This window comes from Variovorax boronicumulans, from assembly GCF_029892485.1.
GTDB classification, from domain to species: domain Bacteria; phylum Pseudomonadota; class Gammaproteobacteria; order Burkholderiales; family Burkholderiaceae_C; genus Variovorax; species Variovorax boronicumulans_B.
The window spans coordinates 164,242-221,343 of sequence record NZ_JARXVG010000004.1 but is presented as its reverse complement, the minus strand read 5'-3'; the positions used below and the strand labels follow the sequence as shown (position 1 = coordinate 221,343).

50 protein-coding genes and 1 riboswitch (2 of these 51 cut by a window edge) are annotated in these 57,102 nt (G+C 62.6%); of the genes, 29 read left to right on the top strand and 21 right to left on the bottom strand.

Translation table 11 applies throughout. The annotated features are described in order from the left end of the window. Positions 1 to 765: the 3' portion of an ion transporter gene (locus M2282_RS11500; protein WP_280808921.1), read on the top strand. 162 nt of this gene lie to the left of the window's left edge; 765 of the gene's 927 nt are visible here — the last part of the coding sequence; its start codon lies off the left edge, out of view; it ends in the stop codon at positions 763 to 765. Here M2282_RS11500 and M2282_RS11495 read toward each other — a convergent pair. The 4 genes from M2282_RS11495 to M2282_RS11480 form a co-directional block, all read right to left on the bottom strand. Next, positions 710 to 1,297: an IMPACT family protein gene (locus M2282_RS11495; RefSeq protein ID WP_280808920.1), complete on the bottom strand. Its 588-nt coding sequence runs from the start codon at positions 1,295 to 1,297 to the stop codon at positions 710 to 712. The genes M2282_RS11500 and M2282_RS11495 overlap by 56 nt on opposite strands. A 22-nt stretch (positions 1,298 to 1,319) precedes the next feature. Next, positions 1,320 to 1,907, bottom strand: coding sequence for a methionine biosynthesis protein MetW (gene metW / locus M2282_RS11490; protein WP_280808919.1), 588 nt, complete (start codon positions 1,905 to 1,907; stop codon positions 1,320 to 1,322). Beyond that, positions 1,904 to 3,061: a homoserine O-succinyltransferase MetX gene (metX, locus tag M2282_RS11485; RefSeq protein ID WP_280808918.1), complete on the bottom strand. Its 1,158-nt coding sequence runs from the start codon at positions 3,059 to 3,061 to the stop codon at positions 1,904 to 1,906. Before metX ends, metW begins: the two co-directional genes overlap by 4 nt. 219 nt (positions 3,062 to 3,280) lie before the next feature. Further along, a complete protein-coding gene (locus M2282_RS11480) occupies positions 3,281 to 3,844 on the bottom strand; it encodes a TMEM165/GDT1 family protein (protein WP_280808917.1) in 564 nt (187 codons plus the stop codon). A 17-nt stretch (positions 3,845 to 3,861) separates the two neighbouring features. Beyond that, positions 3,862 to 4,039, bottom strand: a riboswitch (yybP-ykoY riboswitch). Positions 4,040 to 4,299: 260 nt separating this feature from the next. Between M2282_RS11480 and M2282_RS11475 the strand changes: the two genes are divergently transcribed. Further along, the gene (locus M2282_RS11475; protein WP_280808916.1) at positions 4,300 to 4,863 is read left to right on the top strand and encodes an RNA recognition motif domain-containing protein; all 564 of its coding nucleotides are present in this window, start codon (positions 4,300 to 4,302) and stop codon (positions 4,861 to 4,863) included. A gap of 79 nt (positions 4,864 to 4,942) precedes the next feature. Here the strand turns inward: M2282_RS11475 and M2282_RS11470 are convergent, their stop codons facing one another. Genes M2282_RS11470 through M2282_RS11455 form a run of 4 tightly spaced genes read right to left on the bottom strand, consistent with a single transcriptional unit; the run spans position 4,943 to position 7,954 of the window. Then, positions 4,943 to 5,728, bottom strand: coding sequence for an SDR family oxidoreductase (locus M2282_RS11470; RefSeq protein WP_280808915.1), 786 nt, complete (start codon positions 5,726 to 5,728; stop codon positions 4,943 to 4,945). A gap of 17 nt (positions 5,729 to 5,745) precedes the next feature. Then, complete coding sequence (lptC, locus tag M2282_RS11465) at positions 5,746 to 6,408, bottom strand: LPS export ABC transporter periplasmic protein LptC (RefSeq protein ID WP_280808914.1); 663 nt, start codon at positions 6,406 to 6,408, stop codon at positions 5,746 to 5,748. After that, entirely contained in the window at positions 6,405 to 6,953 is a 549-nt protein-coding gene (locus M2282_RS11460) for a KdsC family phosphatase (RefSeq protein ID WP_280808913.1), read from the bottom strand. Before M2282_RS11460 ends, lptC begins: the two co-directional genes overlap by 4 nt. Continuing rightward, positions 6,953 to 7,954 carry a KpsF/GutQ family sugar-phosphate isomerase gene (locus tag M2282_RS11455; protein WP_280808912.1) on the bottom strand — a complete coding sequence of 334 codons (1,002 nt, stop codon included), beginning with the start codon at positions 7,952 to 7,954 and terminating at the stop codon, positions 6,953 to 6,955. The genes M2282_RS11460 and M2282_RS11455 overlap by 1 nt, the downstream gene beginning before the upstream one ends. A 159-nt stretch (positions 7,955 to 8,113) precedes the next feature. Between M2282_RS11455 and M2282_RS11450 the strand changes: the two genes are divergently transcribed. Further along, positions 8,114 to 10,099 carry a monovalent cation:proton antiporter-2 (CPA2) family protein gene (locus tag M2282_RS11450; protein ID WP_280808911.1) on the top strand — a complete coding sequence of 662 codons (1,986 nt, stop codon included), beginning with the start codon at positions 8,114 to 8,116 and terminating at the stop codon, positions 10,097 to 10,099. 107 nt (positions 10,100 to 10,206) lie between these two features. Here the strand turns inward: M2282_RS11450 and M2282_RS11445 are convergent, their stop codons facing one another. The 7 genes from M2282_RS11445 to rpmH form a co-directional block, all read right to left on the bottom strand. Next, positions 10,207 to 11,142 (bottom strand): zinc ribbon domain-containing protein, encoded by a 936-nt coding sequence (locus M2282_RS11445; protein ID WP_280808910.1) that lies wholly within the window; start codon positions 11,140 to 11,142, stop codon positions 10,207 to 10,209. Positions 11,143 to 11,235: 93 nt separating this feature from the next. Beyond that, positions 11,236 to 11,697 (bottom strand): Crp/Fnr family transcriptional regulator, encoded by a 462-nt coding sequence (locus M2282_RS11440; RefSeq protein ID WP_280808909.1) that lies wholly within the window; start codon positions 11,695 to 11,697, stop codon positions 11,236 to 11,238. Between the two features lie 100 nt (positions 11,698 to 11,797). Beyond that, positions 11,798 to 13,210, bottom strand: coding sequence for a tRNA uridine-5-carboxymethylaminomethyl(34) synthesis GTPase MnmE (gene mnmE / locus M2282_RS11435; protein WP_280808908.1), 1,413 nt, complete (start codon positions 13,208 to 13,210; stop codon positions 11,798 to 11,800). Between the two features lie 77 nt (positions 13,211 to 13,287). Then, positions 13,288 to 14,985, bottom strand: coding sequence for a membrane protein insertase YidC (yidC, locus tag M2282_RS11430; RefSeq protein WP_280808907.1), 1,698 nt, complete (start codon positions 14,983 to 14,985; stop codon positions 13,288 to 13,290). Next, positions 14,982 to 15,269 carry a membrane protein insertion efficiency factor YidD gene (yidD, locus tag M2282_RS11425; protein ID WP_013544365.1) on the bottom strand — a complete coding sequence of 96 codons (288 nt, stop codon included), beginning with the start codon at positions 15,267 to 15,269 and terminating at the stop codon, positions 14,982 to 14,984. Before yidD ends, yidC begins: the two co-directional genes overlap by 4 nt. Next, positions 15,266 to 15,676, bottom strand: coding sequence for a ribonuclease P protein component (locus M2282_RS11420; protein ID WP_280809182.1), 411 nt, complete (start codon positions 15,674 to 15,676; stop codon positions 15,266 to 15,268). Before M2282_RS11420 ends, yidD begins: the two co-directional genes overlap by 4 nt. A gap of 86 nt (positions 15,677 to 15,762) precedes the next feature. Continuing rightward, on the bottom strand, positions 15,763 to 15,897 hold the full coding sequence (rpmH, locus tag M2282_RS11415) for a 50S ribosomal protein L34 (protein ID WP_007834827.1): 135 nt from the start codon (positions 15,895 to 15,897) through the stop codon (positions 15,763 to 15,765). Positions 15,898 to 16,196: 299 nt separating this feature from the next. On the opposite strand from rpmH, the gene dnaA reads away from it, so the two are divergent. The 3 genes from dnaA (at position 16,197) to gyrB (ending at position 21,530) form a co-directional block, all read left to right on the top strand. Beyond that, entirely contained in the window at positions 16,197 to 17,576 is a 1,380-nt protein-coding gene (gene dnaA, locus M2282_RS11410; RefSeq protein ID WP_280808906.1) for a chromosomal replication initiator protein DnaA, read from the top strand. 89 nt (positions 17,577 to 17,665) lie between these two features. Continuing rightward, positions 17,666 to 18,772, top strand: coding sequence for a DNA polymerase III subunit beta (dnaN, locus tag M2282_RS11405; protein ID WP_280808905.1), 1,107 nt, complete (start codon positions 17,666 to 17,668; stop codon positions 18,770 to 18,772). Between the two features lie 136 nt (positions 18,773 to 18,908). Beyond that, positions 18,909 to 21,530, top strand: a complete 2,622-nt coding sequence (gene gyrB / locus M2282_RS11400) for a DNA topoisomerase (ATP-hydrolyzing) subunit B (RefSeq protein WP_280808904.1) — start codon at positions 18,909 to 18,911, stop codon at positions 21,528 to 21,530. 224 nt (positions 21,531 to 21,754) lie between these two features. Here the strand turns inward: gyrB and M2282_RS11395 are convergent, their stop codons facing one another. Continuing rightward, positions 21,755 to 23,104 (bottom strand): hypothetical protein, encoded by a 1,350-nt coding sequence (locus M2282_RS11395; protein WP_280808903.1) that lies wholly within the window; start codon positions 23,102 to 23,104, stop codon positions 21,755 to 21,757. Positions 23,105 to 23,646: 542 nt separating this feature from the next. On the opposite strand from M2282_RS11395, the gene M2282_RS11390 reads away from it, so the two are divergent. The 6 genes from M2282_RS11390 to M2282_RS11365 all read left to right on the top strand — a co-directional run bounded on the left by M2282_RS11390 (position 23,647) and on the right by M2282_RS11365 (position 31,303). Further along, positions 23,647 to 24,069: a helix-turn-helix domain-containing protein gene (locus M2282_RS11390; RefSeq protein ID WP_280808902.1), complete on the top strand. Its 423-nt coding sequence runs from the start codon at positions 23,647 to 23,649 to the stop codon at positions 24,067 to 24,069. A 239-nt stretch (positions 24,070 to 24,308) separates the two neighbouring features. Further along, the gene (locus M2282_RS11385) at positions 24,309 to 25,034 is read left to right on the top strand and encodes a TnsA endonuclease N-terminal domain-containing protein (protein WP_280808901.1); all 726 of its coding nucleotides are present in this window, start codon (positions 24,309 to 24,311) and stop codon (positions 25,032 to 25,034) included. Continuing rightward, positions 24,997 to 27,003 carry a Mu transposase C-terminal domain-containing protein gene (locus tag M2282_RS11380; protein ID WP_280808900.1) on the top strand — a complete coding sequence of 669 codons (2,007 nt, stop codon included), beginning with the start codon at positions 24,997 to 24,999 and terminating at the stop codon, positions 27,001 to 27,003. The genes M2282_RS11385 and M2282_RS11380 overlap by 38 nt, the downstream gene beginning before the upstream one ends. After that, entirely contained in the window at positions 26,990 to 27,949 is a 960-nt protein-coding gene (locus M2282_RS11375; RefSeq protein WP_280808899.1) for a TniB family NTP-binding protein, read from the top strand. Before M2282_RS11380 ends, M2282_RS11375 begins: the two co-directional genes overlap by 14 nt. Next, on the top strand, positions 27,946 to 29,337 hold the full coding sequence (locus tag M2282_RS11370; protein ID WP_280808898.1) for a TniQ family protein: 1,392 nt from the start codon (positions 27,946 to 27,948) through the stop codon (positions 29,335 to 29,337). The genes M2282_RS11375 and M2282_RS11370 overlap by 4 nt, the downstream gene beginning before the upstream one ends. After that, a complete protein-coding gene (locus tag M2282_RS11365) occupies positions 29,330 to 31,303 on the top strand; it encodes a TniQ family protein (RefSeq protein ID WP_280808897.1) in 1,974 nt (657 codons plus the stop codon). Before M2282_RS11370 ends, M2282_RS11365 begins: the two co-directional genes overlap by 8 nt. 147 nt (positions 31,304 to 31,450) lie before the next feature. Here M2282_RS11365 and M2282_RS11360 read toward each other — a convergent pair whose 3' ends face one another. Continuing rightward, entirely contained in the window at positions 31,451 to 33,667 is a 2,217-nt protein-coding gene (locus M2282_RS11360; protein WP_280808896.1) for a sensor histidine kinase, read from the bottom strand. After that, entirely contained in the window at positions 33,657 to 34,358 is a 702-nt protein-coding gene (locus M2282_RS11355; protein WP_280808895.1) for a response regulator transcription factor, read from the bottom strand. The genes M2282_RS11360 and M2282_RS11355 overlap by 11 nt, the downstream gene beginning before the upstream one ends. Positions 34,359 to 34,426: 68 nt before the next feature. Between M2282_RS11355 and M2282_RS11350 the strand changes: the two genes are divergently transcribed. The 9 genes from M2282_RS11350 to M2282_RS11310 all read left to right on the top strand — a co-directional run bounded on the left by M2282_RS11350 (position 34,427) and on the right by M2282_RS11310 (position 46,304). Beyond that, positions 34,427 to 35,542 carry a CBASS oligonucleotide cyclase gene (locus M2282_RS11350; RefSeq protein ID WP_280809181.1) on the top strand — a complete coding sequence of 372 codons (1,116 nt, stop codon included), beginning with the start codon at positions 34,427 to 34,429 and terminating at the stop codon, positions 35,540 to 35,542. 3 nt (positions 35,543 to 35,545) lie between these two features. Further along, complete coding sequence (locus M2282_RS11345) at positions 35,546 to 36,064, top strand: hypothetical protein (RefSeq protein ID WP_280808894.1); 519 nt, start codon at positions 35,546 to 35,548, stop codon at positions 36,062 to 36,064. Continuing rightward, on the top strand, positions 36,064 to 36,996 hold the full coding sequence (locus M2282_RS11340; RefSeq protein WP_280808893.1) for an AAA family ATPase: 933 nt from the start codon (positions 36,064 to 36,066) through the stop codon (positions 36,994 to 36,996). Before M2282_RS11345 ends, M2282_RS11340 begins: the two co-directional genes overlap by 1 nt. An 8-nt stretch (positions 36,997 to 37,004) precedes the next feature. Beyond that, the gene (locus M2282_RS11335; RefSeq protein ID WP_280808892.1) at positions 37,005 to 38,507 is read left to right on the top strand and encodes an SAVED domain-containing protein; all 1,503 of its coding nucleotides are present in this window, start codon (positions 37,005 to 37,007) and stop codon (positions 38,505 to 38,507) included. Between the two features lie 190 nt (positions 38,508 to 38,697). Further along, positions 38,698 to 39,531, top strand: a complete 834-nt coding sequence (locus tag M2282_RS11330) for a helix-turn-helix transcriptional regulator (RefSeq protein ID WP_280808891.1) — start codon at positions 38,698 to 38,700, stop codon at positions 39,529 to 39,531. Then, on the top strand, positions 39,513 to 41,006 hold the full coding sequence (locus M2282_RS11325; RefSeq protein ID WP_280808890.1) for a Wadjet anti-phage system protein JetA family protein: 1,494 nt from the start codon (positions 39,513 to 39,515) through the stop codon (positions 41,004 to 41,006). Before M2282_RS11330 ends, M2282_RS11325 begins: the two co-directional genes overlap by 19 nt. Beyond that, a complete protein-coding gene (locus M2282_RS11320) occupies positions 41,003 to 41,680 on the top strand; it encodes a DUF4194 domain-containing protein (RefSeq protein WP_280808889.1) in 678 nt (225 codons plus the stop codon). Before M2282_RS11325 ends, M2282_RS11320 begins: the two co-directional genes overlap by 4 nt. After that, complete coding sequence (locus tag M2282_RS11315; protein ID WP_280808888.1) at positions 41,677 to 45,120, top strand: SbcC/MukB-like Walker B domain-containing protein; 3,444 nt, start codon at positions 41,677 to 41,679, stop codon at positions 45,118 to 45,120. The genes M2282_RS11320 and M2282_RS11315 overlap by 4 nt, the downstream gene beginning before the upstream one ends. Continuing rightward, positions 45,117 to 46,304, top strand: a complete 1,188-nt coding sequence (locus M2282_RS11310) for a Wadjet anti-phage system protein JetD domain-containing protein (RefSeq protein WP_280808887.1) — start codon at positions 45,117 to 45,119, stop codon at positions 46,302 to 46,304. The genes M2282_RS11315 and M2282_RS11310 overlap by 4 nt, the downstream gene beginning before the upstream one ends. A 319-nt stretch (positions 46,305 to 46,623) precedes the next feature. Here the strand turns inward: M2282_RS11310 and M2282_RS11305 are convergent, their stop codons facing one another. Then, positions 46,624 to 47,646, bottom strand: a complete 1,023-nt coding sequence (locus M2282_RS11305; protein ID WP_280808886.1) for an HNH endonuclease — start codon at positions 47,644 to 47,646, stop codon at positions 46,624 to 46,626. Between the two features lie 442 nt (positions 47,647 to 48,088). Between M2282_RS11305 and M2282_RS11300 the strand changes: the two genes are divergently transcribed. From M2282_RS11300 to M2282_RS31095, 4 genes are all read left to right on the top strand, one after another. Then, entirely contained in the window at positions 48,089 to 49,738 is a 1,650-nt protein-coding gene (locus M2282_RS11300; protein WP_280808885.1) for an anti-phage dCTP deaminase, read from the top strand. A gap of 497 nt (positions 49,739 to 50,235) precedes the next feature. After that, positions 50,236 to 50,979 carry a PIN domain-containing protein gene (locus tag M2282_RS11295; protein WP_280808884.1) on the top strand — a complete coding sequence of 248 codons (744 nt, stop codon included), beginning with the start codon at positions 50,236 to 50,238 and terminating at the stop codon, positions 50,977 to 50,979. Between the two features lie 69 nt (positions 50,980 to 51,048). Continuing rightward, complete coding sequence (locus tag M2282_RS11290; protein ID WP_280808883.1) at positions 51,049 to 51,306, top strand: AbrB/MazE/SpoVT family DNA-binding domain-containing protein; 258 nt, start codon at positions 51,049 to 51,051, stop codon at positions 51,304 to 51,306. Continuing rightward, entirely contained in the window at positions 51,306 to 51,515 is a 210-nt protein-coding gene (locus M2282_RS31095) for an antitoxin VbhA family protein (RefSeq protein WP_432422892.1), read from the top strand. Before M2282_RS11290 ends, M2282_RS31095 begins: the two co-directional genes overlap by 1 nt. A gap of 271 nt (positions 51,516 to 51,786) precedes the next feature. On the opposite strand, the gene M2282_RS11285 is transcribed toward M2282_RS31095, so the two are convergent. Both M2282_RS11285 and M2282_RS11280 read right to left on the bottom strand, forming a co-directional pair. Continuing rightward, positions 51,787 to 52,578 carry an SDR family NAD(P)-dependent oxidoreductase gene (locus M2282_RS11285; protein ID WP_280808882.1) on the bottom strand — a complete coding sequence of 264 codons (792 nt, stop codon included), beginning with the start codon at positions 52,576 to 52,578 and terminating at the stop codon, positions 51,787 to 51,789. A gap of 65 nt (positions 52,579 to 52,643) precedes the next feature. Next, the gene (locus M2282_RS11280) at positions 52,644 to 53,591 is read right to left on the bottom strand and encodes an alpha/beta fold hydrolase (RefSeq protein ID WP_280808881.1); all 948 of its coding nucleotides are present in this window, start codon (positions 53,589 to 53,591) and stop codon (positions 52,644 to 52,646) included. A 116-nt stretch (positions 53,592 to 53,707) separates the two neighbouring features. On the opposite strand from M2282_RS11280, the gene M2282_RS11275 reads away from it, so the two are divergent. The 4 genes from M2282_RS11275 to M2282_RS11260 form a co-directional block, all read left to right on the top strand. After that, positions 53,708 to 54,646, top strand: coding sequence for a LysR family transcriptional regulator (locus M2282_RS11275; protein ID WP_280808880.1), 939 nt, complete (start codon positions 53,708 to 53,710; stop codon positions 54,644 to 54,646). A gap of 313 nt (positions 54,647 to 54,959) precedes the next feature. Continuing rightward, a complete protein-coding gene (locus M2282_RS11270) occupies positions 54,960 to 55,403 on the top strand; it encodes a hypothetical protein (protein ID WP_280808879.1) in 444 nt (147 codons plus the stop codon). A 125-nt stretch (positions 55,404 to 55,528) separates the two neighbouring features. Next, positions 55,529 to 56,023, top strand: a complete 495-nt coding sequence (locus tag M2282_RS11265; RefSeq protein ID WP_280808878.1) for a hypothetical protein — start codon at positions 55,529 to 55,531, stop codon at positions 56,021 to 56,023. Between the two features lie 134 nt (positions 56,024 to 56,157). Further along, positions 56,158 to 57,102 carry the 5' portion of a metallophosphoesterase gene (locus tag M2282_RS11260; protein WP_280808877.1) on the top strand. The gene runs 303 nt beyond the window's last position, so 945 of the gene's 1,248 nt are visible here — the first part of the coding sequence; its start codon is at positions 56,158 to 56,160; its stop codon lies off the right edge, out of view.

Below are 57,102 nucleotides of genomic sequence, written 5' to 3'. Positions count from 1 at the left end.
ATCCTGATCGCCGTGATCGTGACCAGCGTGGCGGTGGTGATCCTCGACAGCGTGCAGGCGGTCCACCAGCAGGCGGGCCATGTGTTCGGCGTGCTCGAATGGGTCTTCACCGGGCTCTTCACGCTCGAGTACATCGGACGGCTCGCCTGCGTGAAGCGTCCCCTGCGCTATGCCACCAGCTTCTACGGCGTGATCGACCTGCTTGCGCTGCTGCCGACCTTTCTCGTGGCGCTGGCTCCGGAGTTCGCCTACCTGATCGACGTGCGCATCCTGCGGCTCCTGCGCGTGTTCCGGATCTTCAAGCTGTCGCGCTATTCGGTGGAGTACCGCGCGCTGGTGTCGGCCGTGGCGGCGAGCCGGCGCAAGATCATCGTGTTCGTCGGCTTCGTGATGCTGGTGGTGCTTGTGATGGGCACGCTGATGTACGTGGTCGAGGGGCCGGCGCACGGCTTCACGAGCATTCCGGTCGCGATCTACTGGGCCATCTCGACGATGGCCACCGTGGGCTTCGGCGACCTCGTGCCCAAGACCAACCTGGGCCGCGCGATCGCCTCGGTGATGATGCTGCTCGGCTGGGGCGTGCTGGCGGTGCCGACCGGCATCGTGACCGCCGAGATGGCGCGCCGCGGACCCGACGATGAAGCGGTGCCGCTGACCGGACGCGGCATTCTCGCGATGACGACGCCGCCTGCAGCACCGCCGCGGCGGCTTACGCCGGCTGCCAGACGACGCGCCCTTGCGCAGCATCGTCGAGGCGGGCGATGAAGGCATTCGCCTCGGGCTCGGGCAGCGTGAAGGCGAAGAGCACGTCGTCGCCGTGCTGCACGCTCTCGAGCACAGCGCCCGCCACCGCCATTTCGCGCCGCAGCAGCCCTTCGAGCGCATAGGGCACGGCGCATCGCAGGCTGCGCTGCCGCACCAGCGGCACGAGCGTCGCGCCGAGCAGGGCCTGCGCGATGGCATCGGTGTAGGCGCGCACCAGGCCGCCGGCGCCGAGCTTCACGCCGCCAAAGTAGCGCACCACGGTCGCGAGCGATCCCTCGATCTGCTGATGGCGCAGCACCTCGAGCATGGGCCGGCCGGCCGTGCCGCCGGCCTCGCCGTCGTCATTCGCAGCCGATTGCCCGCCGGCCATCAACGCCCAGCACACATGCGCGGCCGCAGGGTGCTCGGCGCGCAGCGAGGCGACGACGGCCAGCGCAGCCGCGCGATCGGCCACCGGCTGCACGCAACCGATGAAGCGGCTCTTCTTGATGACCAGCTCGCTGTGAACCGGCTGCGCCAGCGTGAAGCTCATCCGCTGCGTTCCGGCGCGGTGTTCAGCCGCCCCGCTCGAACTTGAAGACCGCCGTGCTGGCGCGCGCATTCGGCAGCCAGCGCACGTCTCGCCCGTCCTGCAGGCCGAAGGCATCGAGCACGCGCAGGTTGTTCTTGCCGGCCAGCACCTCGAAGTCCTTGAAGGTGCCCACGCGGATATTGGGCGTGTCGTACCACTGGTAGGGCAGGCGGCGCGTCACCGGCATGCGGCCGCGCGCCACGCTCAGGCGGTTGGGCCAGTGCGCGAAATTGGGAAAGGCGACGATGCCGATGCGGCCGACGCGCGCGGTTTCGCGCAGCATGATCTCGGCATTGCGCAGGTGCTGCAGCGTGTCGATCTGCAGCACCACATCGAAGGAAGCGTCGTCGAACATCGCGAGGCCTTCGTCGAGGTTCAGCTGGATCACGTCCACGCCGCGGCGGATGCACTGCAGCACGTTGCCGTCGGCGATCTCCACGCCGTAACCGGTGCAGCCGCGCTCGCGCTGCAGCAGGTCGAGCAGCGCGCCGTCGCCGCAGCCGAGGTCGAGCACGCGCGAACCTTCGGGCACGAGGGCAGCGATCAGTTTCTGGTTGTCGAGGTCGCTCATTGGAGTTCCTTGGCGACGCGTTCGAAGTACGAGCGCACCACGCCGATGTAGCGCACGTCGTCGAGCAGGAAGGCGTCGTGGCCATGCGGCGCGTCGATCTCGGCGTAGCTCACGTTGCGGCGGTTGTCGAGCAGCGCCTTCACGAGTTCGCGGCTGCGCGCGGGGGAGAAGCGCCAGTCGGTCTTGAAGCTCACGAGCAGGAACTTGGCGGTGGCCTGCGCCAACGCGGTGCTTAGCTGGCCGCCGTGGTTGCGCGCGGGGTCGAAGTAGTCGAGCGCGCGGGTGATCAGGAGGTAGGTGTTGGCGTCGAAGTACTCGCTGAACTTGTCGCCCTGGTAGCGAAGGTAGCTCTCGATCTGGAACTCGACGTCCTGCGTGGAATAGCGGTAGTCGAGCCCCGCCGCTTCGCCTTCGACGGCGCTGCGCAGGATGCGCCCGAACTTCTCGTTCATCACGTCGTCGCTCAGGTAGGTGATGTGGCCGATCATTCGCGCGATGCGCAGGCCCCGCTTGGGGATCACGCCGTGTTCGTAGAAGTGGCCGCCGTGGAAGTCGGGGTCGGTCACGATGGCGCGGCGCGCCACTTCGTTGAAGGCGATGTTCTCGGCCGTGAGGTTCGGCGCGCTGGCCACCACCACGGCGTGACGCACGCGATCGGGATACTGGAGCGTCCACGAGAGCGCCTGCATGCCGCCAAGGCTGCCGCCCATCACGGCGGCGAGCGTCTGGATACCCAGCGCATCGAGCAGCACGGCCTGCGCATCGACCCAGTCTTCGACGGTGACCACCGGGAAGTCGGCGCCGTAGACGCGGCCGGTGGCAGGGTTGACGTGCATCGGGCCGGTCGAGCCGAAGCAGGAGCCGAGGTTGTTGACGCCGATCACGAAGAAGCGGTCGGTGTCGACCGGCTTGCCCGGACCGACCATGTTGTCCCACCAGCCCTCGGAGCGGGCCTGGCCTTCGTAGACACCCGCGACGTGGTGCGAGGCGTTGAGCGCGTGGCAGACCAGCACCGCGTTGCTGCGGTCGGCATTGAGGGTGCCGTAGGTTTCGTAGGCGAGCGTGTATTCGCTGATCGATGCGCCGCTGCGCAGGGCCAGCGGGCCTGCGAACTGCATCGACTGCGGACTGACGACCAAAGGAGGTGACGACATGAATGAAAAAACCCGGCCTCGCCAAAAACGAGCCGGGTCCGGCTGCCGTCTTTAGCTGAATTTATAGAGCGCCCGCAAGCTGTAGCAAATCGGCGCAGAGCAAGTATATCCCCCAGGCTTCGCGCACTTCGTGTCGCTTCTCCACCCCCCTTTCCGGGGGCAACACCAGCGGCCCGGCAAAGCCGGTTCCGCGGTGTTCCTGGAAGGAGCCCGCCCTTCTTACCAGCCGACGATCATCACGATGCCCAGCACCAGGAAGATCGCGGCCGAGATGCCATGCACGAGCTTGATCGGCACGCGCCGCACGATCTTCTCGCCCAGCCACACCACCGGCGCATTGGCCAGCATCATCCCGAGCGTGGTGCCGGTGACGACCCAGAGGTAGTCCTGCGTGAAGCGGGCAGCGAGCATGACGGTGGCGATCTGGGTCTTGTCGCCCATCTCGGCGAGGAAGAACGCGACGAGCGTGGTGCCGAAGACGCCGAAGTGCGAGGCGCCGGGGGCGTCGTCATCGTCGAGCTTGTCGGGAATCAGCATCCAGACGGCCATCGCGATGAAGGAGCCGCCGAGGATCCAGCGCAGCACCTCGGGCCCGAGCCAGCGGGTGATGTAGTTGCCGACTGCGCCCGCCAGGGCATGGTTGACGATGGTGGCAGCAAAAATGCCGAGGACGATGGGCCAGGGTTTCCTGAAACGCGCGGCGAGAAGAAGGGCCAGCAGTTGGGTCTTGTCGCCCATTTCGGCGAGCGCAACGACGCCCGTTGCTACGAGAAAAGCTTCCATGATGAACGTGGGGTTCCTTGGGCCGAAGGACGCAATTGACCGTGCAACACCTTCGGCCATTCCCGAAGTTGCACGGTCAAAGGTCTCGCCAGGTGTATTCACTGCACGCGCCATGTCCTGTGTGGGGCAGGACAAGTCTGTTGACGCGGGCCCTCCTCGAAAAACGGAAGGCGGCTACTCCCCAATGACGGGGCGAATTCTAGCTGTAACGCCAATCACCTCATTCCGCTTCGGTAAGCGTGCGCTAGCTTTCCGAGGTTTTGACAAGTGCTACTCCAAGTAGCAAATTCCTGCTTGCTTTTTTGATATTTCACCCATAATGCACGAGCCTCCCTCTTCGTTTTGGTCGGGAGGTAGTTCGGTGATCGGTCAGTTTCGCGCGACTCGACGCTCTCGTTTGAGTGATGCTTTCGGGACTCCATCGCTTTTCTTGATGTGTTTATAGGAGTCCCTTGATGGGCAACAAACTGTACGTCGGCAACCTGCCTTACTCGGTGCGCGACGGTGATCTCGAACAGGCATTCGGGCAGTTCGGTGCAGTGACCAGCGCCAAAGTCATGATGGAACGCGACACCGGTCGCTCGAAGGGCTTCGGCTTCGTCGAGATGGGCAGTGACGCCGAAGCACAGGCAGCCATCAACGGCATGAACGGCCAACCCCTGGGCGGCCGCAGTGTCGTCGTCAACGAAGCACGTCCCATGGAAGCACGTCCCCCGCGCAGCGGTGGTGGCGGCTACGGCGGCGGCGGTGGTGGTTATGGCGGCGGTGGTGGCGGTGGATACGGCGGCGGTGGTGGTGGCGGCTACGGTGGTGGTGGCGGCGATCGCAGCGGCGGCGGCGGTGGTCGCTCCGGCGGTGGTGGCGGTTACGGCGGCGGCGGCGGTGGCCGCAGTGGCGGCGGCGGTGGCGATGGCGGTTTCCGCAGCCCCTACGGCGCAGGTCCCCGTGGCGGTGGCGGCGGTGGTCGCTCCGGCGGTGGTGGTGGCGGCTACGGCGGCGGTGGCAACAGCGGCTACTGAGCGCTCGCGCACACGAAGACAAAAGGCTCCTTGGGAGCCTTTTTCATTGGGCGCTCGCCGGATCGGGCCGGCAGAACGCTCAGCTTTCGCCGCTGCGCTTCTTGCGTCCACGTCCCTGCACGACGCGATCGAGCAGGGCATTCGGCAGCATGCGCATGATCTTGGCGATCACGCCCATCTGCCAGGGAATCACGCGGTAGCTGGTGCCGGCCTCGATGGCGCGCAACGCCTGGTCGGCAAAGTCCTCGGCCTTCATGAGGAAGGGCATGCCGTAGCGGTTGCCCTGCGTGAGCGGCGTGTCGATGTAGCCCGGGCAGACCGTGACCACCTTGACGCCGCTCTTGTGCAGCTCGCCGCGCAGGCTCTCGCAGTACGCGACCACGCCAGCCTTGCTCGCGCAGTAGGCCCCGTGCCCCGGCAGCCCGCGGATGGCCGCGACGCTCGCGACGCCGACCAGCCGGCCGCTGCCGCGCTGCCGCATCGCCGCCACGAACGGATGAAAGGTGGCCATCAGGCCCACGTTGTTGGTCGCGAAAGTGCGCACCATCACGTCGATGTCCTGGCGCTCCGTGGTGTCGATGCCGACGCTGATGCCGGCGTTGGCGATCACCACGTCGGGCAGCCCCTGGCGCTCGATGCAGGCGGCGCCGGCGGCCACGATGCTGTCGGTCTGCGCCACGTCGGCGCTATAGATCTGGTAGCGGGCGGCATCCAATCGACGGCCCGCAGCCCATGCTTCGATTTCCCCCGTTCGCCGGGCAACCAGCGCCAGCCGATAGCCCGCGTCGTAGAACCTTGAAGCCAGGGCCTGGCCGATGCCGCTCGAAGCGCCGGTGATGAAGACGAGCGGGGACGTGTTGGTCATGCGTGGTTGTGTCTTCTTCAGCGCGGCTTCTTGCCGCCGCCCGCGGGCGCGGCCGCCGACGGCACCAAGAGCCCGCGCACCCGGCCGGTCAGGTTGGCCACGCCGCTCAGGTTGTCGTAGTCGAGGTTGTCGGCGGTGAACTGGTCGGTGCCTCGGATCAGCGTGACCGGCTGGTTCGACGTCACCCGCTCGGTGTCGAGGAAGGCATGCAGGAATTCGCCTCGGAACTCCAGGCGTGGCGTCGGCTTGCCGTTCGCGCCCACCGAAGGATCGCGAATGACGACCGCGTTGCCGAACAGCTGGATCTCGCTGCCGTCCGAATTCGAGATTCCCCGCTTGGCCGTGGAACGCGTCGTATAGCCCTGCGGCGAGACGGAACGCATGTTCACATCGTCGACCTCGACGGTGTCGGTGTCCGGGTAGTGCCGGCCTTCCTTGCCGTGCAGTTCGCTGCGCAGGTCGCCGTTGGGCAGAAAGTTCTTGATCACGAAGTCGCGCATGAAGTAGTCGGGCTCATGCGTGGGCGCCACCTTGGCACTGGGCTCCAGCAGCTTGGGCGCGTTGCGCACCAGCCAGTAGGTGCCCAGCGCCACGGCCGCCGTCAGGATGATCGGAAGGTAGATCGTCGCGCGGTCGAGCACGTCGCGCACCAGGCCCCACGCGCTTTTCAGGTTGTTCATGGGTTCGGGCCCCGCGCGGCGTCGAGCAGGTGCCGGTACTGGCCGCAGGCAGTGAGCAGCAGGTCGCAGAATTCGCGCGCCGCGCCTTCGCCGCCGCGCGCCTGGGTGACGTAGCGTGCAATGTCGCGCACCTCGACGTGCGCATTGGCCGGCGCCGCCGCAAAGCCGACACGGGTGAGCACCGGCAGGTCGGGCCAGTCGTCGCCGATGGCCGCGGCTTGCGCCCAGGTGAAGCCGAGCTGTTCGAGCATGACTTGCGCAGCGGGCAGCTTGTCCTCGGTGCCGTAGCGCACGTGCTCGATGCCCAGCGCCTCGAGCCGCACGCGCAGCGGCTTGGAGTCGCGCCCCGTGATCACGGCCGGCACGATGCCCGCCAGGCGCAGCAGCTTCAGGCCGTAGCCATCGAGGATGCTGAAGCGCTTGAGGGTTTCGCCGTGCTCGGTGAAGTAGACGCCGCCGTCGGTCAGCACGCCATCGATGTCGAAGAAGACGATGCGGACATCCTGCGCAGCGAGCAATGTTTCGGCCTGGAACGCGAGCGGCATCAGATGACTTTCGCGCGCATCAGGTCGTTGGTGCTCAGCGCGCCGACCAGCAGGCCAGCCGCGTCGACGACCAGCACGCTGGTGATGCGGTGGTTCTCCATCAACTCGGCCGCCTCGACGGCGAGCGCGTCGGCGCGCAGCGTGCGGGGGCCGGGATGCATAACCTCGGCCGCCGTCAGCGCACGCAGGTCGGCACCGGTCTCTACCTTCCGGCGCAGGTCGCCGTCGGTGAAGATTCCGATCGCGCGGCCGTCGGCGTCGACCACGGCAGTGGCGCCGAGCCCCTTGGAACTCATCTCGCGCATCAGTTCGCTCAACGTGGCGGTGGGCGCGACGCGCGGCACTTCGCCGTCCGAGCGCATCACGTCGCTCACATGCGTCAGGAGCTTGCGGCCCAGCGCGCCGCCGGGGTGCGAGCGCGCGAAATCCTCGGAGCCGAAACCGCGCGCATCGAGCAGTGCCACGGCCAATGCGTCGCCCATCGCCATCTGGGCAGTGGTGCTCGCGGTGGGCGCGAGGTTGAGGGGGCAGGCTTCCTTGGAAACACCGGCGTCGAGCACGATGTCGGCATGGCGCCCGAGCGTCGAATCGGCGCGGCCGGTCATGGCGATCAGCGGCACGCCCTGGCGCTTGACCACGGGCAGGATCACCGTGAGTTCCTGGACCTCGCCGCTGTTGGAGATCGCCAGCACAAGGTCGACCGATTTGATCATCCCCAGGTCGCCATGGCTGGCCTCGGCCGGATGCACGAACATCGCGGGCGTGCCGGTAGAGGCGAGGGTGGCGGCGATCTTGCGGCCGACGTGGCCGCTCTTGCCCATGCCCATCACGACCACGCGGCCGCGCACTTCGAGGATCTTGCGCACGGCATCGACGAAGCTGGGACCGACGCGGTCCTTGAGGCCGAGGACGGCTTCGGCTTCGATGTCGAAAGTGACGCGTGCCCGAGCGAGGATGGCTTCGGGGTCGACCACGGGGGCCGGGGCGGGGCGGGAACTCATCCGCGGGATTTTACGGGGCAGAGTGTTGCCCCCACGCCCGGCACTGCGTGTCCTCGCTGCCCCCCGAGGGGGCCGCTCGCGCCTTGGGGCGGCCCGGCGGCGCTCGACTCGTTTCCTCCGGACCGCACGCGCACGGCTCTTGCTCTAGCATCCGCACCCATGTCTTCGTTCGATCTCACGCTGTTGTATTTGCTGGCCGCGGTGATCGGCGTGGTGGTCTGCCGTTCGCTCAAGCTGCCGCCGATGCTGGGGTATCTCTCGGCAGGCGTGCTGATCGGGCCGCATGCGTTCGCATTGGCGCAGAACTCCGAGGGCATCCGGCACCTGGGCGAATTCGGCGTGGTGTTCCTCATGTTCGTCATCGGGCTCGAATTCAGCCTGCCCAAGCTGCGGGCGATGCGCAAGCACGTGTTCGGGCTCGGACTCCTGCAGGTGCTGCTGACGATGGCGATCGCCACGGCCGGCGCCCTGATCATCGCCACGCAGCTGCCGCCGGCCTGGCGCCTGGGCTGGCAGACGGCGCTGGCGCTGTCGGGCGCGCTCACCATGAGCAGCACCGCCATCGTGGTCAAGCTAATGTCCGAGCGGCTCGAACTCGAGAGCGAGCACGGCAAGCGGGTGATGGGCGTGCTGCTGTTCCAGGACTTGGCGGTGGTGCCGCTGCTGGTGCTGATTCCCGCATTGGGCGCACCGCCCGAGGCGCTGGCCAAGGCGCTCGGGCTCGCGCTGCTGAAGGCCACGTTCCTCATCGGCCTCCTGCTCTACGGCGGACCGCGTGTGATGCGGTGGTGGCTCACCATCGTTGCCCGGCGGCGCAGCGAAGAGCTCTTCATCCTGAACGTGCTGCTGATCACGCTGGGCCTGGCCTGGCTGACCGAGCTTGCCGGCCTGAGCCTCGCGCTGGGCGCCTTCATCGCCGGCATGCTGGTGTCGGAGACCGAATACAAGCACCAGGTCGAGACCGACATCCGCCCGTTCCACGACGTGCTGCTGGGCCTCTTCTTCATCACCGTCGGCATGTCGCTCGACTGGCACATCGTGGTCGAACGCTGGCTCCTGGTGGGCGTGCTGCTGCTGGTGCCGCTCTTCTTCAAGCTGGCGCTGGTGACGGTGCTGGCGCGGGTGCTGGGCGCGACCTCGGGCGTGTCGCTGCGCACCGGCCTGTACCTCGCGCAGGCCGGCGAATTCGGCTTCGTGCTGCTGACGCTCGCACAAGACCGCAGCCTGCTGCCGCCCTGGCTCGCGAACCCGGTGCTGGCGTCGATGGTGCTGTCGATGCTCGCGACGCCGTTCATCATCATGTACAGCAACGCCATCGTGCGAAAGCTGGTGGCCAGCGACTGGCTGCAGCAGTCGCTGCAGATGACCAGCATCGCGCGCAAGACCATCAACACCGCCAAGCACGTGATCATCTGCGGCTACGGGCGCTGCGGGCAGAACCTGGCGCGCATCCTGGAGCGCGAAGGCATTCCGTACATGGCGCTCGACCTGGACCCCGACCGCGTGCGCCAGGCCGCCGCCGCCGGCGATTCGGTGGTGTTCGGCGACGCGGCCCGGCTGCAGGCGCTGATGGCCGCGGGCCTCGCGCGCGCCAGCGCCGTCGTCGTCACGTACCTGGACGTGCCCGGCGCGATGAAGGTGCTGGCCAACACGCGTGCCCACGCGGCCCACGTGCCGGTGATCGTGCGCACGCAGGACGACCACGACCTGGAGAAGCTGCAGGCGGCCGGCGCGACCGAGGTGGTGCCCGAGGCCATCGAAGGTTCGCTGATGCTCGCGAGCCATGCGCTGGCGCTGGTCGGCGTACCGATGCGGCGCGTGATCCGCGTGGTGCAGGACCAGCGCGATGCGCGCTACAACCTGCTGCGCGGCTACTTCCACGGCGCCGACGACGACAACGCCGACGAGATCGATCACGAGCGGCTCAACAGCTTCACCCTGACCCCCGGCGCGCGCGCCATCGGCCAGACGCTGGAGCGGCTGGCGCTGGAGACGCTGGGCGTGCGCGTCGCCACCGTGCGCCGCCAGGACGGCCAGGCCCGCGTGCCCACGAGCGAAACCGTGCTGACGGATGGGGACACGCTGGTGCTGTCCGGCAAGCCCACCGCGCTGGCCATCGCCATCGACCGCCTTCAAAAAGGCTAGCGTCTTCTTCGGGAATACCGCGGAACCGGCTCTGCCGGGCCGCAGGTATTGCCCCCGGCAGGGGGTTGGCGAAGCGGACACGAAGTGCCGCGCAGCCTGGGGGCGAGCTAATTGATCAGCGTGGGGTTGCGCTTTTCTTCCTCGACGCGCTGCTGGCGCCGCACCGCTTCGCACTGCGCATGGGCCTTGAACTCGGGCTTGAGGCACTGCGTCGCCATGCACTGCGCCTTGGCGATGAAGTTGCGGTCAGCGCACAGGGCCTGCGGTTCGGCGGGGGCGGCCGGGGCCGGCGGCGGTGGGGCCGTTGCAGCGGCGGGTGCCGCGGCTTCGGGTGCAGCGGCCTGCGGCGCGGCCGCCGCTTGCTTGCGCGGCTTGGCAGCAGGCTTGGGCGCTGCCGCTGGCGAAACGGGCGCCGCTTCTGCCGCCGGCATCTCGACGGCGGGCGTCTCCGGTGCTGCCGGTGCCGCCGGTGCCACTGTCTCAAGGGGCGGCGGCTCGACGGCTGGCGGTGCGGTAGGCGCCGCCGCAGGCGCGGCAACGGGCGGTGGCGGCGCGTCGACCGGCTCGGCCGTCTTGCGGGAGCCATAGCCATACCAGCCCGCGACAACCATCACCACGGCGACCACCAGCAGGCCCAGCCACAGCACGAGGCCCCGCTGGCGCAAGGGCGGTTCGGGGGGCTCGGGCGGCCGAGGCACCTTGGTGCGCGAACGCTTCCGTTCGGCGCGCTCGGCGCGGGAGGACGAGGACGGCGCGGACGACTGGCCGGGCGCCAGGATCGCGGTTCGCTCGTCGGCGGACGCCTTGCCGAAAAAGCCGCGGGAGGACGGTACAGGTTCGGGGAGGTCGAACAGCGGTGCCGGGATCGTCGGTGCTCGCAACTGGGCGGGCGCGGTGGTGGCCCACTCGCGGTCGGCCTGGCCTTCCGGGCTGGGGGGAGAAGGAATACGGCTCGCCGTTGCGGACAGCGTCGTGCCACAGCTCTTGCAGAAATTCGCGCCCTCACGGTTTTCCGTGCTGCAGACCGGACAGATCAAGGCCATGGCTTACTTACTGACTACTCTCGGAATCGAAAACGGAATTTGCTGAGGAATGCGGCCTGCTGATCGACTCTGGTCGGCCTGCGCCAAGAGGTCTCAGGTCACCGCAACGCGCTTGGAGCGATGGGCCATGCGTTTGGCGATCACGCCACCGAGCGCCATCGCAATTTCCAGCGCCATGTTGGGCTGCCGGTTCGACATTTCCGCAAAGCGGATCGCCGTGAGGCGCCAGACGCGCCCCGCGCTGGTGACGACCACATTGGCCGCGTGCGGCTGGCGCGAGAAAAAAGCACCTTCACCCACCACCGAACCCGGCGTGAGCACGGCCAGCCGCATCTGTTCCTTGCTGCTGACGCGGTGCACGCTGATGCCCCCGCTTTCCACGAAGAACACCGAACGATCCGGCGTGTTCTGCTCGATCAGCACGTCGCCGACGCCGGTGTCGATGGGCTGCAGGTAACCGGCCACCGTGTCCCATTGCTGGACGGTGAACGTCAACGCAAAAGCGTCGGAGCTCGTGTTTTCCGCGATGGCGCGGCTCAGGTTCTGGATGGACATTTTTTCTTCGACCCCCGCATGTGAGCCGAAGTATCGCGAAGGCCGCGCGTTTCGGCTACAAGTGTTTACGTTTCGTCATCCGGCGCGGCGCCATATGTCGCTATTTGCCGATACAGAAGCGCGAAAAGATGACGCCCAGCAGGTCGTCCGCGCCGAACTCCCCGGTGATCTCGTTGAGCGCGTTCTGCGCCAAGCGCAGCTCTTCGGCCAGCAGGTCGAGGAGCTGCGCCTGGGCCGCGAGGTGGCTGGCGGCGAGCGCCAGATGCGTCTCGACCCGGCCCAGCGCCTGCACGTGGCGCGCTCGCGCGAGGTAGACGCCCTCGGGCACGGACTGCCAGCCGGCCATCGCCAGCAACTGCTCGCGCAGCGCCTCGATGCCGAGGCCAGTCTTTGCCGACAGCGCGATGCCTTGGGCGGGCGTGGCGGCGGCGGGTGCGGCGTCATGCTTGTTCCAGACATCGAGCACCGGCACGCTCGCGGGGAGCTTGCCTTGCAGCCCGCGCAGGATCTCCGCATCGGCGGCGGCGTAGTCCGGCTGGTCGGCGCGCGTCAGGTCGTGCAGGAACAGCACGGCGTCGGCGCTCTCGATCTGCCCCCAGGCGCGCGCCACGCCGATCTGCTCGACCTCGTCGGTGCTCTCGCGCAGGCCGGCGGTGTCGGCCACGTGCAACGGCACGCCGTGGATCTGGATGGTTTGCGAGACCACGTCGCGCGTGGTGCCGGCCACCGCGCTCACGATGGCCAGCTCGGCGCCGGCCAGGGCGTTGAGCAGCGAGCTCTTGCCCGCGTTCGGCTGGCCCGCGATGACGACCTTGATGCCTTCGCGCAGCAACGCGCCCTGTTTGGCGCGCTGCTGCACCGCCGCCAGTTGCGACTGCAGCCGCACCAGCTGGCCGGCCGCATCGGCCTTCTGCAGGAAGTCGATCTCCTCTTCCGGGAAGTCGAGCGTCGCCTCGACCAGCATGCGCAGATGGATCAGCGCATCGCGCAGCGTGTGGATCTCGCGCGAGAAAGCGCCCGAGAGCGAACGCCCGGCGCTGCGGGCAGCGGCCTCGGTGCTGGCGTCGATCAGATCGGCGATCGCCTCGGCCTGGGCCAGATCGATCTTGCCGTTGAGGAAGGCGCGCTGGCTGAATTCACCCGGCTCCGCCACCCGCAGGCCGGGCAGGCGCTGGCGCCCGTTGACCGGCTCGGCTTCGGCCGCTGCCTCCAGACAACGCGCCAGCAATAGCTGCAGCACGACCGTGCCGCCGTGGGCCTGCAACTCGAGCACGTCTTCGCCGGTGAAGGAGTTCGGCGAAGGAAAGTGGATCGCCAGGCCGTGATCGACCGGCTCGCCGCCAGCGTCCCGGAACGGCAGGTACGTGGCTTCGCGCGGCTTGAGGGCGCGACCGCAAACCGCCTCGATCAGCGGCGCCAGCCGGGCGCCGGACACCCGCACGATGCCCACCGCCCCGCGCCCCGAGGCGGTGGCGATGGCGACGATGGGATCGGAGGTGCGGGCAAGCGTCATGGCAGCGCGATTCTTTCAGCAAAAAGGCAAAGGGCCGCGGATGCGGCCCTTTGCGGTGGCGAAGGCGCTCGTGCGGCTTACTTGCCCAGCACGCCCAGCCGCTTGTTGATGAACCACTGCTGCGCGATCGACAGCACGTTGTTCGTGATCCAGTACAGCACCAGGCCGGCCGGGAAGAAGATGAACATCACGCTGAACGCGAGCGGCATGATCCACATCAGCTTGGCCTGCATCGGATCGGGCGGCGTCGGGTTGAGCCAGGTCTGGAACAGCGAGGTGGCCGTCATCACGACCGGCAGGATGTACCAGGGGTCCGGTGCCGAGAGGTCGGTGATCCAGAGAATCCAGGGTGCGTGGCGCATTTCGACCGACGACAGCAGCACCCAGTAGAGGGCGATGAACACCGGTATCTGGATCACGATGGGGAAGCAGCCGCCCATCGGATTGACCTTCTCGGTCTTGTAGATCCGCATCATTTCCTGCTGCATCTCTTGCGGCTTGTCTTTCAGCCGCTCGCGCATTTCCATGATCTTGGGGTTGATGGCCTTCATCTTGGCCATGCTGGCGTAGGCCTTGGCGTTGAGCCAGTAGAAGGCCGCCTTCAGCAGCACCACCAGCGCCACGATCGCCCAGCCCCAGTTGCCGATGATCCCGTGCAGCTGGTTCAGCAGCCAGTACAGCGGCTTGGAGATGATCGCGAAGATGCCGTAGTCCTTCACCAGGTCCAGGCCCGGGGCAATGGCTTCGAGCTTCTTTTCTTCCTCGGGGCCGGCGAACAGCGCGCTGTTCACGACCTGCGTGGCACCGGGGGCGATCTTCGGCAGCGTGGCCACCATGGCGACGGTGAAGAGGTTGTCGCCCAGGTCCTTCACGCGGAATTCGCGGCGCAGCTGTTCGCTGGCCGGGTCGCCCTTCAGTAGCCAGGCCGACACGAAGTAATGCTGGACCATCGCGACCCAGCCGTCGTTGGCCGGCGGCGGCGGTTCGATCTTGCCCTTGGCGATGTCCTTGAAGTCGAGCTTGTGGAACTTCTTCTCGTTGGTGTACGCGGCCGGACCGGTGAAGGTGTTGGTGCCGAACATGGTGCCGGCGGCCACGGTGCCGTGGCGCAGCAACTGCATGTAGAGCTGCGCGTCACGCGGCTGGTCGCTCACGTTCACGACTTCGTGGCGCACGCCGATGGTGTAGTCGCCGCGGTGGAACACATAGGTCTTGACGTACTTCAGGCCGCCCACGGGTGCGCTTTCGAAGCCCACCTCGAGCGTGTTCTGGCCGTTGGCCATTTCACGCGGACCGGCCTTCGCCGTCATCGGCGTCAGGTGGTTGGGGAAGCGGTCGCCGGAATCGACCGGGTTCAGCAGCCCGGTCTGCGCCACGTAGCGGGTGGCCGGCGAGCCGTTCTCGAACAGCACCACATGCTTGGTGCGGTCGGCCTCGTCGTACTTCAGCAGCTCGAGGTGATTGACCGTGCCGCCTTCGCTGTCGATGGTGGCCTTGAACAGGTCGGTGGTCACGCTGACCTGCTCGCGGGGGGCGGCCGGCGTGGTCTGCGTGGGCACCGCACCGGCGCTCCCGCCAGCGGCGGCGGATGCGGTCGGCACGCCGTTGCTGCCAGTGCCGGCCGTGCCTGCTGCCGGGGCGGCGGCCACGGCAGCCGGCTTGCTCGACGGCAGGAAGGTCGGCTTGTTGCCGTTGAAGACCTGCCATTGGTCCCACAACAGCACCAGCGAGAACCCAAAAATCACCCACAGGATCGTGCGGCGGATATCGTTCATGACGAAGACTTCTTGTCGGAGGAGAGAAGAGACGAAAACAGCGAGCCTGACTTGTCAGTGCGACACGGTGATTTCGGTGGAACCGGATCGTGGCCGCCCTGGCACCAGGGCTGGCAGCGCGCGATGCGGTGCAGAGTGAGGTAGCTGCCCTTGAGCGCGCCGTGCACCTCCAGCGCCTCGATCGAATACACCGAGCAGGTCGGCGTGAAGCGGCACGACTGGCCGAGCCAGGGGCTCAGCAGCAGGCGGTAGCCCTTCACGAGGCCGATCAGCAGGCGTTTCATGAGGAGGAGGGGGGAGAAGGCGGCGCCGGCGAACGCGCGGCACGCGCCAGCAACTGCTGGAGTTCGGCGCGCACGGCGCCCTTGAGCTTGTCCGAGGACGCGCTCACGAACTCCTTGCGGTCGAAACCCGCCCGCAGCCGCACCACGTGCGCAGCACGAAGCAGGCCGACGTCGGGCGTGGCGCTCACGGTATAGATCTGGCGCTTGATGGCATTGCGCGTGACAGCACGGCGCGCCCAGCGCTTGGGCACCATGGCGCCCAGCCAGACATCGTCGGACGCGAACAGCGGAGCCGCGCTCGATGCGAGATCGAGCGCACAGCGATGCAATGCGAAATGAGCAGTGCGCGCCACGGTGGCACCTGCGAGGACGGCCTGGAATTGCGCGCGGGTCTTGAGCCGCTGCATGGAAACCGAGCCGGACACGCCGTTTGCGCTAGCTGAGGACGCTGGCGCTGGCGGGTCGGCTGCTGGCAACGGCAGGTGGGCTGCCGTCAGACGGCCAGGCGCTTGCGGCCCTTGGCGCGGCGTGCGTTGATGACGGCACGGCCGCCGCGGGTCTTCATGCGGACCAGAAAGCCGTGGGTACGGGCGCGGCGGACTTTGGATGCTTGGTATGTGCGTTTCATGATGGTTCCAGATTCCCTGATTTCCGCATGCGAAAAAGCAGCGGGCGCTGGGGAGCGTGTTTCGGATGGCCCCCGAAAGACGCAATGAGGTTTTCAGGGAAACCCGCAATTATCGCAAACATTCGGGCCGGGAACAATCTTCGACTGGATTTGCGGGCCTTTCGCGGCCGTTTGGAGGCCGTCCACAGCGTGTGGATAAGGTTTTGACAAGTTAGAATGCCCGGCGCCTTCCAGCAGAGAATATCCACAATACCTATACCAAGAAATGCCCGAGGGATTCACCACTTTTCAAAGCGCCCATGTCGACTGACGGCATCGGCGAAAGCCTCTGGCAGGCCTGCGTCGACCAGCTCGCGCAGGAACTGTCCGAGCAGCAGTTCAACACCTGGATCAAGCCCCTGACAGCGCAGGTCGCCGACGACCTTTCGCGCATGACGGTGTTCGTGGCGAACCGCTTCAAGCTCGACTGGATCCGCGCCCAGTACGCCGGCAAGATCGCCGCCATGGCCGAGAAGATGTACGGCCAGCCGGTGGCCGTCGAGTTAGCGCTTGCTCCTCGTGAAGCGCCCTTGCGCTCTGCACCGGTGGCCGTAATGACCGAGACCGATGTCCCGCGCGACGTGGCTGGTCCGGGCGAAGACCCTGCAGCCGCCGGCTTCAAGAACCGCCTCAATTCGGGCCTCACTTTCGACACCCTGGTCGAGGGCACCGCCAACCGCATGGCGCGCGCCGCCGCGATGCACGTGGCCGGCATGCCGGGCCACCTGTACAACCCGCTTTTCATCTACGGCGGCGTCGGCCTGGGCAAGACCCACCTGATGCACGCTGTGGGTAACCGGCTGCTGGCCGACCGCCCCGATTCCAAAGTTCTCTACATCCACGCCGAGCAGTTCGTCTCGGATGTGGTCAAGGCCTATCAGCGCAAGACTTTCGACGAGTTCAAGGAGCGGTATCACTCGCTCGATCTGTTGCTGATCGACGATGTGCAGTTCTTCGCCAACAAGGACCGGACGCAGGAAGAGTTCTTCAACGCGTTCGAGGCCCTGCTCGCCAAGAAGTCGCACATCGTGATGACCAGCGACACCTATCCCAAGGGCCTGGCCGACATCCACGAGCGCCTGGTGTCGCGCTTCGATTCGGGCCTCACGGTCGCCATCGAGCCGCCCGAGCTCGAGATGCGCGTGGCCATTCTTATCAACAAGGCGCGCGCCGAATCGGCCGAGATGCCGGAAGAAGTGGCTTTCTTCGTTGCCAAGAACGTGCGCTCCAACGTGCGCGAGCTCGAAGGGGCGCTGCGCAAGATCCTGGCTTACTCGCGCTTCAACCAGAAGGAGATCTCGATCGCCCTGGCGCGCGAGGCGCTGCGCGACCTGCTGTCGATCCAGAATCGCCAGATCTCGGTCGAGAATATCCAGAAGACGGTGGCCGACTACTACAAGATCAAGGTCGCCGACATGTACAGCAAGAAACGCCCGGCCAGCATTGCGCGGCCGCGGCAGATCGCGATGTACCTGGCCAAGGAGCTCACGCAAAAGAGCCTGCCGGAAATCGGCGAGCTGTTCGGCGGGCGCGATCACACGACAGTGCTGCATGCGGTGCGCAAGATCTCGGGCGAGCGCCAGCAGCTCACCGAGCTCAACCAGCAGCTGCACGTCCTCGAACAGACGCTCAAGGGCTGAAGCCGGATGCCACCCGAAATGCCCCTCGCGACAGCGGAGAATGGCGTCTTACAAGCTGATTCAAAGAGATAAGAGAAGAGGAAGAAGACATGATCGTTTTGAAGGCAACCCAAGACAAGGTTCTTGCTGCGCTGCAGTCGGTCGCGGGCATCGTGGAGCGGCGCCACACCCTGCCGATCCTGGCCAACGTGCTGATCCGCAAGACCGGCGGCCAGCTCCAGCTGACCACCAGCGACCTCGAGATCCAGATCCGCACCACGGCCGAACTCGGCGGCGACGAAGGCAACTTCATCACCACCGTCGGCGCGCGCAAGCTCATCGACATCCTGCGCACCATGCCGGCCGACCAGACCGTGAGCCTGGAGTCGAGCGCGAGCAAGCTGGTGCTCAAGGGCGGCAAGAGCCGCTTCACGCTGCAGTCGCTGCCTGCCGAAGACTTTCCGCTGGTGCAGGAAGCCGCCAATTTCGGCCCCGTGTTCAGCGTGCCGCAAAAGACGCTGAAGGACCTGCTCTCGCAAGTTTCCTTCGCCATGGCCGTGCATGACATCCGCTACTACCTCAACGGCATCCTGTTCGTCGCCGAAGGCAAGCAGCTGAGCCTGGTGGCTACCGACGGCCACCGCCTGGCTTTCTCTTCCGCCACGCTCGACGTCGAAGTGCCGCGCCAGGAAGTGATCCTGCCGCGCAAGACGGTGCTCGAAATGCAGCGCCTGCTGTCCGACGCCGAAGGCGCCATCGAGATGCAGTTCGCGAACAACCAGGCCAAGTTCAGCTTCGGCGGCATGGAGTTCGTCACCAAGCTGGTCGAGGGCAAGTTCCCCGACTACAACCGCGTGATTCCGAAGAACCACAAGAACACCGTCACGCTCGGTCGCGCACCGCTGCTGGCCAGCCTGCAGCGCACCGCGATTCTGACCAGCGAGAAGTTCAAGGGCGTGCGCCTGAACATCGAGCCGGGCACGCTGCGCATCGCATCGAACAACGCCGAACAGGAAGAAGCCCAGGACGAGCTCGACATCGACTACGGCGGCGACGCCATCGAGATCGGCTTCAACGTCACCTACCTGATCGACGCGCTGTCGAACATGGACCAGGACATGGTCAAGCTGGACCTTGCCGACTCCAACAGCTCCGCGTTACTGACCATCCCCGAGAACGCATCCTTCAAATACGTCGTGATGCCGATGCGTATCTAGCAGACAGACAACAAAGCGCCTTGCGCAGACAACCCGCGGCCCTCCGCGGGTTTGCGCTTTCAAGAGGCGGCGAATCGAGATCCTGAGAGCCCGAAAAATCACGTCGATGCCGTGAGAGAGATAGAGGAATATCCGAATGAGTGCAGAAGAAAACAAGCCCGAAGTCCCGCACACCGAGCCGGTCTACACCCCTGAAGTGCAGGTGGTGCCACCAGAAGCCATCGCGGCCGATACCAGCTACGGCGAAGGCTCGATCACGATCCTCGAAGGGCTTGAAGCCGTGCGCAAGCGCCCCGGCATGTACATCGGCGACACCTCCGACGGCACGGGCCTGCACCACCTGGTGTTCGAAGTGGTGGACAACTCCATCGACGAAGCGCTCGCGGGCCATTGCGACGACATCGTCGTCACGATCCACAGCGACAACTCCATCTCGGTGACTGACAACGGCCGCGGCATCCCCACCGGCGTGAAGATGGACGACAAGCACGAGCCCAAGCGCTCGGCCGCCGAAATCGCGCTCACCGAACTGCACGCCGGCGGCAAGTTCAACCAGAACAGCTACAAGGTCTCGGGCGGCCTGCACGGCGTGGGCGTGAGTTGCGTGAACGCGCTGAGCATCAAGCTGCGCCTGATCGTGCGCCGCGAAGGCAAGATCCACGAACTCGAATTCAGCCGCGGCTTCGTGCAGAACCGCCTGCTCGAAACCGTGAACGGCTTCGAGGTCTCGCCCATGAAGATCATCGGCGACACCGACAAGCGCGGCACCGAGGTTCACTTCCTGCCCGACACGGAAATCTTCAAGGAAAACAACGATTTCCACTACGAAATCCTCTCCAAGCGCCTGCGCGAGCTGAGCTTCCTGAACAACGGCGTGCGCATCCGCCTGCTCGACGAGCGCACCGGCAAGGAAGACGACTTCTCGGGCGCCGGCGGCGTGCGCGGCTTCGTGGAGTTCATCAACAAGGGCAAGACCGTCCTGCATCCGAACTCGTTCTATGCAGCGGGCGAGAAGCCGGCCGAAACCTACGGCGGCATCCCCGGCACGCACATCGGCGTGGAAGTGGCGATGCAGTGGAACAGCGGCTACAACGAGCAAGTCCTCTGTTTCACCAACAACATCCCGCAGCGTGACGGCGGCACCCACTTGACGGGCCTGCGCGCTGCGATGACCCGGGTCATCAACAAGTACATCGAAGAGAACGAGTTCGCGAAAAAGGCGAAGGTCGAGGTCACCGGCGACGACATGCGCGAAGGCCTGTGCTGCGTGCTGAGCGTGAAGGTGCCCGAGCCCAAGTTCTCCAGCCAGACCAAGGACAAGCTGGTCTCCAGCGAAGTGCGCGCGCCGGTGGAAGACATCGTCGGCCGCCTGCTCACCGACTACCTGCAGGAACGCCCGAACGACGCCAAGATCATCTGCGGCAAGATCGTCGAGGCCGCCCGCGCCCGTGAAGCGGCCCGCAAGGCCCGCGAAATGACGCGCCGCAAGGGCGTGCTCGACGGCATGGGCCTGCCCGGCAAGCTGGCCGACTGCCAGGAAAAAGATCCTGCCCTGTGCGAGGTCTACCTGGTGGAGGGCGACTCCGCCGGCGGCTCCGCCAAGCAGGGCCGCGACCGGAAGTTCCAGGCCATCCTGCCGCTGCGCGGCAAGATCCTGAACGTCGAGAAGGCGCGCTACGAGAAGCTGCTTACCAGCAACGAAATCCTCACGATGATCACCGCGCTCGGCACCGGCATCGGCCGCGCCGGCGCTACGACCTCGGGTGGTGGCGCGGACGACTTCAACGTCGCCAAGCTGCGCTACCACCGCATCATCATCATGACCGACGCCGACGTGGACGGCGCCCACATCCGCACGCTGCTGCTCACCTTCTTCTACCGGCAGATGCCGGAGCTGGTCGAACGCGGCCACATCTACATCGCGCAGCCGCCGCTCTACAAGGTGAAGGTCGGCAAGGAAGAGCAATACCTCAAGGACGGTCCCGCGCTGGACGCGTTCCTCCTCAAGGTGGCGCTGAAGGATGCACGCATCGAGACCGGTGGCGCCAACTCCACCACGCTCTCGGGCGACACCCTGGGCGAGCTGGCGCGCAAGCACCAGGTGGCCGAGGCCGTGATTGCGCGCCTGCGCAACTTCATGGACGCCGAGGCACTGCGCGCCATCGCCGACGGCGTGGCGCTCGACCTGGACACCACGCCTGCCGCCGAAGCCTCGGCCGTGGCGCTGCAGGCCAAGCTGCGCGAGCTCAACACCACGGGCATTCCGGCCGAGGTGAGCAGTGAATTCGACGCCCGCACCGACAAGCCGCTGCTGCGCATCAGCCGCCGCCACCACGGCAACATCAAGAGCAGCGTGCTCACGCAGGACTTCGTGCACGGCGCCGACTACGCGGCGCTGGCCGAAGCCGCCAACACCTTCCGCGGCTTGCTGAGCACCGAAGGCGCGCTGGTCAAGCGCGGCGAGGGCGAACGTGCCAAGGAAGAAAAGGTCGACGACTTCCGCCAGGCCATGAAGTGGCTGATCAGCGAAGCCGAACGCGCCACCTCGCGCCAGCGCTACAAGGGCCTGGGCGAAATGAACCCCGAGCAGCTGTGGGAAACCACGATGGACCCGACCGTGCGCCGCCTCCTGCGCGTGCAGATCGACGACGCGATCGAAGCGGACCGCGTGTTCACGATGCTGATGGGCGACGAGGTGGAGCCGCGGCGCGAGTTCATCGAGCAGAACGCGTTGCGGGCGGCGAATATCGACGTTTGAGCGTGTCGGGCGACACGAAAAGTGAAAAACGCGCCAAGTAAGTGAAAAAGCTCCGACGCGGAAAGTGAAAAATTTCCGCGTCGCCACCCTTGCTTTAGCCGCTGTCCACCGTGCCTCGTAAAAGCTCAGTGTGGCTGGCTCGGGGCGGCGCGGCAGTGCGGCTCAAGCGCGGCAGCTTGGCCTATCTCCTGATCAGCACCATGCCCTGCTGATGCCGTCGCCCGCTATCGGCGAGGAGGCGCGAGAGGAGGCTGCCAACCTGCCACAGGCCCAACATGCACATCGATTCCGTACGCATACTGCTCTTGGTGGTACGGAGCGCCTCGATAAAGAATCGCATCGGAAGTCTTGGCGAGCTCACGATAGAGCTGATTGTCTGTGGCGCAGCCATAGAGAAGCGCTGCGCACAAACGTTCGTCACCGCTGGATGCCACAACGGTCATATAAAGAGCATGCTCATCCGGTTCGCTCACTTCAACGCCCCATCCGGCTTCTCGCAAAGGTCGAACCAGATCTTTAATGCAATCCTCCGACAAAATTGCTTTTCGCAATGTCGCTCCATCGTCTGTGGGTAGCTCCGGAACGAGTCGTCCATGCCTTTGAAAATGTTCTTGCTCTAGCAGATGTAGCGCCATCTGCGTCTGACCTCGTAGTAACGCTTGTTGCCAGAGCAGAGTGCTGTCCTCGTTCATGTCGGGGAACAGGAGCGGCACTAGATTGGAATCGTCGTGCCAAGACTCAATTACGCCGAGCGTGGCCAGGGCGACAACAAGTCGCGTGAAGTTCGCTGATTGCTGCCAGTCCGACGAGGTGCCATGCGCGAACAGGTGACGGTTCAACCATGTTGTACCGTCGTACTCACCTGTGTGGCGGAAGAACGATCCATTCAACCATCGCCTGAACGTCTCGAACGTAAAGACACGTTCATCCTGCCCAAACAGATAGTCGGTAGTAAGGTACTCCCTCGGAACCCACATCTTGTTGAAATGCAGGCTAGCTGCCAAGGTGGATGCTCGATCAATTGCCCATTTGATCTGTTCGGGTATAGGTAGGTCTGGGGAGGCGCTTATTCTTTTCAGCGATCCTTCGACAACCGGGATGAGTGCTGCAATGCTTGAAGCCCTGTGCCCGCTATAAAAGGCTAGGTAGGCCTCACGCGCCAGCGGCGCGAATTCGGCGAGGCTCCGTGCACGAGGCAGCAGTTGCGCAATGCATACGGCTTGAAATGCAAGTGTGTAGACGGTCGACGTGTGATAGTCGAAAAGCTGGATGGCCTCTTCGCGAGAACGATGCTTGGTCTCCCTTAGTAGCTCTTCAATTTTCCCGCGAGAAACCCAGAGCGGCGAAAACCATTCCATTTTTTCCCATAGGCTGGCGACAAGATCCGCTCTTTTCCTGTTTTCCTGCCACTTCGGATCGTCGTTGGCCGAAACTCTCGGGAAACAAGCAATGCCCCCCTCAACCGTTAGCACGATAGCTCGGGTGGTCTGAAAGATCCCGACGTCACGCTCATCCACGTCAAGAACATCAAGTCCCCGTTGCTCTGCCCAAGACGACACTTTTGAAACGTTCAAGTCGTCAAATGTGGACAGACTAAGTGCTCTTCGCCAAAGGGCTAGAAAATGTTTGTGATGTTGGTGTTGGCTCATATCCAGGTGGCGCTTGCGTGCCTACTTGGCGCGTGCTTTTTTGTCATATCAGCAGCGTGACATTCGCGCTGACGTTGAACGGAAATCCGCCTCGATGCCAGTTTGTCACGCCGAATGCCCATGCAGTAGTCAAGGTCGTGCAAAAAAATAAGTTGCGCATCTTCAAGCACCGAATCGCAAAAAGCAGTTGATGCAAGCATGGCCTGCGCGTATAGAAAATGCGCTGGGTCAAAAACACGCACATAGTGCGCACCGGACGCACACTATGCGAGGCTTTTCCTGGCAACTAATCGTGGCAGAAATTGATACTGTGATGCCAAGATAAATCGTACATTGACCAGCGTCCAATGTACGAATACGCTGCCCGCGTTACTTGGGTTAAGTGATGCTTCTAGCAAGGCGCTCCGCTCAAGCCGTCCTAGCCTCCGCCTCGCGTGAATCTTCACGATGCACACAGATTGATGTCGATGAGTCCCTTCTCGCATTTGCTTCATGAACTGCGCTTGCGGCACAACGTGCGGCAGGCGGACCTCGCTGCGCTGCTTGGCTACGAGCAAAGCTATGTATCGGCTTTGGAGGTGGGGTTAAAGGGACCGCCCACCCCTGAGTTCGTGGAGAAGCTGATCGAGGCATTGCCGCTCGCAGCACCAGAAGCCGACGAACTCAGAGCCGCAGTCGAGGCTTCCCAACGAAAGCTCGTGATCGATGTCGACACACCTCAGGACGTGTATTGGCTGCTCAATGAGTTACGCAGCAAGCTTCCATCCCTGAGCCCGAAGCATGTTCGATTGATCAAAGATGTTCTCAATATGACGGACGCACATTCGGAGCCGTGGTCGGATCCATTGCGACGAATAGGGCGCAGAAGAAAACAGGAGGCCGCCATGTAAAAAACGGGACAAACCTTGCGGCTTGCCCCGTTGGTCTGAGCATCTCACGATACGCAGGATTGGACCCCCCCAGTATCGCGACCGCTCAGGTCAGCGTCAAGCCCGCTCCCCACACCTACACCTGTTGTTCGCTCGGCCTTATCACCGAGCGCGGGAATATCTACGCCCGAAAACAGGCAACCCAAATCCGTCAAGGCCGCTGCGGAGCCGCAGTCACGCCTTGATCGACGGAGCAATGCATGTCTACACAATTCTGGGGTGGCCTATGGAATGGCCGCAAACCCGCTGGCGATACACACCGGCGCTCGCGCGAGGTGCTCAGTCCTTCCGGGGGCATCATGCGAGGCAAGTTTCCGAGCCGCAAGAATGGCCGCATGGTTCACCATGAAGGGCTTCTTGAGCTCGACGCCATCTACCTCTTTGAAGCCTCACCGGCGATAGAAGGCTACCGCGAGCAGCCAACACAGATTACCTATCCGGACGGCAATCGCGTTCGCCGGTACACACCGGACTTTGAAGTCAGGCTGGTTGATGGTCGCGTCGTCTTGGTCGAAGTAAAGCCGACTGTAGCCCTTGCGTCCGTGGAAACGGCTCACAAGCTCGCACGCATTGCCGAACACATGCACCGCAGCGGGCAGCCATTCGTGGTTCTGACAGAGCAAGTACTCAGACGCGAACCTCGGCAGTCCAACGTTCGAACGATCTGTCATCGTGCACCTCGCGTCCTCCCGTCGCCAAGGCTTGCTCGGATCGCCTTGGAACGATGCATCGCGCACCTGCCGACGACGCTCATTGAGGCCACGGCGCATCTCGCCCTGCACAACATAGACCCGTACAGCTTGTTGATGATGGGCTTGTTGCGCTGCCCGTTGGAAGAGGAGCCCATCGGATTCACCACTTGCATCACACCTACGACGGAGGCAGACGATGGCTGGTTTTGGCTTTCAGAAGAACACGGCATTTGAGTGGAAAGGCGCGATGTTCCGGATCGAGCGGTTGCAGCCCGACGACGGCGTGGTGCTGGAACATCTGGACGGCGGCAAGCTCTGCATCACCACGCGCCAGGAGCTCCTTGACGATTACGCCAAGGGACTTGTCGCTCGCCCTTCTTTGAATCTAGCTGTCACGCCAAGTCGGCCGATTTATTCGAGGCCGCTGGACCAACTCCCCAAAGGACTGCTTGATGTGGCAATTCGCAGGAAGCGGTATCTCGATGGAATCCTCGCCCGAGGCAGACCCGTCTTCACACGTGAATACCTAGCCCCCATCCTCAAGCAAATCTGTGCAGAGATAGGGGACGTCACGCCCCCTGGCGCCACGTCGGTCTACCGCTGGTACCAACGGTTCTCTCGCAGCGGCGATCCGCGGACGCTGGTACCACGGCATGACCTTCGCGGAGTGCATCGATCGCACCAAGCCGAAAGGGTGATGGCCCTTGCATCAGAAGCCCTCACGGAAGCGTACAGATTATCCCCGCTCGCAACCGGTCGCGGAATACACGCTTCGTTGCTCGGAAAGATCGCGGCAGAGAACCGCTGCGCCTTCCCTAGCGATCAACTTGTGGCTCCCAGCGAAAGGACGGTGAATCGAATGCTCGCCAGTGCGAGCCTCTACGAGATGACGGTCCTTAGGGATGGCCAGGCAACAGCGGACAAGCGATTTCGCGTGGGCAAAGCCGGTATCAAGACAACAAGAATCCTTGAGCGTGTGGAAATAGATCACACGCCCCTTGATGTATTCCTGATCGATGAGCGGACCTGGTTGCCATTGGGTCGCCCCACACTGACCATGCTGATCGACCACTTCAGCCGAATGCCACTCGGCTACTACCTCAGCTACGGTAGCCCGTCCGCGGCGGCAGTAGTAGGGGCTCTTCGACACGCCATTCTTCCGAAAAAACCGGCATCACCGGCAATCCCGACGTTGAAGGTAGAAGGTAGCTGGCCATGCTACGGGATCCCCCAAAGTCTCGTGGTCGACAACGGTCTCGAATTCCTCGGGACCGATCTCGCAGCGATTTCGTTCGATCTGGGGTTTGCGATCACCCAATGCCCCGCGCGTCAGCCCCGTTTCAAGGGAACGGTGGAACGCTTTCTGAAAACCGTCAATCACAACTTCGCTCACCAGCTTCCCGGCGCGAGCTTCGCGCGTTTCCATCTTCGAGGCGACTACGATCCTCAGGGACAAGCAATCCTGACGCTCGGCGAGTTCACACACGTCCTTGAGAAATGGATCATCGACATATATGCCCAGCGCATTCACAAAGGGATCGGCACAACACCTGCGGCGCGCTGGAGCGAGGGCATCGTGGTTTATGAGCCCACGCTTCCCGCAGACTTGAGACTGCTTCAGTCTCGAATAGGACAGAGCACGTCACGAAAGCTGCGTCGCGATGGCTTTGAACTCAAAAGCATTCGCTACAACGGAAGTCAGCTCGGCACCATCCTGCGCCAGTACGGTGAAGGAGTTGAGATCCGAGTCGTGTTTGACCCTGAGGACCTTGGCGAAGTGCAGGTCTGGGGTCCGTCGGACGTCGAACCGATCCCCGTCCAAGCGATGGACCTAGAGTTCGCGAAAGGCCTCACCGTTCGACAGAATGAGTTGATCAGACAAATCGTTCGAGAGAACGGCTCCAGGGTTGAAGACCGGCAGGCAGTACTGCGCGCCCGACATGAAATTGCCCAGGCATTGCTGGGACTGATGACCAGTCGGAAGCAGAAGGCTCGTCAACGGTCCGCGGCGATCCGCGGGATCAGCAGCAGCAAGCCCGATCCATTTGCACCATCGCCTGGTACCGGGGAGTCCGAAGGCCCAAAGGTGAAGGTGCGCAAGCAACTTCCGCGCAAAACAGGTATGCAGGAGGGCCAAGACATTCCCATCCTGCTGCCCGCATTCAAGATCGCCGCAAAACGAGGTGACCATGGCGGCGATTGACACGCTGGATCAGCTCAAGCAGTTTGAGGAGCAGTACATACCGTTCCCAACCTTCGTCGCGGCGAAGGACGCGATCGAGTCGAGCTTGAGCTTGTTTCGCGAGACAGGGCTCGCCAAACACATGCTAGTTCTTGGCGAGGCCGGCACGGGCAAGAGCAGCCTGTGCCGCTGGCTGGCCGAGCGCCATCCCAAACGGGTTCTGCCCGAACGCAATATTGTCGAAGCTCTGTTCGTGGCCACGCCGCCTGCCGCCACGGTCATAGGCATAGCCGATGCGATCCTGACGGCATTGGATGACCCATGGCATGAGCGCGGGTCCGTCACGGCCAAGACTGCCCGAATCGTCACCCTGTGCCGGGAGTGCCGTGTCGAGATCATGCTGCTCGACGAGGCACAGCACCTTCATGACCGAGGCGATACGCGCACCCACTACATGGTCGGTGACTGGCTCAAGCACCTCATTGATGCGATCGGCATTCCTACCGTCATGCTCGGACTGCCCAGACTCGAACGGTTGCTGGAGATCAATGATCAACTCCGGCGCCGGTTCTCACGGCGATTGAGGCTGGGACTCGGGCAAAGTGACACGGACAGCGTCGAGACGGAATGCCTGCAGCTCTTTCTCTCGTTGGTGTCGCTGGTGTCTGTGCCCGTCTCGTCTCGCCCGTACGACTCCAAAGAGATGGGCATGCGGCTGTACTTCGCGAGTGACGGCCGTGTGGCCTACATCAAGAAACTGCTGGCGAGCGCCTTACAGCAAGCGCTCGATCAGAACCTCGACGTCGTAGATGCCGAGGTCTTTGAGAAGGCATTCACCGAAGAACTCTGGTGGGAAGGCATCGGCAAGCTCAACCCATTCAATCCAAAGTTCGAGTTTCGCCGGCTCGATCGCGGCGGGGAGCCGTTCCAACAGGCCGAAGAGGGGCGTCCGCGCAAAGCGAGATGACGGAATCGACGACGTTCACTGAGTTTCCCGTAAGACCGCTGCCTCGGGAAGGGGAAAGCGCAGCCGGCTATTGCTGGCGCTTCTTCGACGCGAATGGCCACACCGCGCCGGCAGCGGCGCGGGCGGCGGCACGTAGTGACCTGCCCGTGGATAGAAAAATCAACGCGATGGTTGGCCCGCACGTCATCGATCGACTTCGATCTGCGGAACGGGATCGTCTCACCTGGCAGGGCTCACTGCCTCCCGCCAACTGGTTTGCACGTTCACGGATGCCCCGTTTCTGCAGCGTGTGCATCGCCGAACTCGGATATCACCTGGCTGTTTGGGACATGCCGCTCGCAACAGCCTGTGGTGTTCATGGTTGTCGCTTGCTGAGCCGCTGTCCAGGATGCAGCGCTTCGCTGAGCTGGAGCACGCTGGGCTCCGGCTGGCGCTGCACATGCAAAGCCGCGATGTCGACGGTGATACCCGTGCGAGCGCACCGCTGGGAAGTGATCTTCAGTCGTTTCCTAGCAGGGGCGTCCGATAGCAACGCCCCAGTTGGACTTCGGCGTCGAGCTGCACGCGAGCCGACGACCCGCTGCCAATATCGCACGCGCGATCTCTACGGGTTTCTCGTCTACTTGCTCTCGGCGAGAAGGTATGTCCGCAATGGCGGGGACCGGTCGATGGATGCTGCGTGGTCGGAACTCCGGCGATATGGTGAGCGTACGGCACCGTCGAGACCTGAGGTCACACTGCTGAGCACGCTGTCACCCAGTCTTCAGGTGAAGGCGGGCAGATTCATGCGGCGGCTTTGCCGCCATTCGGTCGAGACGCTGATCGACATGGACGATGACCTTCGCTTTACTCCGATGCTCGATGCGCTCCAGAGCCTGAGCGCCGCAGGGAATCCGTTTGCCGGCACTGCGCTTCGTACCGTCAGTGAGTGTTGGCGCAGTTCGCGCATCGGCATCCCGTCGCTGGAGACGGTTTGCTTCAACCCACAGCTTCGGCTTGATGAACGCGTGGCGATCCTCGATCGATTCAACCGTTGGTGGGCGGGCTTTGTCGCCGAAATCCAGCCGCGCGATCCCGCAGACTGTTTTGCTGACGATCCGTCCGACGAAGAGGCGTGGCTATTGGTATTGGATCCCCGACATCACGCCGTGTCGATACTCAATGTTTTCCTGGATGTCGCAAGCGGCAAGCGATCTCATGACGGCCTGCTCCAATTGATTCGGCGTTGGCATCCTTCAGAAGAACTTCGGCGATCTGGTGCGACTTTGCAGTCGGTCGGTGCCTATCTCACAACCTTGAGCCTGAGAGAACTTGCCTTCGTAGACGCACTGATGTCTGCGCCGATGTCGAGCAACGGGCCTCCCGCTGAGCGTCCCAATCATGGCTGACATCGACCAACCGCGTGTCAGCTACGCCGTGCGACCGAGGCCGAACGTTGGGGAATCCCTGGCCGGCTTCGTTTTGCGTGTGGCCCAACGAAATGGCTACACGACGGAGTCGCAGTTACTGACCTCGCTCCAGCACCGCAAGCAACCGGCCTTCAAGGAGTTTTGTGAACGACTGTCGCTCAGCGATACCGAGCGATCACGGCTCTTCGGTGCATTGCCGCGACGATGGGGTGCCGACATCATGGGAGTCGTGCTCTCTGTGCGGGACTTCAATCACGAGAGCGTGCGCTGGTGCCCGCGGTGCTTGGACGAGAAGGGATTTCTGAACGGCCGGTGGGACCTGAAATTGGTCTGTGCCTGTGTGCACCACTCGATCTGGCTGCATGAGAGCTGCGGTCGATGTGGGCGGCGCCAAACCCGGGCAACTGTCATCGCCGGACATTGCGAATGCGGGTCATCCCTGGCCGACGGTTCAGGTTCGCCAGCACCACCACACGTCGTCGACCTCACCCATGCTCTCGGGGGCGACGGAGGAATGAAACTGACCACGAAATCGCCGCCCGCAAGCGCGTTGGTGGCGAATCTTTTGGTGCGGTATCTCGGACAGTTTTCGACGCGGGCGCAGCCCTCTCGCCCCGGTCAGGTTGTTGGCCTGGATCGCCTGGCCGTTGCGAGCGCTGTTGTCTCGGGCACCGCCGCATTGCTGAAGGACTGGCCGACAGGCTTCCATGCATTGTTGTCGGCGATGCAATCGACTGCCGCGCAATCGCCCAGCCTTCGCCGATCGTTCTCTCCGCTGTATCGAGTGCTGTATGTCGATCTGTCCGATCCATGGTTTCAGTTCATGCGCGACGCTTTTGAGGACTATCTCCGCGAGCACTGGTGGGGGCTGGTCTGCAAGAGGAATCGCTTGTTACAACGCAAGGCTGTTGAAGCACACCCGCGTCTGAGCACAAGGCAGGCGACGGATACGTCGGGTTTGACAACGGCTGTTATCCGGCACATGGCGCAAACGGAGTTGCTGCCGTCAGCTGTTGCACTTCTTCCTTCTGGTCGTTGCGTCCGAACGATCGGCAGCGAGGATCTGGAACGCGCAACCATGGCGGCCGCTGGCGGTCTGAACCTTGGGCAAGCCTCCGAACGTCTCGGCCTGCCAGAAGGGCGGCTTCGGGAACTGGTTGCTGCCAATGTCGTTGTGCCACTTATCGCCAAGAGTGGTCGGCAGCGCCCAGCAGCATGGATGTTCAGCAAGGCCGAAATCGGTCGATTGACCCTCACACCGGATGCCCCTTCGTCAGAGACAGTGATTCCTGTTAGGCATATCTTGAGGTACTGGCACCTACGGCAATCTGAACCAGCCGAGTTGGCGACGGCAGTTTTAATAGGTGACCTGTCTGCGCAAGGCGACGGTCATACACGAGTGGGTCTCGGCAACGTCTTGCTGAATCCCCTTGCGGTTAGGGGCTGGCTCAATACCCGTCGGTCGGCAAGTGAAGCGACGGTGTCCATCAACGAGGCAGCAAAGACGCTGGGAGTCAAGCAACAGGTTGGGTATGCATTGGCGAGGATGGGATTGTTGCGAACCACCACGGCCCACTGCGGCGATCACCGCGTTGTTGCCCGCGTGGAGATTGATCGGTTCAGAAGAACATTCGTGTCTTTAGCTGAACTTGCCAGTCAGGCGGGACGCCTGCCGCGAGTCGCCCTGAAGGAGCTCGATGCGATCCCGATCTGCGGTCCGGCGATCGACGGCAGTCGGCAATACTTCTATCGCCGGGCTGACGTATCGAGGATTGATTTGACAACCGGCATCGCCGCGCGCGGCCAGCGGGCTGCCGTTGTTCAGAGCCGCCCCGGTCTGCTATTGACGATAGCCGCGCCGGTTCGTCAAGCACCTGACGCGCCGTCCGATGCTGTGCCTGTCGCTGAGGACGTCCATTGCTCTATACCTCATCGAACATGCTAGCGAGCTACCGGGGGCACGCGTTCGTTGGCAGGCCATTTGATATGCGTTTGACACACTTATCTTGAATCCGCCAATGGGCTCGGCCTCGTATTCAGAGAGAGTAAGTGCGGCGACTACCAGGGTCTTTACCCCCCTCGGCGGGGTTTTTTAGGGGCCTATCGCACTCTGTTCGAGGCGTTGAGGTTCCGGCTCGAACCTCGGGAAGACGATCACCATCGCGACTCCGTCTGATCGGTTTTCAGCCATGATGGTCGCCCGCATCTTAAGCAGATAGGCACGCGATGCGTGCAGCCCGAGACCTCGGTTCCGGGCTGTGGACCGATCGGACGAGCCGATGCGAAACAGCCTGGCCAGCAACGCCTCTGGGATGCGCTCGCCATGGTTGAAAACTTCGACCACCACGCCGTCTTCGAGATCAGACAAAGAAATGATTAACTCGCCGTCAGGATCGATATAGCGAAGGGCGTTGTCCACAAGGTGGCTGAGTACCCGCTCGAACATGATCGGATCGAGCAATACCATCACGTCCTGCGTAGGTCCCGAATATCGCATTCGCGAAATTTGATCGCTGGTGTTGGCTACATATGAAGACAGAAATGCCGCAAGATCCTCAGTGGAGCAGATGACCTCCTGATCACCGATTCCATCTTCCACGGATGCCGCCAGATAGAGCTTCTCGACGCCGTTGAGCATTCGCGAGATCGGCGCATACAGGTCTGATTCAGGACCAACCTTGTTGATAAGCGTCTGCAGAGGCGAGCGAATTTCATGGCCGATGGCATCCAATGTCGCCTCGCGCAGCTCCAGTTGCGCCTCCATCAGACGTACATCTCTGGCGTGAGCAGCGGCCTCATGGCGCATACGGCGGGACAGCGCAATGTTTTTCTGACTAAGGCGATTGAAATACAGGAAGAGAATGCGGCCCAACCGGGAAATCTCGTCCCTGCGGTTTCCGTAAGGGCTCCGGATCCTCTCGAATTCCCCGGTGCCGCGGGCCTGCAGCGACGCTGCGTGGCGGCCCAAAATGAATAGACGTATACCGGCGGTGAAGCCGACCACCAGCAATACTAAAAGAAGGACCAGGGCAGTCGTCAACCAACCGAAGGCTCGGGTCACCACTTCCGGCAGCATGATCGGTTCCGCTCTCAGCCTTGCGGAGAAAGTACCGAACGGTCCGCCTGACAAATGCTCCTTGTTTGATTCAGGGCTGGAACTGTCTGCTCCGCTCAAATTGGAGACGCGTGCCCAGTAATCGAACAGCTTCTGGCTCCAACTTGTGCGGCGTGGCGCTGCTGGAAGTTGCAGGTCGGCCGAGCTCCAAATCTTCTCCGGATAGGCTGCTGTATCCCGCGCGATATCAAGTCGGGCGCCGCTGGTCACTGTGGAAAGATATGTCTTTTCCAGCGAGACCAGTGCAGTCCCCATGGCGCCCGGCGCGACCTTGATAACTTCGGCGGCGCGACCGATGGCGGTGCCGCTGATCACGGTCAGGCCGATCTTCATCTGCCCCAAAGACGTACTGGGCCACTCGTCAGAGCCCTGGCTTTCGAAAAGAGCAGGGTCAATCCGCCCAACCATGGTCACAATGTTGCCGCGGGAGTCCTCTTCGCTGGAGCGTTCGAAAGCTTGGGCGTTCACCCACCTGGTGGCCCTCTCGGGCGTCGATGCAAGAAAGGCGGATACTTCGTGAATGCCAGCGAAGCGACCCAGTTGGGATGGATACCGCGATGCGGCCAGCGTCGGAGGCTCAAACACCAAGCTGAGTACCGTAGTCCTGTCTCGGCCATTTTCCAAGGTCAGGACCACGCGATCCGCGGAGGCCAGGCTCTTGCCGGGTCTGTGCCGCGCGATAGCGGGCGAGGGGTAGCGCAGCGAAAAATAGATGTAGCGACCGCTGGTGTCGCCGGCAACCGCTGCGAAGCAGGCCTGAAGGGTGGGCGGAGGCTCGGGTGACACGCCTTCTGACTCCCCCGCGAACTCCAGTACGCAGGCTCTTGGAGGCTCCCAGTTAATCTTCTCGGCTGTCAGCGAGCGAGCGTTGCCCCGGTTCAACAGATAGGTGTAGAACGAGGACTTCAGTGTGACAACTGACAAGGGGCGCTCGGCTGCGGAAAACGCACCAGGATTCTCCAGTAGCGCGTTCTCTTTCGTCGCGTAGAGAAAGTTAGAAAGCTCCGCATCCAACCCCGATTGGCGGACCTGTTGTTCGGCCGCCCGCGCAGAAGTCAGGGAGTCGTACAAGGCAAAGAAGACCAAGGCTGAAACGACGACAGCCACACTGATCAAGGCGACAGTGAACCGGTAACGTAATGCCCCCGATCGCAGGCGCTTACCGAGCCACAACATTAGAAAATCAAGTTGCATCGGCCTTCCAGAAATAGCCCTTGCCTGGAGTGGTGCCCACCTGGTCGAAGATTGGATCTATTTCTCGGAATCGCTTGCGCACATTGGCGATGTGCGCGGCAATGGAGGTCCCGGTTTTCAAGGCGTCTTCCAGTTCCGCATGGGTCACGGTTGATCCAGCTTTGGCAGCCAACGCATAGGTGAGTCCCAACTCGGTCTGTGTCAGTGGGACAGGCTTGCCCTTCCACTCAAGGTTCGGGGCCCGTGGGTGCGCCTGGACGGTCAGGTCCTTGGGCCATTCCTTAGCTGAGGCTGCAGCTTGGTTTTCGGCAGAGACACCGAAGGTCAGCGCATGCCGGACCTTGTGGATGAAGTCCGTCTCTCGCATCGGCTTGTTGATGAATTCGAAGGCCTTGAGCTGCGTCAGCGCGATGTCTTGGTGCACGTGCGCCTCTGGAACGCCGGACACGATGATTGTTGTCATCTGCGCGCCGTACTCCCGCAACAGTGTCATGCCGCCTAGGCGGCCTTCCACGCTGCTGCCAAGGTCAATGTCGAGCACTAGCAGATCGAACTGCCCCTTCGAGATCAGGCGCCCGGCCTCTTCGAGCGAATAAGCCTGGAAGACGACCGCTCCATCGATCTGTTCCAGCAGGCCCTTGAGCTTGGCATTCATGCTGCGGTCGTCATCTACCACGGCGATATTGGGCATGTGTTCTCCTTCTGGCTTAGCTCTCAAGCTTCGCATAGCGCGACACAGGCAAGGCTCTAGCTTTCTTGATGGTTCCCCCGAAAAGCAGAAGCCGCGACAGAAACCTGTACAGCGAAGCTCCGCTTCTACAGCACTCTAAGACTGTCTTTTTCTACAGTCATCTAAGCGGCGGCGCGCAGAAAGCAAAAGCCAACGCGATCTCTCAAAAGGAAAAAACTTTGTCTCGCGAACATATCGACCATCGGCAGATTCTGAGCTTCGCAGAAGCGCGGGTGAACCTGCCCAAAGACAAGGCCGACGCCTACCGCCAGCAGGCGGGCCGTCTCGCCGATAAGCTGGAAAACTACATTGGCGAGCATCCCGACTTCGCCTTGCGCCGCATCATGCTGTCGGGGAGCTTGGCCAAGGGTACCTCGTTGCGCTCGCTGAGTGACATCGACATGGCCGTCTACATCAGCGGCAGCGATGCACCGCACGATCTGCGGCAGGTCTTAGAGTACCTGGCGGAGCGCCTGCGTAAGGCGTTTCCGAATTTCGCCCCGGAGCAGGTAAAGCCGCAGACCTACTCGGTCACCGTTTCGTTTCGCGGCTCCGGCCTGGACGTCGACGTGGTCCCCGTGCTCTATGCAGGCAAGCCGAACTGGCGCGGCGACCTGATCAGCCAAGAAGACGGCTCCTTCCTCGAGACCAGCATCCCGCTGCACATCGAATTCGCCCGCAAGCGCAAGAGTGCGCAACCTCGGCATTTCGCCCAAGTTGTGCGTCTGGTGAAGTTCTGGTCCGCACAGCTCAAGCGACAAGACCCGGATTTTCGCTTCAAGTCTTTCATGGTCGAGATGGTGCTGGCCAAGCTCTGCGACGAGGGAGCGAACTTCTCCGACTACGTGGAAGCACTACAGACCTTCTTCACCTACGTGGCACGCACCGGGCTGCGCGAGCGCATTGTTTTCGAGGATCACTACAAGGCGTCGGCCGTGGGCGCCTTGAGTGACCCCGTGCAGATCATCGATCCGATCAACGAGAAGAACAACGTCGCGCGCCTTTATACCGCTGACAACGCGAGTCGCATCCAGCAGGCTGCATTGGAAGCTGGCGACGCTATCGACGCGGCACTGCGTGCGCCGACCAAATCGCTGACGGAGTACTACTGGCAGCAAGTCTTCGGCCCCACTTTTACCGCCTGAATCATGAGCTATTCATACACCGTCTCAGAAGCGAAGACGTTCACCTTGACCCACGCCCGCCACTTGGCGGCCAAGGTCGCTACCGATCTCAAGCGCATGCAGCGCTTCTATGGATCACCGAGCGACACCTATATCACCAACCTTGAAGGTGAACTGACCGAGCTGCTCAAGCACGGTGGTGTGTCGTACGTCCTTTATGGCTTCAAGAGGAATGGAGTCTGGATTGAGCCGACGCTGAGGTATGACGCCAAGGATCTCGCCGATGGCAGTCTCGATGACGATCCAGGGCGCGTGCTGCCGGGCAAGAATATCGACGGCGCGAGCTTCTACAGCTATCTGGTGCACAGCAGTTCCTGGTATCGGCTGAGCGATAGCGAGCGCCAAGAGATCGAAGCCCGCCTTCCCATTCAGCGGACCAGCGCAGCACAGCCCACCGCAGGCGGGAGCCTGTACTTCGCTGACGACCGCACCTATTCCTCGGGCGGCCGTGCGCTCGCCCGTTCCACCCTTCGGAGTTATTGATGAGCCACAACCCCAACCAACCCCGCCTGTTTGAGCGCGCAACCGAGTTCCCCGATCCCGACGCGCAGGACCGTCTGGCGCGTCTGGTCGGCATGGACGACAAGATCCATACTCTTGCCAATCTACTCGGCGTCCTCGTCAATCCTGAGGGCCTGCGCAAGTGGCAGCAAAAGCATCATGCCGATGCCGGTCCGCTGGTCGACAGTGTCATCCGGCGGCCGCCGCTGGTAGTGCTAAGCGGCGACGTCGGCTCTGGCAAGACCGAGCTTGCTGAGACGATAGGCGACCGTGTGGCGCGCCAGCAGAAGATTCCGGTCACCCTGATGCCGCTGAGCCTCGCCTCTCGTGGAAAGGGCATGGTTGGGGAGATGACCCAGCTGGTTTCTTCGGCCTTCGAACAGGCACTGTCTGTCGCCGAGAAGCTGAAGTCGGAACGCGGTGTTGCGCGCGGCGCGGTCATTTTGCTTGTGGACGAGGCCGACGCTCTGGCGCAATCCCGCGAGACGGACCAGATGCACCATGAGGACAAGGCCGGCGTGAATGCCTTCATCCGAGGCATTGACCGGCTCGCCAACAGCGGCGTGCCAGCTGCCGTCATCATGTGCACAAACCGGCTTCATGCGCTCGACCCTGCCGTGCGTCGCCGGGCTGCGGAGATCATGGTGTTTAGCCGTCCCACAACAGAGCAACGCCTGAGCCTATTTACTCGCAATCTGGCCGGGCTGCAGTTCTCTAAGAGCGAACTCACGGCGCTGGTCCAGGCCACCGGGGAGACGACCAAGCGCGACCATGGCTTTTCTTATTCCGACATCACGCAACGCCTGTTGCCGGCTGCAGTGCTGGAAGCCTACCCGGATGCCCCTATCCGCGCGGCACGCGTCATCGAAATGGCTCAGAGCATGCAGCCGACCCCCGTCTACCAAGCACGCTGAGGGCAACGATGGCAAACGCTGTAGAAGCCGGCTGGCACGGCCACGATTACCAGGCCCGCTTCTTTTGGATCCACGCGTCGGCCTTGCGGGACCCGGAGAAGACCCACGTGGTCGAGGTGTCCTACGAGGCCGACGGGCCCAAAGCCTTCGATGATGTCATCGTTCGATACGACCCGCCGCGGGTGAGCATGAGCAGCCGCCGAGTTTCGGTCGACTTCCACCAAATCAAGTACCACGTCACCCTGGGAGGCAGCTTCGGCTACGAAGACCTGGTGAACCCGGCGTTCGTTGGTGCGACCAAGTTCTCGGTTCTTGAGCGCCTGAAGCAGGCCAAGTCGACGGCGTCTGCGCATTCCGCGTTTACCCTGGTCACGGTCGATGCGTTCAAGACGGGGGACCCGCTCGGCTCCATCGTCTCGAGCAAGGACTTTTCGCTGCGCATGGACAAATTGTTCGACGGCACGACCGATCGCAGCGCGATGGGCAAGGTCCGTAAGCTCTGGCGCGAGCATCTGGGACTTTCCAAGGACGAAGATCTGCGTGCCGTGCTGGAAGGCTTTCATATCACCTCGTCTCAGCGCTCATTGGAGCAGTTGCGCGATGAGGTTAATCTGCATTTCCGCTTGGTCGGGTTGGTCTCCTGCAACAACACGGTGGAATTTCGCTTCGATGCGGCTGCACGGGCACTGAAGAGCAGCGGGCGTAGCACTTTCTCGCGCCTAGATTTCGAGGCGCTTTGCCGGGAAGAGGGATGGATCCGCTCGGTGCGCGACGACAAGTACCTCAATGTCGCGATCCGGTCTTTCGGCGACGGGCCGGGAAACCGATTGGATGCGACGCCTGAGAACACCTTGTCTCTGCAGCACCTGTTCGACGAACGGCATCCCCATTCGCAGCAGGACTGGGCTGCAGTAGTGCAACCCAAGATCGTCGAATTCTTGAAGGGTGTTCGGCAGCGTGCGCATGAGGTGCGTCTCTTCCTCGATGCCCACGCCTCTATCGCCTTCCTTGCGGGCTCAGTCCTTGGACTGAAGTCCGCCGTAAAGGTTGAGCTGATTCAGAAGGGAAGAGCTGGCGTATCCACCTGGCGATCAGACGATGGCGTCACAGGCGCGGAGGCCAAGATCTCGATCGAACGCCTTGGCGACGGTGACGAGACGGCATTGGTGGTAAGCCTGGCCCGGTCCGCAGTCCGCGATGCACGTGAGTACATGGTGCTGCATCTTCCAGCAGTCGGCACCCTCGTTCATCTGGAATCTCAGACTCCTGCGGGCCCGCGCACAGTCGCTGGCGGCGAGCACGCGGCCACGTTGGCCGACCAGGCAGCTGAAGCTGTACGTGGTTTTGGTCGATCTGGCGGAAAGCCCGTGCACGTATTCGCCGCCGCGCCGAACGGATTCATGTTCTTCCTCGGCCAGCATCGCGAAGCAATGGGCCCGGTAATTCTTTACGAATTCGATTTCGGCCGCTCCCTCAGTGGGAGCTATGTACCGGCATACGCCATCTGCTAACCCGAACTTCGTCGCCGCCCCATCTGTAGCTCAAAATGCAAACGCCCGATGCCGTGCACCGGGCGTCCCTGATCAGACAGTGCCTGCGGTGCGTTCAAAACCAGTGGTGCAAGGACTGGAAATTTGATATGTTTATACATATCATATGTTTTTCCATGCCGTAAATGCGGCATTCTTTGGACGAGGCAACATGTCTGTCGACGGCCGTGAGGCAAGAAATGTCAAGGTTGGTCGCATCCTTCTTTGGGAGGGACGAGTCAGCCGTAGTCGGCTCGTTGCCGAGTACGGCCTGAGTCCGATCCGGGCCAGCGAGTGGCTGCGGGACTTCCGAGAATCATTTCCTGATTGGACGACCTGGGATTCGAAGCTCAAGGCTGATGTCGCCACCTTCACGGCCTATTCCGAGGCCGAGCGAGCCGGCGACTCGCGGCAGCCGGGTCACCTCACTGCGATGCTTACCCCCTACGTGTCGAATGGGCCAAATCCGCAGATGCCGCTTTTATGGGATTTCGTACACACGTCGCCGCACACCTTCTCTCGCCTCAATCTGGCCATCGCCGACCAGCGACGAGTGAAGTTCCTCTACTGCTCCATGGGCAACCCGGAGCCTCACGAGCGAACCATTGAGCCTCACAGCATCGTGAAGACGGGGCGCCGTTGGCATGTACGCGGCTACTGCGTCGAAAAGAAGGATTTCCGCGACTTCGTTCTGGGTCGCATGAGCAAGGTCAAGCTATTGCCGGACGCTCGCACAGCCGACGTGACAGACGATGTCGCCTGGTCCACGATCATCAACGTCCGGATCATCGCCCACCCCAAGCTCAGCGTTGCGCAGCAGGTGGTCGTGAGGAACGAGTACTTCAAGGGGGCCGCCGCTCGCGTGGAGAACTGCAGGGCGGCGCTCCTGAACTATCTGGCCCAGGAGCTCATGGCGGCAACGGATGTGAAGCGCCAAGCGCCTCCGGACTTCCAGTTGGCGATTGAGAACATGCAGGAGTGCCGTCGATGGCTGTTTCCGACCTGAGTGATCATATTCGCCGGGAGCTAGTTGCCGAGCGCCACCCGCCGTTGTTCACGCGACTTCCCGATCGGCTGTTCGCACCCTTGGCTTCCACCAACCGCTTCCAGTACTGGGCCCTGCTGTGCGCTCTGCACGCAAAGCGCTTCGGACCCGAAGCGCCCTTGCCGCCGAGCAACGGCTTCGTTTCTCGTGAGATCACCGCTGACATCGCCGAGGAACTGCAGTATCAGGACTGGGGGCCGGACAGCGACGAGGTTTCCCAGGCAACGCCGCTGGCGATCCGGGCCATCGCCGTGTTCAACCGGCTTCGTGACGCTGGGTGGCTTCGAGTGGATCGTGTGGGCGTGCGCGAGATGGTGACGATGGCGCCGGCAGTGGCCCAGTTCATGAACCGACTGATCGAGTTCGCCCACACCGGTCCGGAATTCGTCTCTGGCAAGATCCGAAGCATCGAGGCCAACATGAGGCTACTGCTCGACGAGAGCACGGATGGGTCCTCATTGCAAGAGGCTGCCAGGCAGTCTCGGGCTCTGTTGGAGCATGTGCGGATTGCCGGTACCAACGTGCGCGACCTGATGCTGGAAATCGGCAACGTGAGTGCGACTGGAGAGTTCGTGCGCCGGTTTTTCGACGACTACGTCGAACGCATGTTCATTGGCGACTATAAGGAGCTTCGCACGCGCGAACATCCACTGGCCAGGCGCCAGGAGATCTTGCGTGTCGCCGCCCAGGTACAGCAGTCCCAAGGCATTCGGGAGCGCTTGATTCAGTGGTACCTCGAGAAGCGAGCAAGCCGCGACCTCAAACGCGCCGAAGCCATGTTCGAACGTGACATTGAGAAGGTCGAGGAACTCCGTCGGATCGACGAATACCTGGATCGACTGGACGATGAAATCCGTCGCGCCAACAAGTTGGCACTGGCCTACCTGGACTATCGCCTGAGGGCCGCACGTCCTTTGGACGAGCTCATTGGGCATGCGATCGGCGCCGTCATCAGGCACGGGGCCAAGGCCGCAGCCCTGGCCCCGTTCGCACCGGGTGAATGCATCAGTGGCGAGCGGCTGGCGTCTCCACGATTTGAAAACAAGCGGGCTGCACCAGGAGAACTGCGAAAGCAGGTGATGTCCGCGGAGCAGGAGGCCCGCGCACGATTGCAACTGCTGGCGCGAGACCGACGCACGATGTCACTGCCGAAGCTGGCGGCCTTCGTCCGAACACAGCTCGACGGTGCGGACTCCCTCTCGAGTCTCGCCCTGAATGTGGACAGCATCGAGTCGGTTCGAGCCCTTCAAGTCCTGTGCGCTGTTGCCGCGGCGAATTCGTCCCAAAGCCGTCTGCTTCGCGCCAACACGAAGTCGATGACCAGCGGCTTCACCACGGTGCGTCTCGACGGCGACGAGGATTCAAGCAGAGGCATCACGCACATACCCTTCGAAATCGTGAGAACAATCAAGGCATCGGGAGGAAGAAGCCAATGAGCTTTTGGACAAATGCAGCGGAGGCCACACGCAATGTGGCGACCGAAGATGATTTTGAAGCCGCCGCTAACCGGCTCGTCACTGAGCAGGTCTTGTACGCCGCCGACCGCGGCAGTAAGGTTGCCTATGGGCTGATCCGCGACTTCGAGCGCGAATTCAAGCGTGCGCTTGAGCCTCTGGGCTACACGGTGCGGGTCAACAGTCAACTTCGCTACGCGTGTGCAATTTCACAGCACACGAAGAGCTCGTCGGTCTCGGTCGAACAGACCTTGCTCGCGCTGGTTCTGCGCAAAATCTTTGATGAGGAGACGCGCTCGGGTCATCACGATGAAAACGGCGAGGTCTCATGCGATCTCGTAACGCTCGAGGTCAAGTACAAGCAAGCGACAGACGGGCGCGAGTTGGCGACCGGCGGAAAACTGTTGACGTTGATGCAATGGATGAAGCGCTGGGGCATCGCCAGGACCACCGATGACGAGAGTTCGCAACCGACCCGCGATGTCGATCAGCCGTACATGGTCATCATCCGTCCCGGAATCGCCGACATCCTGGGCGAGGCTGCTTTGGAACGCATTGCGTTGTTCACGAGTCCTGACGCCGAGATCGAAAGGCCCAGAGACGCCGAACGCCTTCCCGCTGATGGAGTGGACCTAGAGGAAGGCGGCACTCAATGAAGAAGCTGGTTTATATCCGTGTTGTGCAGTTCTTCCTCTACGAGAAGCGCGAGGTGGTTGTCGGCATGAATTGCGGCATTTTCGGGGCCAACGGCAGCGGCAAGTCCTCGCTGTTGGACGCCGTGCAGATCGTCATGTTGGGTGCCAACGCCAGCCGCGGCAATGCCGGTGTGTCCTTCAATGCGCAGGCCGATGAGGGCGGTCACAACACACGGTCGGTCCGCAGCTACTGCCTCGGACAGTACGGCGACTCGCCGGATGCCCGTGTCCGCGACAGCGCAACGACATACATCACCCTGGTGTGGAATGACACCGTCACCCAGGAAATTCTGTCGACCGGCGTCTGCATCGCGGCAAGCGGTGATCGCGACAGTCACGATGTTCTGGGCCGGTTCATCATCCCGGTGGATCTGACTCTGAATGACCACCTCGAGTCGGCAGATGGCAAGGAGCGACCGAGAAGTTGGGGCAGTTTTCGTCAGATGCTGCTCCATCGCGCCCATGGCGAGGAAGTGCTTTTTCACGATTCCGAGCGCCTTGTCAACGCCATGCTCTTCCGCCTGCGCGGCGCGCGTGGAGCCCCGCGCCTGGATGCGTACCGCCAAGCGTTTCGTTTCGGTCTGCGGATGAAGTTCGACAAGAGTGTCGACGACATTGTTCGCCAGCAGGTGCTGGAAGCGCGGCCGACGAACATCAAGCGTTTCAAGGACGTCCTGCACACCTTCCAGGAAATGGCAGCCCTTGTCCGAAGCGTGCAGATCAAATTGGACGAAGCCGATCTGATCGAAGCCGACTTCGCCGATGCACACAGGCGCTACTGTCACTCGATCTCGCTGGCAAGCCTGGCCCAGGATGCGGAGCTCGAGGTGGCGAACGAAGCCGTAACTTCTGCGGAGCAGGATGAGGGCAATGCTGCCGACAGGCTAGAAGCGGCGGACAAGAAGCAAAAGCAGGCCGGGCGTGATGTGGAGCAGGCTGACCTGCATGCGAAGGAATGCGCCTCCGTCCGTGACAAGCACGCCTCGCATGCCGATGCGGAACTGATCCGGGAGCAACTGGACGCTGCACAGGAAAGGCTCACCGACCAGAGGGCCGGCCTTCACCGCAGCATCTCGGCCATCGGACGCGCGATCGACCAGAAAATCCCGGGGAAACTGGTCGCCGACAGCAGCGAAGCGGCCGGACTTGCGCTCAAGGAAATCAACACCCTCCTGGCGAGCGGCAAGGCGGCGAGCCGTGACGCCGTGGAAACGACCATCCGAAGGGGGCTGCGCGCCGCGAAATTGGTGAGCGACGAGCTACTCGCGGATATGCAGGCTCTCGGCAGAGAGCAGAACAGTGTCCAGAACGAGCTCGACGGGATGCGAGAGAACCAGGACCGGGTTTCAAAGGGAAAGCCGCCCCTGGACCAACCCGCCAGAGACTTGAGGCGTGAACTGGCGGACGTCGGCATCGATGCAATGCCGGTGTGCGATCTGGTCCGCGTCGACGAACTTGACTGGCAACCGGCCATCGAGTCGTATCTCGGTGGCTCCAACATGCAGGCGCTGTTGGTCGATGAGAGAGACGAGCGCAAGGCCTTCGGCATCTATCGCAGGGCGCGGATCTACGAGGCGAAGGTGGTGATGACCAGCAAGTTCGCCGGCCGCGGTAGCCCCAAACGTGGCACGATCGCAGAGCTCATCTCCGGCAACAGCATCGCCGCAGTGAACTATCTTCGATCCAAGTTTGGAGATACTCAACGCGCCGAGACGGAGGAGGAGTGCTTCGCTCACCGGTTCGCGATGACGAAGGATGGGATGCGGCTGGCCGATGGCGAAATCGTTCGCAAGCGCCCGACCAAACCCATCGACTTCAAGATCGGCCCCACCTCCGCCGCGACCCGAAGTTCCATCACGGAAAGCATCCGCCAGCTCGAGGTCCGAAAAGAGGAGCTCGCCAAGGTGTACGGCCGGGTCAAAGCGCTTTTGCAGAGCCTTGGCCCCTTCATCGGCGGCGAGCAGGAGAAGGTGCGGGAATTGTTGGATCACTTCGACCGCGTGGCCAAAGACGCCGAGACGGAGCAGATGTTGAGCAGGCAACTCGAATCGCTGGACACGGAGGAGTACCGCCTGCTCGTCCAGGCCGCTGGCGAAGCCGACGCAGCGTTGGTGATGCTGCGTGACGCCGAAAAACAAGCAATCCAGGACTTCGGCTCCGCCAAAAGTGAGCACGAACAAAAGCAAATTGAGACGGCGAAGCGTCGCGCATGGACGCAGACTCAGAAGGAGATTGCGCAGAGGTCTCGCGCGCAGGACGGCTACGACGCCGACTTCGCCGCCGAACAGTGGGAGAAGCTGCTGGACAGGCAAGGGACCTCGTTTCTGGCCATCGCCGCTGACTGCGGTCGACGCAGCAAGGCGGCCGACGACGAGTCGCGCCGAAAGGCTTCCAGTGGCGTCCAGAAGCTGGGTGGCTTCCTCATCAAGCACAACGAGTTCCTCCCTAGCGAATCCCGTGACGACTGGCGGCTCTCACGCACGTGGCTCACGGACCGTGTCTCGGTCCTGCGCGACACCGGGCTGCGCGAATACAAGGCACGCATGGAAGACGCCTTGAGCGCGGCCAAGAGTACGTTCCGCAACGATGTTGCCGTGGCGCTCAACGAGCACCTCGAGTGGTTGGGTGACACCGTCGACCGCATGAACCAGGCCTTGCGCGCGGCGCCAACGTTCACCAATGGGGAGCGATATCAGTTCCGCCGGCATGCGCGGCCGGCCTACGCCGCGCTGTTGAAGTTCATCAAGGACGTGGCCCAGTTCGGCCCGACCGACGACATGTTCGGCGGTGCCGGCGTCATACCCAAGGAGTTCGAGGACCTGATGCGGGAAAAGACGGTGGTTGGTGCGGCCGCGGTCAAGTCGCCTCTGGACGACTACCGCGAGTTTTTCGACTTCGATGTCGAGGTCTTTCGCGAAGACGCGGGGACAGGTGCGGGCAAGCACGTCGGTTGGCTGAGCAAGCGTGTCGGATCGGGCTCGGGAGGGGAGCATCGCGCACCGCTGTATGTGATCGCCGGTGCAGCCATGTCATCGGCTTATCGACTGGAGCGCGGGGACGATACCGGCATGCGATTGCTGGTGATCGACGAAGCTTTCATCAAGATGGACCCACGCAACATCGTGGCGACCATGCGCTACTTCGAGGAGCTCGGCCTGCAGATTTTCATGGCCAGCACCGGCGACGCCCTGGGCACGTTGACCGCCTTCCTCGACCGCTACTACGACATCATGCGGGACGCCGAGAGCAACGTGGTACTGCTCGAGGGGCACGACATCTCTGCGTCTCTGCGGGAGATGTTCCGCGCGGACCTGCCGGAGTTCAACCCTGATCTGATCACTCAGGAGATCGCTAGGCAGTTCCAGCCGCAGAGTCCACCGGCCGAAGGTGTAGCGGCGTGAGCATCCCGAACCAGGCCTCGATGGATCCGCTGGCCAGAAAAGCGCTGGAGCGGCTGCTCAAGTCTGCGGACAAGCACGAGGCCGGCGTTGCAATACGGCTTCCAGCCCTGACGGCCTCCGGACTGGCCGACTACCACGCTTTGCGGAGTCTGAAAGCCAAGGAGGACTTCGAGTCCGTCATGGCGTACGGCCAGGCCGAGGGCGCGATCAAGGTCCAGCGGCCTCGGCACGATCCCCTGGGACTCATCGAGCGCATCGAGCTGGTCGATGTCGCTAAAGTTGCGCTGCTTCTCGGCGAGGTCCCGCATTCAACACGGGTGCAGTCGGCTCGACAGCTGTTCGGTGCCCGCCTCGAGGCCCATCCGGTGCTACTCGATGTCCTCGCTCGCTGGGAAAAACTCAAACGAGTGCGCGGCACTGGGCCGGATGAAGCTGCCGATTGGGTGATGGCTTGCGAAGTCATCGACTACTGTCGGGCCCAGGTGGAGCTCGGCAACACGGAAATCCCGGTGCGCGATGCCAGCGCTCGGCTATTCAAGGACAGCAAGCGCATCGAGTCTCTCGTGGCGTCCTTGGATGTTTTGCTCAGCGGTAGCACTGAGGACCAAGCACGTCCAGATCCGGAGGTCTTGCAGGAGCTCGGACTCTACCGTGAAGAGCAGCCGGTTCGCATGGCAGGCTATGTTCTTGTCCGCCGAGAGCGCGGCGAGTTCCCGTTGGACCGTCCCTACGGGGCCTTGCCGCCGTCGACGGTGCTCGGTTTGGGCTCGATACCCAGCAAGGTCCTAACCATCGAAAATCAAACGACCTTTCACGTTACCGCGCGCCAACTTTGCGATTCCGATGCGCTGTGCATCTTCACGGGCGGCATGCCATCGCCAGCATGGCGGGCGATGTACATCAGGCTTCTCATGGGGCTGCCTGCGGGAATCCCTGTGCATCACTGGGGTGATATCGACGAGGGCGGGTTCCGGATTGCGGCCTTCTTGAGTCGATGCGCCGCGGAGGCCGGTCAGGTGTTGCAGCCATGGAAGATGAGGCCTTCGGACATCCCAAAATCACAGCAGCGCCCAGCCGCGCCGAGTGTCGTAGAGCGAATGGCGAAGTATGCGAGTGAAGCGGGGTGGCACGACCTAGCACTTGAACTCGCAAGCACCAAAACCGTTGCCGAGCAGGAAGGCTGATCTCGCCGCCAACCAAACTGTTCGCCTTCGTGGCATACCGCCTATATAGCTAGTCGGCGAAAACCGCCACTATCCAGAGCGTCAGCTGCCATTGACGACGGCCGCGCCAGTTCGTCAGACACTTGATGCGTCGTCCGATGCTCAGGCTGCCGCTGATGAAGTCCATTGCTCTATACCCCGTCGACCCTGCTGGCGAGCAAACGGATTGCGAGTCGGGCAAGGACAGAGACTGCTTTCTCCAGACGCTGCCTGTACCGCATGGGAAGCCGCTTCCGGCGTGAGTCAGAAGCCTGGTCGTTGGGCCGGTCAACAAGAACTTTTATTGACGTGTCAACCTAGCGTTGGTCGCGTTCGCTGTGTATCGACGAATGTGTGCGTCCAGTGCGGCTCGTACGTTGGACGCGCTAACCTCAGCGCGGGCTCTCAGAGTTCCAGATGCTGGCATCGTCGTGTCATATTGGCGGTCAGGGCAGAAGCGCTCGGCGGCGCGTAGTCCTGCAACGACGCTTCTCTCAATCTTCTGCATAAGGAAGTTCCATACGTTGACATCCCACACAGTCGCACCTTCCTGCCAGCCCATGACCAGATCGTCAATTTCCGCGAGGCTCTCGAAGAACTCCGCGAGCAGCGCGGCGTCAGCGGGCGCCAGGTCCCGAGTCTGGGCTGCACTGCGATAGAGAAGAGGTTTCCAAGGTCTGAACGTTGTCCAGTGATCGGACGGTGGGGGTTGCCCGGCAGAGGAGCAAATGAAGTTGGCTACGGCCCGATCTAGGACGTAGACCTGCCGCGCAAGCAAGCGTGCAAGCTCTGGGACGAAGAGCGCCAATGCTGTGTCGCCTGCGAAATGTCCAGCACGACTCCTGTCAGCAGCATGAATGTTGATTGTTTGCGCGTGTACTGTGCCAGCAACCAATCCACCGGATTGCCCAATGGAAAGGAAGAGCTTTGCGCCAGCGCTCGCGTCGTCGTCTGTCAAAGGTTGGATCGCCGACTCGTGCGACCGCTTCATGATCAAGAGACGCTCGACTGTGTAAGAGATTTCGTCATCGTCGACCACTTTGTGGTGGTTGGCACAGAGCAAGAGCAGGTTGTCGAAATCGTGACGGTCTGCGGGCGCTTGGTTCGGGTCATAACGCGGCCCGTTTGGGCTTGCAGCTTTGATATGACTGATCTCGCCAAGAATGGTTGCTTCCTGAACGAGTTGCACCCCGCACTTCGGAAACGCACAGCGATTTCCGGAGAGCGCGAACAAGCGCTTGGCGACTCTTTGGGAAGGACCAGACGGGCCCTGCTCGGTGTTTGACAAGGTGAATCCTTCAGTCCATTGAGAGAGCGCTCTCATGGCATCGTCCATAGCGCGTAAGCGGCGACATTGCCATCAAAGTTGTTTGGTACAACGTGGAGTTGGCGTCGTTGGTACGCATGATCGCCAGAGCCAATCATGGGCGCTACGCTCCGTCGCATCACTATTGGATTGTCCCCAGATCTCGCGCCCCGATAGCGGGCGAGCGATTGCGAACTGCGGCTTGATCGCGGAGATTTCCAAGGATGAGTGGAGCAAATCCATCAAATTGAACCGCTGCTGAGGCAAATCATGAGCATTGGTAAGTAACTAGGAAATTTCTGCACAGCAAGTTGTCGGCTTACTTGCCTCAGACGCTCTGGAGCATGGATTGCCGGCGTAGGTCAGTAGAAGGCTGTATAGCCAAAGACCTATCGAACAACGTATAAGAACTGTACTTTTAATAATCTGAGGGCGCTCTCAGCGTTCCGGAAGGCCAAATATGGGTGCAATTCCGCTCGCAAAAGAGGCGACAAACTCCTCATCTGCACCTAAGCAAGTGGATAGTACATCTGAGGCGTCCGGCAGTCTTACCCCAGAACTGGTGCTCGCTCTCTGTGGCCCGATTGGTTCACCATTACATGTCGCTGCTGATCAGGCCGTTTCGGCGCTCGGAGACTTTGGCTACAAGGCGGAAAAGATTCGATTGAGTGACCTGATTCGCCTGAACGCCCAGGAAGTCAGTATTGCCGTTGATCAAACGAGTAAGTTTGCAGAGATCACATCGCTGATCAAGGCCGGTGACGAGCTGAGGCATGCTCACGGCGCAGACGTTCTCACGAAGCTTGCCATCGCGAAGATCAGTGCAGATCGACAGAAGCAATATGGTCAATTCCAGGATGTTGCGAATGAGGCGGGCACCGCGCCGGAACTGCGCATACGCGCACAACGCATCTGCCATGTGATCGATTCCGTAAAGAACCGGGCGGAGCTGGACCTACTACGGCTGATTTACGGAGATGCCCTGTTCGCGATCGGTGTGTTTTCGCCCCTTGAGGTCCGGAAGAAAAATCTGGAGGCGCTGCGGCACCTCAACGAGGATGACATCGAGCGACTTATTGATACGGACTCGGGGGAGGAGTTCTCTCATGGTCAGTCGGTCAGGGACACTTTTCCAAGGTGCGATCTGTTCATTCGGGTCGACTATCCAGTCAATGGCCCGAAGGAACCTGATGCGGTCGCTCAACTAGTTGCTAAGTTGAGAAGGTTTTTTCGATTGATCTTTCGTACTGCAGTCGTTACCCCGACAGCTGACGAGAACGCGATGTACGCGGCGGCATCGGCCTCCAGGAATTCGGCTTGCCTTTCTCGCCAAGTTGGTGCCGCTGTCACCTCAGCTAAAGGAGAGCTACTTTCGGTGGGCTGGAATGATGTTCCTAGAAGCGGCGGTGGCTTGTACGGCAAGCCAGCGCTGCGTATATCCGCAACGCAACCTACTCAGGCCCTCGAAGACGAACGCTGCTACGCCCAGAAGGGGAACAAGTGCCACAACGACGCAGAGAAAGAGGCCATAGCAGCCAAAATCGTGGAAAGTCTGCGCGAGCAGGGATTCATCGAGCCCGGGAAGGAGACAGCGGCTATTGCCGCGATCGTAGCGGACACGCGGGTTAAGGATTTGATCGAGTTCTCCCGCGCTGTGCACGCGGAGATGCATGCAATCCTGAGCGCTGGCCGCAGCGGAGGACATGGCTTGGTCGGTGGACGTCTGTTTGTTACCACATATCCCTGCCATTCTTGCGCGAGGCACATCGTCGCAGCGGGGATTGATGAGGTGATCTACATTGAGCCCTACCGTAAGAGCTTGGCGACGCGCCTGCACAGCGACGCGCTCACCGAGGCTGCGGATGAAACATGGAAAGTACGGCTTTTGCAGTTCGACGGCATTGCTCCCCGCCGTTTCATCGACCTTTTCGAAGCTGGTGACCGCAAGAGCGGTGGCCTGTTAAAATTGGCTGGTCAGTTCGAGGCACTGCCTACAACACACGTGAGTTTGAGGGCGATTCCCCGACTTGAAGAGGTGGTTGTCGCGGAGATCCAGAGCAAACAGTTAAAGCTGCCCCCCCTGGTGGATAAGGAGAGTCTCAATGCCTAAACAAGCCGACATGAGCCCACGACAAATGGAACTACCGGTCATGGTGGTTGTCACTTCTGGGCGAACTGAAGCTGGCCAAGCAGCTAGCCCTCCCACAGTTCAACAGCCTAGCCCCTCCCGCGAAGCAACTCCGCAGGACAAATCTATATACGAAGCCATCAGCGCCAAATACTTGGCGTCCCTGTCGCACTAGGGCCTGTGCGGCCGGCAGAGCATGCTCTGTTCGCGCGGTGTGTTCTTGAGTTGTTGCCGCAAGCGATCCATCAGCTATGGGCGGTGGCCTACGTCACTGCAACTCACCCGTAAGGCGGTCCGGGTCAGGGGCTATCTAGCCGAAACATGTAACCACGACAGTGGTGAGGCAGTAGTCGAGATCGGCAAGCTGTTGCCGCTACGCCGTACAAGATCGAGATGCCTGCTGTGATGTTCTTCGAGCGCGTCAGCATCTCACTGTCCTCTCAGGACATCTTCGACGGCGAAGAAGTCATCTACGAAAAATGACCCAAGGGCCCGCGATGCCAAGCTTGGTCCATGTACTGGTTGACCTTGAAAATGTGCAGCCACCAGCGGCTCTTCTGGATGAGCTGGCCCCTGGCTTCGCGGATGCCTGGATCTTCCATGGCCCCCACCAACAGAAGTTGAGCCAGACCTTCAAGACTCTGATCGGAGATCGGGCTACGTTGGTGCCCATCACCCGGACGGGCAACAACGCGCTCGACTTTCACCTCTCGTTCTATCTTGGGTATGTCGCAGCGAAGCATCCCGACGCACGGCTTGTGGTCATCGCCAATGACAAAGGCTACGAGCCCATGATCGAGCACGCTGTGGCACTCGGCTTTGAGGTCCGCCGTGAAGGCTACGACGCAGCGAAGAAGACTACACCCAAGACGGCCGCTACGACTAAAAAGCCAACTGCTAAAAAGATGGCAGCGCCAGCGAAGAAGGCGGTTGCCAAGAAAGCAACGAAGCCCAAGAAGAAGCCCGCAGCCACGATGGCCACACCATCGAAAAAGTTGGTCACTGCAAAGAACAGCAGCGTTCCGGCAAGACTGCGCCGTGTTGCGAAGGCATTCGGGAAAATGGGTGCGGAGCGGCCCCAGAAGAAAGCCTCGTTCCTTCGGCATCTCGAAGCCATGCTCGGAAAAGATGCATCCGAAGCAACGCTTGCAGAAGCAGTGGCACATCTCAAGAGGTCCGGCATCGTTGCAATCGACGGCGACAAGGTGACATACCTACCCTGAGGGGTGCCTTCTAGAGACCTGGCAGCAGCGACGTTGATCATCGACAATGCCTCAAGGAGCATGAAACCTATGATCCACGCACAGATGAACGGCATCGTCGAACAATTGGACGATGACCTCGCTATTCGCCTAACCGCACCGTTTGCTGAGGCGGCTGGCCTCGCTGCTGGTATGCGCATCACCGTTGAAGCGGTCCGTGGAGGTGTGATGGTTCGGCGAGTCGATCGTTCGAAGGACTCCCTGGCGGAACTCCTGGCGCGCTTCGATCCCACTTTGCATGGCGGAGAGGCCATGGCGTTCGCTCCTTACGGACGTGAGATATTTTGATGAGCGCACCTATGGCTCTTGGTCAGCTATCTCGGCAGCTTGCGATGGCACAAGCGTTGGCGAACACGCGGATCTCGGGCCATGCGCCAACACCCGAGTTCATAGCGGATTGCGACGCGGTCGTCGAAGGACGAATGACATACGAGCAAGCCATTACCGCCAGCCTTGAGCGAGCCACGCGCGCAGTCGCCCCTGACGATCGCTCGTGAGCTGCACGAATTTTTCACTTTTCGTGGCGAGACTGCGGGATTTTTTCAATAATGGTGGCGCGTTCCGAGAACGTTGCGACACGGAAACTGAAAAACGCGTTTGAAATCAACGCTGCGTTTTTCACTTTTCGTGACTTCCGACAGAGCGATCGCCTGCGGCTTCCCGGGCCAACGCCATCGCGCGCTCCGGCCCGTCATTGATGAAGTAGAAGGCCGTCCCGCCAGGGCGCACCACGGTTCGCGCTTTTCGTGGGTGAGAACCGTGCCTTCGTCAGAAGGCGCTCTTGACCACGCCGCCGTCGACGCGAAGGGCAGCGCCCGTGGTCGCTGACGCGAGCGGACTTGCCACGTAGGCCACGAGCGAGGCCACCTCCTGCGGCGAGGCGAAGCGCTTGATCAGCGAGGTCGGGCGAACGTGGTCGAAGAACTCTGCCTCGACCTGCTCGAAGCTCTTGTCGCTCGAGCGCGCCATGCCTTCCACGAAGTCGCCGACGCCGCGCGATTTCGTGGGGCCAGGAAGTACGCTGTTCACGGTGATGTTGGTACCGGCGACCGATTCCGCCAGCCCGCGTGACACGGCGAGTTGCGCGGTCTTGGTCATGCCGTAGTGAATCATCTCGGTCGGGATCTGCACCGCGCTTTCACTGGAGATGAAGATGATCCGGCCCCAGTTCGCGCGCTTCATCTCCGGCAGCACCAGGCGTGCGAGGCGAACGCCACTCAGCACGTTGACGTCGAAGAAGCGCTGCCAGTCTTCATCGGGAATATCCTCGAAGGCCTTGGCCTCGAAGATGCCCAGGTTGTTCACGAGGATGCCGATGCCGGGGTGGCGACGCACGGCTTCCTCGGCAGCGTCGGCCCGGCTGAGGTCCCCGGCATAGCCGAGCACCGTGCCTTGCGTTTCCGAGCGGATGCGGTCCACCGCCTCGTCGACCGCGGCCTGCGATCTGCCGTTCACGATCACGCTTGCGCCCTCCTGGGCCAGCGTGCGCGCGATTGCATAGCCGATTCCTGCTGTGCTACCGCTTACCAGGGCCAGCTTGCCATCGAGTTGAAGGTCCATATCAATTCTCCTTGGTCAGTTTGACGTTGGCGCACCCTGCGCTCTGCGGTTCACTCCATCTTCCGCTAGCCCAGGAAACTGATCAGCGCCGGAATGACCTGCTCCGGCGCCTCTTCCATCAGCCAGTGTCCAGAGCCCTTGACGATCACGCCATGCACGTTGGTCGCAACCATCTTGCCCTGCTCGATCAGGAAGGTTCCGCCGGCCTTTTCGCCGGAGAGCACCAGCATCGGCATGGGCAGCGGCGTCTTGCCCAGTTCGGCGAACTCGGCCGCGTCCTGCTCGAAGGCCTTGAAGTATTCGAAGCCGGCGCGCATTCCCCCGGGCTGCGCATAGGCCTTGGCGTAGAACTGGCGATCGGCTTCGGGCACCGAGTGCTTCGGGTCTGCCGCGAAGTCGTTCCAGAAGTGCTCGAAATAGATGCGTTCGCGCCCCTTCACAAGCGCCAGCGGCGTCGGGCCGTGGAAATGGAAATGCCACAGGTCGCGCAAGAGCCAGACGTTCTGCCATTGGCCGATGCCGGGCAGGAAAGCGTCCATGAGCACCACCTTGTCGGTCTCCGAAGGGAACTGCGCGGCATAGGCGTAGGCCACCATCAGGCCGATGTCGTGGCCGACGATGCTGACGCTGCGGATGCCGAGCGACCGGACGAGCTCGTGGATATCGACGGCCATGTTCTTCTTGCCATAGCCCATCTCGGGCTTCGACGAATTACCGGCGCCCCGAAGGTCGGGCACGACCACGGTGTGTGTTTTTGCGAGCAGCGGCATCAGCGGGTTCCACATGTGCCCGGTCTCGGCATAGCCGTGCAGCAGCACGACGACCGGCCCGCTGCCGCCGATGCGGTAGTGGATGCGGGTGCCGTTGACCTCGGCGCTGCCTGCGCGAAAGCCCGGCACCGCGTCGGCGGCCGGTGCGGCGTGCGCCGCGCGACCCATGGTCAGGGCGGCGCCAACGGCGACTGCGCCGGCGATCAGTGCGCGACGGGTGGGTGCGGGAGGGGTGTCGGTCATGGAAACTTCCTTTCGGTCGGTGGGGGTGACACGAATTTATGATTCAGCTTCGCTTTCAGGAAGGACCCGAAAGTGGTTTACTCATTCAGCTTTGCTGAATGATCGGAGCAACTCCCATGGACCGTTTGCGTGCGTACGAGGTGTTCGTCACCGTGGTGGCGCGGGGCAGTTTCACCAAGGCGGCCGATGCGCTGGACACCTCTCCGGCCAACGTGACGCGCTACGTCAACGAGCTGGAAGCGCACTTGCGCACCCGGCTGATCAACCGCACCTCGCGCCGCTTGTCGCTCACGGAAGGCGGCGAGGCGCTGTTCGACCGGGCGAAGTCGATCCTCGAGGAAGTGGCGGAGACGGAAGCTCTGGCGACCACCGCATCGCTGCAGCCGCGCGGGCGCCTGCGCATCAACGCGCCGCTGAGTTTCGGCAGCCTGGTGCTCGCGCCACTGTGGCCGAAGTTCATGGCGAAGTACCCCGACGTCGAGCTCGACATCGCCCTCATCGACCGCGTGGTGGACATCGTCGAAGAGAGCTACGACCTGGCCATCCGGATCTCGCGGACCACGTCGGGCAACCATATCGCGCGCCGCCTGGGCTGCTCGCAGAACCTGGTCTGCGCCTCGCCCGACTACCTTGCCCGCCATGGAATGCCCATGGTCCCGGCGGATCTGGCGCGGCACCTGTGCCTGGGCTACACGTACGGCGCGACGTCCGACGAGTGGCAGTTCGCCGGCCCCGGCGGAACGATGGAATCCGTGCGCGTGCGCTGGGCCTTGCGGGCCAACAACGGCGACACCGCCCGTGCCGCGGCGCTCGCTGGTGGCGGCGTCATCTGGCAGCCGCGTTTCGTGATCGGCCAGGACGTGCAGGCCGGCCGGCTGGTCGAGGTCATGCCCGGCTACCGCATGCCCCCGATCGACATCCTGGCCATCTACGCGAGCCGCCGCCATCTCAGTGCGAAGGTGCGTGTGATGGTGGACTTTCTGGTCGAGGCTTTTCGGGATTCGCCGCTGGGCCATGAGCCACAGCACGCTGCCCGCAGCCACGCACCGCCGTAGACACAGCCCATGCACTCGTGCGGACCAGGCCCCAGAACCGTTGCGCCTCAGGGTTTCCGTGAGGTCAGGCCCCAAAACCAGCCCCGAGGCCCGTCATACGGCCGTCATCAGCTATTAAAACAATAGCGTTCAACTCTGTTTCGAGGATCGTTCCTCGTAAACGCTATATCTAGCCCGACTCTTGCTAAGCAAAATCCTCGACGGATTTCACGTCATGCAAGATCGAGGACAACAAGCAATGAACCCTGAGCGTCTCCGGCGGCCACTGGCTGCTTTGGTACTGGGCGGTGCAGCAGCATTCCTCGGGGCCGTTTTGCCGGCCCACGCTTTCACGAACCCGCCCATCCAGGTGGCGCAGGGCATCGAGTACATGTGCGGCGGTGCCGCCAAGGGCGAGGCCGAGTTCATGGAAATGGTGGCGCCGCGCTGGGCCGCGACCATCGAGATGGGCGTGAGCGACGGCAAGGGCGCGCAGCTCGCCGGGTTCCCGGCCAAGGCCTCGGTCCAGATCCGCCAGAAATACACCGGACAGACGGTGATGGACGTGCAGACGCAGTCGCCCTACATGCTCGCGCGCCTGGACCCGGGCGCCTACGACGTGAACGTCACGCTGGGCGGTCTCACGCTCACGCAGTCGCTGATCGTGATCGCCGGAAGCCCGGCCCGCGCCTCGTTCCTCTGGCCCTCGAACTTCGACATGGCCTCGGTCACGCCGCCGATGCCGCAGGCACTGGCGCAGACCTCCGTCGCTCGCTGAGCGGCGTCCTCCATCCACCTCGGGCCGCGCGCAAGCCGCGGCCTGTGGTCAGCCTTGCCTAAGCCGTGCGCCGCACATTGGCACCGTGGCTTCTCGCCACCACGACCAGGAAAGGATTCAGGACCATGACCTCCCGTTTTTCATCTTCTTCGAGCAAGCGCCCGCTGGCGGTTGCCATGCTGTGCGGCGCCGTGCTGCTCGGCGCGTTTTCGTCGGCCCAGGCGGCGGAGAACCCGCCGATCCACATGGCGCACGGCGTCGAGTACATGAGCGGCGGCATCGGCAGCGATGAGGCACAGCTGATGGAAACCGTGTCCCCGCGCTGGCCCGCGACCTTCGAATTCGCGGTCAAGGACCACAAGGGCAACGCCGATTTCGCGGCCGGCGTGCATGTCACGGTGCGCGACAGCCGCGGCACCGCGCTGCTCGACAACGTGGTGTCGGGCGGCCCGTTCATGGTGGCGCGGCTGGAGCCGGGCACCTACGAGGTCGAGGCGCGGATCGGCAGCCAGGTGCTGAAGCAATCGGTGCATGTGCTGCAGGGCGCGGCTGCGAAGGCCGTCTTCGAATGGCCTGCGGGCACCGACATGGCCTCGGCCGGCACGCGCACGGTGCAGTGACGCGGCGGTGCCGGGCGCCGGCCCGGCGTGCGGCAGGCCGCAAGATGCCGAGGCTCGCCAAGCCGCAGCGCCCGCTATCCGGGCATCGTGCGCTATAGAAAAAATAGCGAACACGGCCTCATCGGGCACCTTGAATGCGCGGCATGCGCCTTGCAGGTGGTGTATCCCGGGCACTGCCCGAACCCATTGCCCCGATGCCGATCCGCCCCCTGAGCGCCCTGACCGCGCTGTTGCACGTCTACATAGCGCTGCGCCTCCTGCCCGCGCTGGCCACGCTCACGCCCGCCTGGCCGCTGGTGCTGGTGCTGCTGGCGGTGTCGGCCTTCACGATCCCGCTGCCTTTCGTTTCGCGCCGCATCGTGGCCCATGCCTCAGTGGGCGAGGTGCTCAAGTGGGTTGGCCTGATCAGCATGGGCTGGTTCTCGTCGATGTTCGTGCTGACGCTGCTGCGCGATGGCGGTCTCCTGATCACATGGCTGGTGAGTGCGCTCGGTGTGGCGCAGGTGCGCTGGAATGCGCTCCTGCCATGGAGCGCGCTGGCGGTGCTGGCGATGGCCACCGGCACTTCTCTGGTCGGCTTTGCCAATGCGCGCCGCACGGCCAGCGTGAAGCGTGTCGAGGTGCCGATCCACGGGCTGCCGGCGGCGCTCGAGGGCTTCACGATCGCGCAGCTCAGCGACATCCACGTCGGGCCGACGATCCGCAGCGCCTACATCCAGCGCATCGTCGATGCGGTGAACCGGCTCGGCGCCGATGCCATCGCGATCACCGGCGACCTCGTGGACGGCACGGTGCCCGAACTGCGCGAGCACATCGCGCCGCTCGCAAGGCTGCGCGCGCGCCACGGCACCTTCGTGGTTACCGGCAACCATGAGTACTACGCGGGCGCCCATGCATGGATTGACGAGCTGCGCCGGCTCGGGCTGAAGGTGCTGCTCAACGAGCATGTGGTGCTGCAAACGCGCAATGTGCGCGGCGCGCAGAACGACGAGGAACTGTTCGAAAGCGCGTTGGTGCTGGCGGGCGTGACCGACTTCACCGCCGGGCACTTCGACGCGGCGCATGCGAGCGATCCGCAC

Bases quoted from the DNA above. Each gene is read 5' to 3' on its own strand.
- M2282_RS11305 (WP_280808886.1), bottom strand. From the start codon at position 47,646: ATGAGAGCGCTCTCTCAATGGACTGAAGGATTCACCTTGTCAAACACC.
- M2282_RS11460 (WP_280808913.1), bottom strand. From the start codon at position 6,953: ATGCCGCTCGCGTTCCAGGCCGAAACATTGCTCGCTGCGCAGGATGTC.
- dnaN (WP_280808905.1), top strand. From the start codon at position 17,666: ATGATCGTTTTGAAGGCAACCCAAGACAAGGTTCTTGCTGCGCTGCAG.
- M2282_RS11340 (WP_280808893.1), top strand. From the start codon at position 36,064: ATGAGCCACAACCCCAACCAACCCCGCCTGTTTGAGCGCGCAACCGAG.
- M2282_RS11320 (WP_280808889.1), top strand. From the start codon at position 41,003: ATGAGCTTTTGGACAAATGCAGCGGAGGCCACACGCAATGTGGCGACC.
- gyrB (WP_280808904.1), top strand. From the start codon at position 18,909: ATGAGTGCAGAAGAAAACAAGCCCGAAGTCCCGCACACCGAGCCGGTC.
- mnmE (WP_280808908.1), bottom strand. From the start codon at position 13,210: ATGACGCTTGCCCGCACCTCCGATCCCATCGTCGCCATCGCCACCGCC.
- M2282_RS11480 (WP_280808917.1), bottom strand. From the start codon at position 3,844: ATGGAAGCTTTTCTCGTAGCAACGGGCGTCGTTGCGCTCGCCGAAATG.
- metX (WP_280808918.1), bottom strand. From the start codon at position 3,061: ATGTCGTCACCTCCTTTGGTCGTCAGTCCGCAGTCGATGCAGTTCGCA.
- dnaA (WP_280808906.1), top strand. From the start codon at position 16,197: ATGTCGACTGACGGCATCGGCGAAAGCCTCTGGCAGGCCTGCGTCGAC.
- M2282_RS11420 (WP_280809182.1), bottom strand. From the start codon at position 15,676: ATGCAGCGGCTCAAGACCCGCGCGCAATTCCAGGCCGTCCTCGCAGGT.
- M2282_RS11375 (WP_280808899.1), top strand. From the start codon at position 26,990: ATGGCGGCGATTGACACGCTGGATCAGCTCAAGCAGTTTGAGGAGCAG.
- M2282_RS11295 (WP_280808884.1), top strand. From the start codon at position 50,236: ATGACCCAAGGGCCCGCGATGCCAAGCTTGGTCCATGTACTGGTTGAC.
- M2282_RS11300 (WP_280808885.1), top strand. From the start codon at position 48,089: ATGGGTGCAATTCCGCTCGCAAAAGAGGCGACAAACTCCTCATCTGCA.
- M2282_RS11350 (WP_280809181.1), top strand. From the start codon at position 34,427: ATGGTTCCCCCGAAAAGCAGAAGCCGCGACAGAAACCTGTACAGCGAA.
- lptC (WP_280808914.1), bottom strand. From the start codon at position 6,408: ATGAACAACCTGAAAAGCGCGTGGGGCCTGGTGCGCGACGTGCTCGAC.
- M2282_RS11440 (WP_280808909.1), bottom strand. From the start codon at position 11,697: ATGTCCATCCAGAACCTGAGCCGCGCCATCGCGGAAAACACGAGCTCC.
- M2282_RS11445 (WP_280808910.1), bottom strand. From the start codon at position 11,142: ATGGCCTTGATCTGTCCGGTCTGCAGCACGGAAAACCGTGAGGGCGCG.
- yidC (WP_280808907.1), bottom strand. From the start codon at position 14,985: ATGAACGATATCCGCCGCACGATCCTGTGGGTGATTTTTGGGTTCTCG.
- M2282_RS11380 (WP_280808900.1), top strand. From the start codon at position 24,997: ATGGCTGGTTTTGGCTTTCAGAAGAACACGGCATTTGAGTGGAAAGGC.
- M2282_RS31095 (WP_432422892.1), top strand. From the start codon at position 51,306: ATGAGCGCACCTATGGCTCTTGGTCAGCTATCTCGGCAGCTTGCGATG.
- M2282_RS11495 (WP_280808920.1), bottom strand. From the start codon at position 1,297: ATGAGCTTCACGCTGGCGCAGCCGGTTCACAGCGAGCTGGTCATCAAG.
- M2282_RS11475 (WP_280808916.1), top strand. From the start codon at position 4,300: ATGGGCAACAAACTGTACGTCGGCAACCTGCCTTACTCGGTGCGCGAC.
- rpmH (WP_007834827.1), bottom strand. From the start codon at position 15,897: ATGAAACGCACATACCAAGCATCCAAAGTCCGCCGCGCCCGTACCCAC.
- M2282_RS11365 (WP_280808897.1), top strand. From the start codon at position 29,330: ATGGCTGACATCGACCAACCGCGTGTCAGCTACGCCGTGCGACCGAGG.
- M2282_RS11360 (WP_280808896.1), bottom strand. From the start codon at position 33,667: ATGCAACTTGATTTTCTAATGTTGTGGCTCGGTAAGCGCCTGCGATCG.
- M2282_RS11285 (WP_280808882.1), bottom strand. From the start codon at position 52,578: ATGGACCTTCAACTCGATGGCAAGCTGGCCCTGGTAAGCGGTAGCACA.
- M2282_RS11470 (WP_280808915.1), bottom strand. From the start codon at position 5,728: ATGACCAACACGTCCCCGCTCGTCTTCATCACCGGCGCTTCGAGCGGC.
- M2282_RS11335 (WP_280808892.1), top strand. From the start codon at position 37,005: ATGGCAAACGCTGTAGAAGCCGGCTGGCACGGCCACGATTACCAGGCC.
- M2282_RS11330 (WP_280808891.1), top strand. From the start codon at position 38,698: ATGTCTGTCGACGGCCGTGAGGCAAGAAATGTCAAGGTTGGTCGCATC.
- M2282_RS11280 (WP_280808881.1), bottom strand. From the start codon at position 53,591: ATGACCGACACCCCTCCCGCACCCACCCGTCGCGCACTGATCGCCGGC.
- M2282_RS11390 (WP_280808902.1), top strand. From the start codon at position 23,647: ATGAGTCCCTTCTCGCATTTGCTTCATGAACTGCGCTTGCGGCACAAC.
- metW (WP_280808919.1), bottom strand. From the start codon at position 1,907: ATGAGCGACCTCGACAACCAGAAACTGATCGCTGCCCTCGTGCCCGAA.
- M2282_RS11290 (WP_280808883.1), top strand. From the start codon at position 51,049: ATGATCCACGCACAGATGAACGGCATCGTCGAACAATTGGACGATGAC.
- M2282_RS11450 (WP_280808911.1), top strand. From the start codon at position 8,114: ATGTCTTCGTTCGATCTCACGCTGTTGTATTTGCTGGCCGCGGTGATC.
- M2282_RS11345 (WP_280808894.1), top strand. From the start codon at position 35,546: ATGAGCTATTCATACACCGTCTCAGAAGCGAAGACGTTCACCTTGACC.
- M2282_RS11385 (WP_280808901.1), top strand. From the start codon at position 24,309: ATGTCTACACAATTCTGGGGTGGCCTATGGAATGGCCGCAAACCCGCT.
- M2282_RS11265 (WP_280808878.1), top strand. From the start codon at position 55,529: ATGACCTCCCGTTTTTCATCTTCTTCGAGCAAGCGCCCGCTGGCGGTT.
- M2282_RS11355 (WP_280808895.1), bottom strand. From the start codon at position 34,358: ATGCCCAATATCGCCGTGGTAGATGACGACCGCAGCATGAATGCCAAG.
- M2282_RS11455 (WP_280808912.1), bottom strand. From the start codon at position 7,954: ATGAGTTCCCGCCCCGCCCCGGCCCCCGTGGTCGACCCCGAAGCCATC.
- M2282_RS11325 (WP_280808890.1), top strand. From the start codon at position 39,513: ATGGCTGTTTCCGACCTGAGTGATCATATTCGCCGGGAGCTAGTTGCC.
- M2282_RS11275 (WP_280808880.1), top strand. From the start codon at position 53,708: ATGGACCGTTTGCGTGCGTACGAGGTGTTCGTCACCGTGGTGGCGCGG.
- yidD (WP_013544365.1), bottom strand. From the start codon at position 15,269: ATGAAACGCCTGCTGATCGGCCTCGTGAAGGGCTACCGCCTGCTGCTG.
- M2282_RS11370 (WP_280808898.1), top strand. From the start codon at position 27,946: ATGACGGAATCGACGACGTTCACTGAGTTTCCCGTAAGACCGCTGCCT.
- M2282_RS11315 (WP_280808888.1), top strand. From the start codon at position 41,677: ATGAAGAAGCTGGTTTATATCCGTGTTGTGCAGTTCTTCCTCTACGAG.